Below are 56,947 nucleotides of genomic sequence, written 5' to 3' on the forward strand. Positions count from 1 at the left end.
TCCATGGGCTCATCACCCACGAGTCACAGATCCATCTGGACGAGGAGTCCTTCGAGGAGCGCGTGCCGCACGTGCGTCTCGAGGACCGGCACGCCCCGGAGGACGTCGAACTGCCGCCCTACTATCCGGACACCCAGGTGTTCCGGGTCGCCTGGGCCCGCTACCTCGACCTCATCGGCGAGATGGACCATTGGGTGGGCACGATCCTCCAGCAGCTCGAGGACGACGGTCTCGCGCAGAGCACCATCGTCGTCTTCTGGAGCGACCACGGTCGCGGGATGCCCCGTGCCAAGCGCTGGGCGAACGACTCCGGCCTTCACGAACCTCTCATCATCCGCTGGCCTGGTCGCATCACCCCAGGCGCGAGGACAGAGGCGCTCGTGCACCTCATGGATCTCGCCCCGAGCATGCTCGCCGCGGCCGGTCTCGAGGTTCCCGACCACATGCAGGCGAGACCCTTCCTCGACAGCTCGGGCCGCCTCGACGAGCACACCAACGACTATGTCTTCGCCAGCAGGGACCGGATGGGCGATCTGCACGACATGTCGCGCACTGTCAGGGACTCCCGTTACCGCTACATCCGGCATTACCACCCGGACCGCTCGCCGATGCAGCACTGCACCTACCCCGACGGCTTGAGCACCTGGGCGGAGATGCGACGCCTGGCGACCGCGGAGGTCACCCAGCGGGCGATCGGCGATCTGCCGAGCTCCCTCACGCCGCTGCAGAGGACCCTCGTCGCTCCCAGCAAACCCGAGGAGGAGCTGTACGACCTGCTCGAGGACCCGCACGAGGAGCACGACCTCGCGGGAGACCGAGAGCACGCAGAGACCCTGGCCCGGCTCTCGACCGCTCTCACGGACTGGCAGGAGCAGATCGGCGACCTGGGCTTCCTCACCGAGGACGAGCTGCAGGAGCGCTGGCGCCCCGGCGGAGACTGGCCGCGCACACCGGAACCCGAGGTCGTCGTCGCGCACGGCGCGGTCGAAGCCCGCTGCAGCGAATCCTCCGCCACCATCATCTGGACCGATGACCCGCCCGCGGCACACGAGCCCGAGGTCCCGCCGTCGGCCGCGGACAGCATGGGCTCACCGAGGAACGCGATCGGCTCCCCCGTCCCCGACGGACGCGCGTGGAGAATCCACTGCGCCGCGTCGCCGATCCCCGCCGACCGCCCTGCGTGGGTCCGCGCCGTGCGGCTCGGCTGGCAGCCCAGCGCAGACGTGGCCGTGGCCGTGGCCGTGGGGAGCTGAACTGAACAACGCGCCCCAACGAGGGGCGACCGATGGGGACCGGTTCCGGCACATCGGCCGGTGACCGCCTCAGGTCCCGCGATGCACCTCGACGGAGAGCTGCCGGGCCGTGGCGACCTTCTCCAGAAGCGACTGGAGCTGGTGGACCTCCTCGGGCTCCAGGGGCTCGATGTACGCACGCTCGTGATCCCGCGCGATCGGACCCAGCCTCTCGAGCACCTCCCTGCCGTGCTCGGTGAGGCTGACCTCGTGGCTGCGGCGATCCCGGGGGCTGCGGCGGCGCTCGAGCAGCCCCTTGCCCTCCAGGCGGTCGAGCACCGCGACGATCCGGCTGGGCCCCACTCCCACCTGCTCGCTCACCGCTCGCTGGCTGACGCCGGGATTCCGCCCCACCAGGCGCAGCACCCCCGCGTCCCCGGGCGTGATCCCGAGCTCCCCGAGCGCCCGCTCGAAGCCGGCCGAGGCGTCGGACCCCAGCTGGGAGAGCAGGAACGCGATTCGGTGGCGAGGCGGTGGCGAGGGCGTCATGCCACGAGAATAGAGCACTGGACACATCATTCATAGCGTGTACTATCGCTGGCATGAACTTCAAAGACGTCCCTCGTACGACCCCCGCCGCCCATGCACGACACAGACCCATGGGCCCGCACCCGGGGATCGTCGGCGCCGTGTCCCTCGCACTCGTGATCGCGAGCCTGCTCGTGGCCGCGCCGATGGGCGGCTCCCCATCGTTCGGAAGCCTCGCCGGTGCTCCCCAGGACCAGTACGGCACCGCGATGCAGTGGTCGGCCATGCTGCTGCTCGGCTCGGCGGTCCCGCTGGGCATCCTCGCGGCGACGCTCTACTCGCACCTGCGCGGACAGGGGTTCCACGTTCCCGGACCGGCGATCGCATTGTTCGGCGGCGTCGTCGCCTCGTCGATGCTCATGCTGTCCGCCCTGGTCACATGGACGCTGAGCCACGAGGCGATCGCCTCCGATCCCCGACTCGCACGGGCGTCGGAACTCCTCGCGCAGGGCTCCGGCGGTGTCGCGCACACCCTCGGCCTCGGTCTGCTCGTGGCCGGGATCGCGGTCCCGGGGCTCCTCGGGCGGATGCTTCCCGCGCCGCTCCCCTGGGCGGGCCTCGTCGTCGCCGCGATCTGCGAGGTCAGCGTCCTCTCGCTGGTGATCGCCCCACTGGGATTCCTAGCCCTCCTCGGCCGTTTCGCCGCGCTCGTCTGGCTCGTCGTCATCGGCTTCGCACTGTCCGGAGCCACCCGGGCCCGCACCACCGCGCCCCGTATCACCACACCGAAGGAGCCGTCATGAACACCATCGATCAGACCATCACCCGTTGGGCCGACGCCGAGCGCGGGTGCGACGCCCGCACCACGGAGACCCTGCTGACGGAGGACTTCCAGGGCATCGGCCCCGTCGGGTTCCAGCTCCCCCGTGACGCCTGGATCGACCGTCTCCGCAGCGGCGACCTCCGCTACGACGCGCTCTCGCTGAACGAGGTGACCATCCGCGAGCACGGCGACTGCGCCCTCGTGATCGCTCGCCTCGATGTCCGCGGAGAAGCACGGGGCCATCCCCTTCCCACGACGCGCACCACGTTCAGCATGGTGAGGGTCGACGGCGACTGGCGCATCGCGGGCATCCAGCACAGCTTCATCGCGGGAGCGCCCGGGTCGCCGGTCCCCGGGCCGCACTGAGGAGCGGGGACGCCGGCAGCGACGAGGCATCAATCCGGGAGATCGTCGCTTCCGGGGCGCCGCTGGGCGCGGGAGAGCACCACGGCACGCACCGCATCCGCATCCTCGCGCAGGCCCTGCGCCTCCCGCCGGCCCCGAGGGCCCTCGCCCTCGGGATCGGCCTCGCCCTGCTCCGCGGCTCCCGCCTTCCCTGAGGTCGTGTCCCCCGCCGTCGGCGTGGGGGCGTACCGCGCCGTCGTGACCGCCGCAGCGATCCGCGCGGCCGCCTCGCGGGTCCCGTCGGGCACCTCCAGGCCCGCCGCCTCCGCGTCGTCCAGCAGTCGGGTCAGCGCCTCGCCGGGCGGCAGCGCCGCATCGAGCGCGAGCACCACGGGATCCTTGCCGTAGAGCCGGCTCCAGCCCAGCAGGTGGAGTGCCCAGGCGCGGTAGTCGACGGCGCGCACCACGTCGGTCCAGGCGAGCTCGGCGGCCTGCGACGCGTCCAGCTGCGCCCAGCGCTGCTCGCGGGCGGCCAGCGCACGGCGCCGCACGCCCGAGCGGGCGAGCGCCCCTCCGCCGACGAGGGCTCCGGCGACGCCGACGCCGCCCAGGCCCCATCCCCACCAGGGGACGGCGGCGGCGGGGCCCGCGCCGTCGTCGCTCGCGGAGCTGCTCTCGCTCGATGCGGTCGTGTCCTCCGTGGTGGTGTCGGCCTCGGTGGTCTCCTCGTCGGCGCTCGTGGTGTCCTCGGCCTGCGTCGCCTCGCTGCTGGGGGTGTCCTCGGCGCTCTCGTCGGGGTCGGGAGTGTCCGTGGCGAAGGTCGGGGTCGAGACGCCGTTGTCGGCCGCGGCGGGCGTGGGCTCGAAGCGCACCCAGCCGTGGCCGGGGCCGAACCAGGTCTCGGGCCAGGCGTGCGCGTGGTGGTTGGTGATGGTGCGCGCGTCCCCGTCGACATCGCCCGCGGTGAAGCCGATGCTCACGCGTGTGGGGAAGCTCAGGTCGTTCATGACCAGGGAGAACGTGGCGGCGAACTGCTCGCAGTAGCCCACGCGCTCGGCGAGGAAGGCGTCGATCGGGTTCTCGCCGGGCTTCGAGGTGACCGTGAGCGAGTACTCGAAGTTCTCGTGGAAGTAGGCGGCGAGCGCGGTGGCGACGTCGTAGGCGGCCTCGGAATCGGCCTGCTGCGAGATCTCGGTGGCGAGCGCGTGGATCGACGGGGTCGAGCTGACGTTCACGTACCCGTTGTCGTACGGGATGCGCATGTCCGCGTCGGAGACGTCGCGCAGCTCGTCGGGGCCGAAGGAGGTGTCGTCGACGGCGACCGAGTAGCGCATGCCGGAGAGGTCCCGGGCTCCCCCGTCGACCACGAGCTCGCCGTTGCTGGCGCCCGTGCGCGCGAGCTCGGTGGAGTCCCCGGCGTCGGTCCAGCGGATCGGGAACGGCGTGGGCAGGCGGTCGCCGATCAGTTCGGTGATGTGCAGGTCGTAGACGGGATCGCCGTCGGGGCGCGAGGAGGCGAGACGTCGGTCGGAGAACGACTCCGAGGTGGTCCGGGAGGTCGATCCGCGCTGCTTGCCGGCCTGGAAGCTCTGGCCGTCGAACTGGGTGAGCGCCTGCAGGCGCAGGTAGCCGGGCTGCGCCACGTCCGTCGTCATGCGCAGCATCTCGCGCTCGCGGCCCTGCATGAGGTTGCGGCGCACGGACACGGAGTCGTCGATCATCGCCCCGCCGAGCGCCCCGGCGCGTCCCTGCCAGGCGTTGATGCGGTCGAGGTCGATCAGGAACACGGGGTCCTGGGCGCGCGGCAGCACGGCCGAGACCGCCGGCGTCGCGACCGCCACGGCGCCCGCGCCGATCAGGCCGAGCGCGGCGCGTCGGCCCATGCGGTCCCCGGCGGCGCCGGGACCGGCGGGACGAGCCGCGCCGTGCTGCGCTTCCTCGCCCCCGTCGGCCCCCTGCCCGCGCGGGCCGCGCGGTCTGCGCGGGCCGAGGCGATCCGGCAGGCCGCTCACGGCGAGGACGGCGAGCGCGGCGAGGATCGGGCCGACGCTGCTCGCGAAGCCGCCGCCGTCGGGACGCATGAGGGCGGGCACGAGCATGAAGCCCAGCAGGATCAGCGCGGTGACCATGTGCCAGCCGCCCTCGACGCAGAGGATGTCCAGCGCGAGGACCACGAGTCCGATGAGGGCGAGCACCACGATGCGCGAGGAGGGCGCCAGGACCAGCGGCGCCTGCGCCTGGAAGAGGATGCTCACGCCCTGGCGGATCACGTCCACCTGCCCGGTCACGAGGGCCGCCGGGCCGCCCACGGGCAGCGCGCCGGTGGCCGCCTCGACCCCCACGCACAGCAGGATCAGGCCCACGACCTGCACGGGGAGGGCGCGCATCCGGCGCGGGCTGAAGGCCCGCACGATCGCCCCGAGGCCGCCGACCACGACCGCCGCCCCGAGCGGCAGGGTGAACCAGTCGGCACCGTCGAGCAGCTGCGAGAGGGGGATCGCGGCGAGCACCACCGCGACAGCGAGCACGAGGCTCATCCGCACAGGGCGCGCCATGAGCCTCTCGTGGAGGGCCTCGCCGGGCGTGCGCGTGCGGGTGGCCGCCTGAGCCCCCGACCCGCGGCTCCCGGGGTCGGTCGAGGCGGCGGTCGCGCCGGTCGGGGCGGGGGCGCTCATGATCCGGCCTCGAGGACGTCGCCGAGGCGCGCATCGGCCGGGGCGTCCAGGCGCAGCCAGGTGCCGTCGTGGGCGCTGCGCACCCGCTCGTCGCCGGCCGCGGCGGGGCGCACGGCGATCGCGGTGCGCTGCGGGGCGCGGGCGGCGAAGCGGTCCAGCTCGAGGGCGCCGAAGGGGTCGCCGTGGTCGGGGCCCAGCGCGATCGCGAGGTCCACGCGGCCCGAGGCGTGGTCGAGGGTGACGGGCTTCCCGCGCTCCTGCGGGGCGTCGCCGAAGCCCACGCCCGCGAGGTCGATGAGGGCGGCGCGCACGCCGATCGCGCCGGCCTCGGCATCGAGCGGCGAGGCCCCGCCGGCGCGTCCGACCATGCGGGTGATCTCGTCGCCGTCGGCGTCCACGACCCGCGTCTCCCATCCGTGGGAGGCGAGGCTGACCAGCAGGGATGCGGCATGGTCGAGGATCCTGTCCTGCACCGGGTCGCGGCGCTCGGCGCCCACCTCGTCGCCCTCGGCGTCGCGCGGCAGGCGCGTGTCCAGGACGATCACCGCGCCCTCGCTGCGGGGCGGCTCCTCCTCGCGGGTCATCAGCCGTCCGGCGCGGGCGCTCGCCCGCCAGTGGATGCGGCGCATGTCGTCGCCCGGGGCGTAGGGCCGCGGGATCACGCCGAGCTCTCCGCTGCCGATCGCCGCGCCGGCGCTCTCGAGGTCGCGACGTCCGATGCCGATCCGGCTGGTGCCGGCGTCGTCCACGGGCTCGACGACGGGCAGGCCGACGATGCGGCCGGGCAGCTCGATGCGCGCGCTGAGCTGCAGGAGGCCGAAGGGGTCGCGCAGGCGGATCAGGCAGGCGCCGAGCTCGTGGATGCCGCGCCCGCCCACCTGCACGTGGTGGGGCATGCGCGGGGCCAGACGGAGGTCGCCGGGTCCGCCGAGGCCCGCGGGCAGCTGCGCGGTCACGGTCCCGCTGCCCAGCGGCACGCGGGCGGCGAGCGCGGTGGACAGCAGGCGCAGGTCGACGCGGGCGGGGGCGCCTGCGGTCACGGCGTCGTCGAGCACGCGCCGCGAGAGCCCGAGCCCGATCCGCAGCAGGAGCACCGCGGCCAGGGACAGCAGCAGGGCGAGCACGAGAGCGATGCCGATCAGGCGGCCGGCGGCGAGCCCGGTGATCTCCCCGCCCGCCCACAGCAGCACGGCGACGACCAGCAGGCAGGCGCCGCGGGCCGTCGGACGGATCCGGGTGCGCCGGGCGCGGGCGCTCGCGGCGCCCGCCGCGCCGACGGCACTCGACGCCCCGGCCGCACCCGTCACACCGACGGCTCCGGTCGTCGCGGTCGCCATCATGCGCTCCTCATCAGGCCACGGGGACCTGCGCGAGCACGTCCTCGAGCACGTCGTCGGCCGTGGCGCCGCGGGACAGGGCCCCGGGGCTGAGGTGCAGGCGGTGGCGCCACACGGGGCCGACCACGGCGCGCAGGTCGCCGGGCTCGACGAAGCCTCGGGCGCCCATCGCCGCATGCGCCTTCGCGGCGCGCAGCAGGTGCACGCCGGCGCGCGGCGAGGCGCCCAGCACGCTGCGCGGATGCTCCCGGGTCGCGGCCGCGAGGCGCACCGCGTACTCGACGAGCGCGGGCGCGGCGTGGACCCGGCGGATCGCGCGCACGTACGCCGCGATCGTCGCGGGATCTGTGCGGGCGCGCACGGAGTCCACGAGCTCGCGGTCGCCGTCGGGCACGGGCCCGGCCTGGGCGGAGACCATGCGCGCCTCGGCCGAGGCCACCGGGTAGCCCATGGTCATCTGGGCGAGGAAGCGGTCGCGCTGCGCCTCGGGCAGGCGATAGGTGCCCTCCATCTCGACGGGGTTCGCGGTCGCGACCACCATGAAGGGCTCGGGCAGGGCGTAGGTCTGGCCGTCGACGCTGACCTGCCGCTCCTCCATCGCCTCGAGCAGCGCGGACTGGATCTTCGGGGAGGCGCGGTTGATCTCGTCGGCGAGCAGGACCTGCGTGAACACGGCGCCCGGGCGGAACTCGAAGCGGCCCGCGGCCTGGTCGAAGATGCTCGCGCCGGTGACGTCGCCGGGGAGCAGGTCGGGCGTGAACTGGATGCGGTGGCGGTCGGCGCCGAGCGCCGCGGCCAGGGACTTCGCGAGCATGGTCTTGCCGGTGCCGGGGACGTCCTCGACGAGCACGTGGCCGCCGGCGAGCAGCACCATCACGGCGAGCGACGCGGCGTCGGCCTTGCCCTCGACGACCGTCGAGATCTCGTCGACGACGTCGCGCGCGGTGCCGGCGATCTCCTCGAGCGTGGCCGGGGAGAGCGGGGCGTCGGAGGCACCCGCCGCGTCGGACCCGGCCGTGCTGCCGGTCCCGTCGGACGCGCCGTTCGCCCGACGGCGGCCCGTGGGGCCGGTGCCGTCGGGTGCGGGGGTGTCCGCGGTCCTCATCGGGCTCTGTGTCATCTGCTCTCCTCGTTCGCGGACGTCGGACGCTCCGCGCGACGTCGCGTCCCGACCGGGGTCGGGGCCCGCGGGGCGGGCACGAAGCGCACAGTCGACCACTGCGGGCCGTCCCACGCACCCATCCGTGCGCCGATGCACAGGCATGCATGGACCCGGACCACATGTTTGCCAGACCTTGGCCCGGTCCGACGCGCACGGATGCTGTCCTGTTCATAGATTCTACGGAGCGGCCCGCGGACCGACCAGGGTTCCCGGGCGGTGCACACGCACCGCGCAGTCGCGCCACAGGCGCGGCACAGCCGGAATCGGCGGCCACGAGCCGCCGCCGGCGGACGCGACCGGCACGGACCGGGATGCAGCGGCCACGAGCCGCACAGCCATCAGCAGTCGAGCAGCACAGGGCCAGGACCGCCCGCGAGGAGGACGACCACGTGCCCCAGGGACGACGCCGCATCGGCGCCGTGGGCGCCGCGGTGCTGCTTCCCTGCCTGCTCCTGCCCGCCCAGGCCCAGGCCGCGCAGCTCCCCGCGGTGTGCAGCGCGCTCACCGTGGTGGCGGACGCGGAGGACGTCTCTCCCGGCGACAGCGTCCAGGTGCAGGCCTGCGGCTTCTCCGACTCCACGACCTCGGTCGACGTGAACATCGTGGGCGACCGCACGACCACCACGGGCCCCGTCGCCGTCGAGCCCGACGGCACGGTCCGCACGCGCGTCGCGCTCCCCGACTCCGGCGACGTGCGCATCACCCTCGAGGGCCGCGACAGCAGCGAGTCCGGCTCGGTGCGCGTGCACGTCGGCGGGGACGACGCGTCGGGCACCGATGACAGCGGGTCCGACGGGCCCGGGAACGGGGCCGACGGACGCTCCGACGACACGGGCAGCGGCTCGGGATCGTCGGACGCCGGCGGCAACGGCAACGGCGAGGACGATGGCTCGGACTCGGGCAGCGGCTCCGGCGACGACGGCTCCTCGGGCTCCGGGTCCTCCGGCGCGGACGGCTCCGACGATGACTCCGGCACGGGCTCGGGGTCCTCGACCGGCGGGGGCTCCTCGGCCGGCGAGGACTCGGGTGACGCGGACTCGGGCGGCGCCGATTCTGGCGGCGCGGGCGACGCCGACGGGTCCGACGACTCCTCGTCCGCCGGCTCCGGCACGTCGAACGACTCCGGCGACTCCGGCAGCACGAGCGGCTCCGATGGCACGGGCGGCGACGGCTCCGACGACTCTGCCTCGCAGGATGCGGGCTCGGGTCGGGGCTCGTCCTCCGGTGCGGGCGCCTCGAGCGACGAGAGCGGGGACGACGCAGGCTCCGCGGGTCGCGACAGCGCGGACGCGGCCGAGGGCGGATCCGGCGCCGGCCGGTCCGATGGCTCCTCGAGCGCCTCGGGCCGCGACGACTCGTCCGGCGCAGGAGCCGCAGGGTCCGACGCGGACGACGGCGAGAGCGCCGAGGGCTCCGGATCAGGCTCTTCGAGCGGCACGGCGTCGGACGACTCCTCGCGCGGCACGGCCGATGATGCGCAGGCCGACCCGGACCACGGCGAGGACGCCGGGTCCGCGAGCGACACGGGCGACGGCTCGACCGGGGATCGGAGCGCCGACGGCGACGACCGCTCCGCCGACGTGCACCCCGTCTCCTCCTCCGGTGGACGCGACGCAGACGCGGAGGACGCGGGGGCGCGCGCGGCGTCCGCACACGAGGGCTCAGGGATCGGCCCGGTCCTCGCCGTCAGCGGTGCGGGGACCGTGCTGCTGGGCGCCGTGGGCGTCGCTGTCGTGATGCTGCGGCGCCGGAGCGCCGCGGCCGGCGGCCACGGCCGCCGCGCCCGCCGCTGACCCTGCCCGTCGGCCCGGCATGACTCAGGGCCCCCGGCACGCCCACCTGCGCGCCGAGAGCCCTGTTCTCCCTCGATCCCCTCGCGGGTCCCTGTTCCCCTCGCTCCCCCGGTGTCCGGGGCTCCCCCGGTTCCGGGTGGGATCCCGTGTCCACGGGAATCCCCCGAGCGCCCGGTGCTCCCCCGAGCACCGGGCACTCCCCCCGGAAGTGGCCGGGTCCGATCCGACGCGCACACCCGCGCGTCCGCATGAACCCGTGCCTGCCGTCGCCGCTCGCACCCCCTGCGAGCGGGCGACGGACTCCTGTGTGTCCGCTCTTCTCAAGCGGACTGCAGCTCAGGCGGACTGCACGCGCACCAGCACCTCGAGGTCACCGTGGCCGGCGTCCTCGAGGACGCCGGCGACCGTGGCCTGGAGGTCCTCGACGACCTGCCTCAGCGGCTCCTGGGTGCGCAGCCCCACCTCGACGACCACCCGGGCCTGCGCCTCCTCGAGGTGCAGTCCGTAGCGGGCGACGGCCTCGGGCCGGCGCCGCAGCCGGGCGTCGAGCGCCCGCAGCGTGCTCGTCACGCCGGGCTCGAGACCGCCGACGCCCGGCACGGCGAGCACGGCCTGCACGAGGTCGTCGGTGAGGACCCCAGTGCTGCTCCTGCTCGCGCGCTCTCCGGCGCGACCGGTCGCGCCGGCCGCGGCGGGGGCGTCGTCGCTGATGCGGGTGCTCTCACTGATGCGGGTGCTGTCACTGGTCATGGAGATCCTCGATGTGCACGTCGATGCGGTCGGGGTCGATGCCGAGGTCGCGGTGCAGCGCGGCCGCGGCGGCGCCGCGCACGTCCTCGGCCAGGCGCATGAGGTCGCGCGCGCCGGGGCTGCCCAGCTGGACGGAGATCCGCAGCGTCACCGCGCGCGGCATCCCCCTCTCGCCGGACCGGCCGCCGTGCGAGGCGGCGCCCTCCTCCGCGTACTCGACCGTGGCGCGCAGGCTGCGCGCGTCCGGCACCGTGTCCACGGCCCGTCGCAGCACCGTGTGCAGGGTCAGCTCGGAGACCGACATCGGGCCGCGCCGCGTGGGCGGGACCGCGACCTGCGCACCCCGGCGCACCTCGGCGCGCACGGACCGCTTGAGCGCGGCGAGCGCCCCGGAGGACACGGACACGCTGGGGTCGCCGGACTTCTCCAGCTCCGCCCATTCCTGGTGGGCCGAGCGGATCAGGCTGTCGTACGCGGCCGACTGCTCCGCGGTCTCGACGGGCAGCTCGTGCTCGACGGGCGCGCCCTGCTCGCTCTCCTCCGGCTCATGAGGCGTCTGCATGCTCACCTCCACTCCTCCATCCTCGCGATGATGTGCGCGCGGGCACGGGCCAGGCGGCCGCGCACGGTGGACTCCGGCAGGTCCAGGGCGGAGGCGATCTCCGCATAGCCCAGGCCGTCGATCTCGCGCAGCACCCAGCACTCCCGCTGGCTCGCCTCGAGCCCGTCGAGGAGCTGGCGCAGCGTGCGCATCTGGGCGTCGACCACGACCGCGTCGAACGGGTCGCCGTGGCCGCCCGCGTTCGCGCCGCCGCTGCCGGAGCCGACGGCGCCCACGCTCCCGCCCACGCCCGGCTGCTCGGGGAAGTCCTCAGGGGCGAGCGGGTCCGTGCCGCGCCGCGCGCTGCGGCGCACCACGTCCGTGGACCGCCGGGCGCAGATCTGCAGCAGCCAGGACCGGAACGCGTCCGGGTCCTGCAGCAGGTGCAGGCGCCGCCACGCGGTCAGCAGGGTCTCCTGGACCACGTCCTCGGCGTCGGCGCGGTTGCGCAGCGCCGCCGATGCCAGGCGCAGCAGCGCGGACTGGTGCCGGTCGATGAGCACCTCGAAGGCGTCGACGTCGCCGTCCTGGGCGCGCAGCACGAGGGTGCGCTCATCCATGCGCCGCTCCTGGGAGGCCTCGCTCACCCGCCGCTCCTTCACCGTTCCTGGTCCGGCGGCACCGCTGTCGCTGGACCGCGACCACGGGACGCCTCTGCATTCCACCAGGAGGACGTCGTCGCGGCTGGATTCCTCACGCTCGGACCCAGTGACACGCGTCACACAGGATGACGGCTGTGGGACGGCTCTCGCGAGCCGTCAGGGCGACGCCGGGGCGGAATCGACGGTCCCGCCATCGAACGGCAGGAGGGGAGCTACTGCCGGGAAAACCCACTGGAAGAGCGCGCCTACGAGGACCACCACGAGGACGATGACGAGCCCGACCCGAAACCACAACGGTCCGGGCAGGTGCCGGAACAACCAGGAGTACATCGGCAGAACCTCTCGCATTCGAATCATCATGGACGCCACGGACGGTCGGAGCTCACCCCGCACTGTCCGAGGGAGCCGCCGACGTCCCGACGAGCTCCTTCGGGATGCCGTCCTCGCGCTTGGTCCAGGAGGTCAGTTCGGCGTGGACGATGTACCGCTCGCGGTCCGAATACATCGGATGGCACGCGGTGAGGGTGAGCAGGCGTCGCGAGGGCTCCGCGCTCGGATCATCGGGATCAGGGGCGATCACGCCGACGTCGCTCGGCTCGACGACCTCGGAGGCCGTCACCTTATAGATGTAGAAGGTCTTCTCCGTCTCGACGACGAGCACCGAGCCCTTCCTCAGCGACGCGATGTCGTAGAACGGCCGACCATAGGTGTTCCTGTGCCCGGCCACGGAGAAGTTGCCCACCTCCCCCGGCAGAGCGGTCTGGGGATAGTGCCCGGCTCCCTTCACATTGAGGACGCGTTCACGGTCGACACCTTCGGCCAGGGGAATGCGCTCCCGAGGGAAGTCCGGGACCCATAGCGTTCCCCAGACCACGCCGTCCTCCGGCGTATCGATGACAGGAGGATCGCCGGCCTGGGGCGGAGCGATGCTCCGGGTGTCCAGGTCCCCCCAACCCTGGTCGAGCTCGCCGAGGATCTGGTCCTGGCCGCGCTGGGAGACGACATCGGTCCACCACAGCTGCCAGACCAGGAAGAGCGCGACCAGCGCCGCGAGGGTGAGCATCACCTCCCCGAGGAGCCCCACGGCCTTCGCGCCCCGGGAGCGGGCGCGGCTCATGCCAGCCCCTCGTCGTCGCCCTCACCGCTGGGCGGGACGAAGTAGTCCGCATCTGTGCACGCGTCAGCGAGCCGGTCGAGCGGCCCCTGCAGACCGTCCGAATGCAGGTCGCCGTTCAGGGCGTCCCGCAGAGGGGCGCGCACGTCCTCGAGCGAGTCCCGCACAGCTCCCGGTTCCGCGGCGCCGATCTCCTCAGTCAGCAGCTGGTCGGCCGCGCGCACGTCGTCCATCCTGTCGGCCGGCACAGTCCGCGGTCCCCGGCCGACGAGCTTGAAGAGGTTGGAGGTCAGCACGTTCGCATTGGCGAAGACCGTGAGAGTGGACGGCGTGTCCACGATGTCGGCGCACACGAGGGCGGACGGTTTCGTACCGGTCTCACCGGCGCCCGACGCCCAGGTTGCGGCCGCCGAATGCGGAGCGCATGCAGCAGCGAGACCCCGCCAGGACGAGACGAACGCGTCCATGTCGGCATCCTGTCCGCGCCGCGGCTGTTCCCGCATCCATGCAGCGAGCTCGCCCGCGGCATCGCGGGCCCCCGAGTCGGCATGGACGAAGCCGGCGTCGATGTCATCGCCCGTCATCGCGTAGAAGGCGGGGTCGTCCGGGCCGTTGGCTGCCGCTGTCGCGGCGCGGTCGAGCACGTCACGGGACAGCGGCGTGGCGTAGGTGGGGTCGCCCCAGAAGGTCGCGCAGGCATCGGCTGAAGCGGCCTCAGCACTCGGAGGGGCCGACGAGGTTGCTTCGGTTCCTCCACCTGAGCTCGCGGACTCGTTCGGCGGCCCGGCCGGCTGTGCACATCCCGGAGTGAGAAGGGCCAGGAGCAACGGCGCGAGCACGAGAGCGCCGCGCGCTGGACTGCGGGCAGGGCGGCGGGTCGCTGCCCTCATGCCCGGACTCCGGGCTCCGCCGGGGCCGTATCCGGCTCGGCCTCCTCCACCTCGTCGCCCCCGCCCGTCGCGGTAGTTCTGGAGCGGTGCTTCCGGAAGCGTGCGACGAGGGATTCCGTGAGCCTGTTGCCCAGGAGTGTCCCCTTCAGCCAGGAGACGATGGCGACCCACGTCGCGCCGGAGACGAGGACGGCATCGGCCGAGGCCATGATGCCGGAGAAGAAGGGAAGACCCATGAGGACGCCGATGCTCAGGTGCATCCCGAGCAGAGCGACGAGGACTGCGCGGCGCGTGATCGTATTGAACAGCAGGAAAGGGAACGCGATCTGCGCAAGCACGGTCACGTAGGTCGCGATGAACACGGGCAGGGCGAAGTAGGTCAGCACGTCCGCGAGCGGCGGGAACACCCCGTAGGCCACGGACTGCAACGGGTAATAGACGGCCGTGCCGTTCTGCCACAGTCCGCCCTGGACCTTGTAGAGACCCGCCTCGAGGTAGACCGTGCAGATCTGCGCCACGACCAGGCACAGCCCGATGTTGTGCAGCACGGATCCCGTCTGGGTCTCCGTGCTGCCCTTCGCAGCTCGCCGCCGGGAGTCCAGGGACCAGCGGCGGGACACGTCGACCAGGATCAGATAGACGAGCATGATCCGGATGAAGTAGTTGCCGCCGTCGGAGATCGGCGTGTTCTGCCCGTTCAGAGTCGTGTACGCGATGAAAAGCAAGGGCGTCACGATGCGTGTGCGCCAGCCCAGCAGAAAGGTGACGACGAGAGCTGTCGTCAGCACATACCAGACCCAGAACATCCCGGGCCCCGCGTGCTGGAGGATGTCGAAGGGGAAGCTGTAGCCCAAGATCTCCCGGTACGGCTGGAGGTACGCAGAGCCCGGCCCCCAGACGCGGGAGGCGATGGGCAGATTGATGAGCAGCCAGCCGAGGAGGAAGACCCCGGAGGCGATCCGCATCACCGCGAACCCGTAGTCACCATGACGGTCCTCGATGAACCACGTCGTCACGCGGCGGGTCAGGCGGGCCGGGAGGTGGCGCTGGCGCCGGATCCAGGTGCGGACGGGCGCAGAGGCGGGGCTCAGCTCCATGCTGCGCTCACCTGCTCGTCGAACTCCGTGGCGGGTCGCCAACCGATGTTCGTCCAGGACTGCGATCGCGTGAGATTCTTCTCGTGCCGCTTGTCGAAGGAGGGGACGGACTCGCGCATCATCCGCACTTCGACGAGCGTCACGAAGTCCCCATACTGCTGCCGCATGTACAGGGTCCCCAGGCCGACCGCTGTGTCTTCGAGACGCTGGTAGGAGCGCAGCGTGCTGAGCTGGGCGGGAGAGTACTTCTCGGATGCTTCAGACGAATTCAGGTCGACGCCGAAGACAGGATCACCATCGATGTGATTGCCTTCCGCCATGTCGCGCTGCTCGTCGTTGAGCTTCGCGGCGGCGGACCAGAAGCGCCCGTGGATGACCTTCGAGATGCGGGTCTCCCTGTCGGCGAAGACGTTGTACTTCACGGCTTCCTGCTCTTCCGCGGTCACCTGCCGCCACGGCGTGAACTCGGCGCCGGCGTCGGTCCCGCCTGCGCAGACGTCACGCTCGCTGACGCAGGCACGGACCAGCATGTACTCGTCCTGGGAGTATGGGCCTGGGGCGAAGAGGCTCCACCCCTGGTCCAGAGGCCCGAGGAAGTAACGGTTCAGACCGGGCTGAAGCGACTCCTTCACTGGAGTCTCGGGGCCCGTGAAGGCGAGGGTCGCCCCGATGTGTGCGGTCGCGAGGGCACCGACCAGTACGAGGACCGCCGCGGGAAATCTGCGGATGCGGGGCGTTGCCATGCAGGGTGTCCGTTCTGCGAGCTTGTGGCAGTGAGATGGAGGACGGACTGATGGCCGCCGGGGCGACACGGGGGTGTCGCCCAGGCGGCCATCAGCGATGGGTGGGATTCACTCAGCGAGCGGCACGTCGAGAGATCACGACGCTCGCAGCACCCCCGATCAGGAGCAGCGCAGCGATGCCGACCATCGCGGCGGTGCCGGCGGCGCCGGTGTTGGCAAGTGACCCGGTGGGGTAGCTCGACGTCCCGGAGCTGCCCGAGCCGCTGGTCCCGGAGCCGGTGCCACCGGCGTTGCCCGAGGCGTTCGCACTCGAGTTGTCGCCGTTGCCATTGCTTCCATCGGCAGCAGTCACCGTGAGGTCCGCGCTCGCGGTCTCACCGGACTCCGCTGTGGCGACGACCGAGTACTCACCCGGGTCCGAACCTTCCGGAACGGTGACCACGGCGGTGAAGCTGCCGTCGTCATCGGTCGTCACGGTGACCGGATCGCCGACCGCATTGCCATCGGGATCGGTGAGCTGGACGGTGACATCGGTGTTGGGCGGGAATCCGTCACCGGTCACGGTCGTGGAATCGCCGTCCTCGACCGTGCCGGGGTCGACGTCAACCGTCGGATCCTCGGCGTTGTCGCTGCCGTTGTCCGAACCATTGTCAGCGGCGCTGTCGCTGCCGTTGTCCGAACCATTGTCAGTGGCGTTGTCGGCACCATTGTCGGCCGAGTTGTCAGCGGTGTTGTCAGCGGTGTTGTCGGCCGTGTTGTCATCACTGTTGTCAGCCGTGTTCTCGGCCGTATTGACCGCGGTGTTGTCGGCACCGTTGTCAGCAGTGTTGGCAGCAGTGTTGTCATCACCGTTCTCCGACGTGTTGTCCGCGGTGTTGTCCGACGTGTTGTCAGCGGTGTTGTCGGCCGTGTTGTCATCACCGTTGTCAGCCGTGTTGGCATCAGTGTTGTCATCACCGTTGTCAGCCGTGTTGGCATCAGTGTTGTCATCACCGTTGTCCGACGTGTTGTCAGCGGTGTTGTCCGACGTGTTGTCAGCTGCGTCGTCGTCACCGTTGTCGGCAGCGTTGTCGTCACCGGGCTCGTCCGCATTGGTAACCTCGAGGCCCGCCCGAGCCTCCTCACCGGAGGAAGCGGTGCCGACGACCCCGTAGTCGGAGCCAGCCTGCGTGCCCTCCGGCACCGTCAGCTCGGTGGAGAAGTTGCCGTCGTCGTCCGTGGTGACGGAGACCGGGTCGCCCACAGGGTCACCGTTCTCATCGACCAGCTGGACCGAGACATCGGTGTTCGGCGGGTAGCCCGAGCCGTCCACCGTGGTGGTCTCGCCATCCGCGACGGTCCCGGGATCGACGGTGACGGCCGGCGTCGCAGCTTCGTCGCTCACGCGAACGCTGGACGAGGCGAGATCGATGTTCACCGCATCGGCGTTCGGCAGCATCTCCAGGCTGAGCGCGTTGACCGTGAACGATCCGTCACCCAGGTAGCCGGGCTCCGGCTGCTCGTTGATGGTGATGGAGACGACCTGAGCCAGGACACCGGAGAGCACCGGATCAAGGGCCTCCAGGACCGGATCGACGACCGCGTCTAGTCCGTCGGCCAGCTCATCGGTCGTCGTCGTGAGAAGCGGCCCGACGACCGCCTGCAGGGGATCAATGAGTGCGGACTGCACGACCGGCTTGAGGGGAGCCAGCAGCGCTCCGATGCTGATCCCACCGGGCAGGCTGCCATCGATATCGATCTCAGGATCACCCTCGGCCGTGCCGGCGAGCTGACCCAGCGTCCCATCGACAGTGATGTCGACATTGCTGCTCAGGAGAGCGACCGTCACCTTGGCAGGGAGTTCGACGTGCACCTCGGTGGCGTTCAGCACCTCGGTCACGCCCTCGGTGATCTTGGTGGGGAGCGAGGCGAGCGCTTCGTCGACCGCACCGGTGATCTTCGAGATCGTGTCAGCGCTCAGCAACTCGGTGTTGGGGTCGAGGCCGTTGAGGGTATCGCCCTCGACGAGGTTTTCGAGGTTCACCGTGATGGTGCCGTCGTTGAGGTCGATGAGGACGATGCCGTTGGCGTCGGTCAGCGGCTCGTCCAGCACGGTGGTGCTGAGCTCGTCCAGGGCAGTGTCGAGCCCGTCGATGCCGACCGTTCCACCGCCGGCTTCGACCGACGCGACACCGAGGTTGACGTCGATGTCCACGGCATTCGCGACCTGTCCCAGGGCGCCGTCGGTGCCCAGGGTGTCGTCGATCGTGCCGCCGACTCCGGTGATCGTGGAGTCGACGTCGCTGGCGACGCCGCCCACCAGTGGCGAGTGGAAGCGCAGCTGGCCGTCGGCCACGGTGTAGCTCGAGGTGATGTCCTCGCCGTTCGCGGAAGCGGTCGATCCGAGCGCGCCGAGCTCGAGGCTCAGCTCGTCGACGATGTCGTCGGTCAGGCCAGAGACGCCGGCCTGATCGAGCAGGTCGGTGAGATTGACCCTCGCGCTGCCGTACTCGCCCACGCCGCCCGGGTCGGGGGTGATGGCCCCGTCCTCGCCGAGCACCCCGGCGCTGGCCGTCGAGGTCGTGGCGTCCGGGGATGAGGCGTAGCTCGAGAAGGCGCCGGCCGCGCCGAGGTACAGCAGCCCGCCACCATCGGTGTCACTGACCAGGGGGAGGGAGATCGAGCCCAGGTCGACGTTCAGGGCGCCGAGCGCCTCAACGTTCAGCGGGTTGGCGTTCGGGCCCGCGTCGCTGAGGTTTCCGCTCGCGCTGGAACCGGCGTCCAGCAGGTCCTGACCCAGCACCTGGCTGGCGATCACCTGCCCCAGCGCTTCGGACTGATCGGTATCCGCCGCGGAGGCGGAAGGGACGGACAAGAGGGTCAATCCTGCCGCCGCCACGGATGCCACCAGTGTTCGTGCCAACTTCGGCCTGGTGCTCCGCGGGGACGGCGGTGGTGTCTGCAGACGTTCCACGTTCGCTCCTGACATGAGGGTGCCCCCGGGGGAAGCGTGGGGGATGTCACGGTGTGACCCCAAGCAGATTCGCAGAGTTTGTTCAGCCGGGACAGGGGAATCTCACCGAAACCGTTGTTCGTTGCGTGATTGTTACCGAGCGGTACCCGGCACCGATGATCCGCAGCACGCCCTTCACCAGGACATTCACTCATACCGGACATCAGACGATGGTCGGGCCCGGGGCGCCGATGTGCTCGCTGCCCTCAAGAGCCCCGCGCCGGCGCACCCGAAAAGAGCGCCACGCCGGTGCTGCGCTCCGCGATGGACGTCCAGTGTTCATCGCGACATCGGGCACCGGTCACCTGCAGTGGCCGGCGGTTCCTAGCATGGCCGCAACAGAGGATGCCCGCACAGCGGGCCTGTGCCTGCGGCCCGGCTCTGCTCGGCATCCGTGTGACGACCCGATCGATTCTCTACACCGTCTCGAGAGGCCGACATCTCCGTGAACCAGCCCGGATCCGCACCGACCCTCACTGTCTCCGTAATCGGCTGCGGCTACCTCGGCGCCGTCCACGCGGCGGCCATGGCCGAGCTGGGGCACCGTGTGATCGGGCTCGACGTGGACGCGCAGCGGGTCACCGCCCTGAGCGCGGCGCGTCCGCCGTTCCACGAACCGGGCTTCGCCGAGCTGCTCACCCGCACCGTGGCCTCGGGCCGTCTCACCTTCACCACCGACTACGCAGATCTCGCCGGGGCCGACGTCCACTTCCTGGCACTCGGCACCCCGCAGCGGGCCGACGGCCTGGGCGCGGACCTCTCCATGATCGAGTCGGCGCTGGACTCCCTGGTCCCGCTGCTCGCGGCGCGCGGCGGGGCGCGGACACTGATCGCCGGGAAGTCCACGGTCCCCGTGGGCACCGCCCGCCGCCTGCACGCGCGCGTGGCCGGGATCGCCGGGGCCACGGTGGTGTGGAACCCCGAGTTCCTGCGGGAGGGCTTCGCGGTCTCCGACACCCTGCGCCCCGACCGGCTCGTCTACGGGCTCGCCGATCCCTCGGGCGCCGAGGCCGAGCACGAGGTCGCCCTGCTGGACCGCGTGTACGCACCGATGCTGGCCACGAGCATCCCGCGGAAGGTGTACTCGCTCGAATCGGCCGAGCTCGTGAAGGTCTCGGCGAACTCGTTCCTGGCCACGAAGATCTCCTTCATCAACGCGGTCTCCGAGCTGTGCGACATCACCGGCGCGGACGTCGCCGATGTCGCCGAGGCGATCGGCATGGACGACCGGATCGGCCGGAAGTTCCTGCGGGCCGGCGTGGGCTTCGGCGGCGGCTGCCTGCCCAAGGACCTGCGCGGCCTGATCTCCCGGGCGGGCGAACTCGGCGCCGTGGACTCCTTCGCCTTCCTGCGCGACATCGACGCGATCAACACCGGACGGCGGGAGTACATGCTGCGCCGGGCCCGCGCCGCCCTCGGCGACAGCCTCGAGGGCCGACGGGTGGCTGTGCTCGGCGCCGCCTTCAAGCCCGATACCGACGACGTGCGCGACTCCCCCGCCCTGGACATCGCAGTGCGCCTGGTCGGCGAGGGGGCGGACGTGTCCATCACCGATCCGGCCGCGCTCGCGAACGTGCGCGCCCGCTTCCCCTCGCTGCATGCGATCGAGGACGTCGAGGAGGCCCTGGCGGGGGCCGAGCTCGTGCTGCTGCTCACCGAATGGCCGCTCTACCGGGAGCTGGACCCCGCACGGGTCGGCACGCTCGTCGCCGCGAGGCGTCTCATCGACGGCCGCAACGTGCTCGATCTCGCGGCGTGGCGACGGGCCGGCTGGGATGCCTCCGGACTCGGTCGGCGCTGAGCCTCACCCGTCGATGCCGAACCTCACCAGTCGACGGGGTCGCGCACGATCGGGCAGGTCATGCAGTGCCCGCCGCCCCGGCCCCGGCCCAGCTCGGCGCCGCGGATCGTCAGCACCTCGACGCCGGCGTCGCGCAGGGCGGCGTTGGTCTGGGTGTTGCGGTCGTAGGTGATGACGACGCCGGGCTCGAGGGCGACGGCGTTGTTGCCGCTGTCCCACTGCTGGCGCTCGGAGGCGTAGAGATCGCCCGCGGTCGCGACCGTGCGCAGCTCCTTCAGACCCATGGCCTCGGCGACCACGTCCACGAAGCGGCGCTCGCCCTCGTCGCGCACCTCCATGCCCAGGGCGTTGTCGGCCGGGCGGATGGTGAAGGCGTGGATGCCGTCGACGATCGCCGGGTGCACGGTCGCGAGGTCGCGGTCGGCGAAGGTGAACACGGTGTCCAGGTGCATGGCGGCCCGCAGCCGCGGCATCCCCGCGACGACGATCCTCTCCACGGCGCCGGCCGCGAAGAGCTCGGCGGCGAGCTGGGTGATGGCCTGCCGGGAGCTGCGCTCGCTCATGCCGATCAGCAGCGTCCCGTTGCCCACGGGCATCACGTCGCCGCCCTCGAGGGTCGCCTGCCCCCAGTCCCGCTCGGCGTCGCCCCACCACACGCGCGAGCCGGAGAGCTCGGGGTGGAAGCGGTAGAGGGCCTGCATGAGCAGGGTCTCGTCCTTGCGGGCCGGCCAGTACAGCGGATTCAGGGTGAGGCCGTCGCCGATCCAGCAGGTGGTGTCGCGCGTGAACAGGGTGTTGGGCAGCGGCGGCAGCAGGTACTCGGGGGTGCCCACGGACTCGCGGGCCAGGTTCGCGTAGGCAGTGCGCAGGTCGGCGGGCAGCTCCGTCGTGGCCATGCCGCCGATGAGGACGCGCGCGAGCTCGGGGCCGTCGAGCGCGTCGAGGCTGCTGCGGGTCGCCTCCACGAGCCCCAGGCCCACGCGATTGGCGATCACCTTGCGGTCCAGCAGCCAGGCGCGGGCCTCGGGCATGTCCATGGCCTCGCCGAGCAGGTCGTGCAGCTCGAGCACCTCGACGCCGCGCGCAGTCATGGTCTCCACGAAGTCCGCGTGATCGCGCTGGGCGGCCTCGACCCACATGACGTCGTCGAACAGCAGCTCGTCGCTCGTGGACGGGGTGAGCCTTTCGTGGGCGAGCCCGGGTCGGCACACGAGCACCTTCCGCAGCCGGCCCACCTCGGAATGGACGCCGGAGGGGGTGGGCGCGGTCTCGACGGGACGTTCGGGCATGGTGCCTCCCACGGATCGATGGTGCCGCTCGGCCCCGAGTGGCACGGCGTCGGCGTCGCCGTCGGGGACGGCTCCGGACGTCGGGCGCTCCTGGCATGATCGCGCATCGAGACCGGGATCGGGAGGAGTTCGACGGAGGCGGGCCGGCATCGACCGTCCGGCGTCCGGGGACCCCGACAGGGACCCAGGGCCCGAAGGCCGGGGCGCTGGCGGGGATACTGGACCCGCTGCCCTCCGATCCTCCGCACGACCTCCTCTGCCCGTCCGATCCGCCACCACACCCTCGGGAGAAGCGATGCCCGCCTCCGACGCCTCCGATCTCGACCTCCGCGCCCTGCCGAAGGCGGTCCTGCACGACCACCTCGACGGCGGCGTGCGCCCGCAGACCGTCCTCGACCTCTCCCGCGAGCTGGGCATCGAGCCGCCCGCTCCGACCGCCGAGGGCATCGCCGACTGGTTCGCCGAGGCCGCGGACTCCGGTTCCCTCCCCCGCTACCTCGAGACCTTCTCGCGCGTGCTCGCGCTGATGCAGACCCCGGAGTCCCTGCGGCGCGTGGCCCGCGAGTTCGTGGAGGACATGGCGGCCGATGGCGTCGTCTACGCCGAGACCCGCTGGGCCCCGGAGCAGCACCTCGAGGGCGGGCTGAGCATGGAGGAGGCCGTCGAGGCGGTGCAGGCAGGCCTGGACGAGGGCACCGCGCAGGTCGAGGCGTCGGGCGCCCGGATCCTCGTCGGCCAGATCCTCTGCCAGATGCGCCAGAACGCCCCGCGGGAGGAGATCGTGGACCTCGCGATCGCGCGCCGGGGCCGCGGAGTCGTCGGCATCGACCTCGCCGGTCCCGAGGACGGCTTCCCCGCCTCCCGCTTCCGCCCGCAGCTCGAGCGGGCCCGCGCCGCCGGCGTCCACGTGACGATCCACGCCGGGGAGGCCGCGGGCGTCGACTCGATCGCCGACGCCCTGGACTGCGGCGCCGAGCGCCTGGGCCACGGGGTGCGCCTCATCGACGACATCGACCCGGGCGAGGTCGGTCCGACGGCCCGCCGAGTCCGCGACCACGGCGTGGTGCTCGAGGTCTGCCCGAGCTCGAACCTGCAGACCGGCGCCTTCGCCGACATGCCCTCGCATCCGGTGGACGCTCTGCGGCGCGCGGGCATGCGGGTCGCGGTGAGCTCCGACAATCGCCTCATGAGCAGGACCCGGACCAGCCGGGAGCTCGGGCGGATCGTGGACACCTTCTCCTGGGGGCTCGACGAGCTCGAGCAGTCGGCGCTCATCGGGCTGAACAACGGCTTCGCCCCCTACGAGCAGCGCCGCGCCCTGCGCGAGGAGGTCGTCGTGCCCGCCTACCAGGCCGCACGGATCGCCGCCGGATCCCCTGCCGACGGCGGCGCCGGGCGGGCGCTCTGATGGCCGCGCGCCGCGGCGACTCTCGCTCCGGCGGAGCCTCGCGCTCCGGCGGGGCGGCACGTTCGTCCGACGCCGTCGCCGCGCCCCGCATCGATCCGATCGTGCTGCGGGATCTCGAGGACTCCCCCGCCGATGCCCTCGACTCCTACGCGTCCCTCGAGGGACTGCGATTCGACGGGGCTGACGTCTCCGGCCGTGACCTGCACGGACTCGCGCTCGACGAGTGCGAGCTGGTCGATGTCATGGCGCACGAGACCGACCTGCAGGATGCCCGTCTCACCGAGGTGCGCATCGAGCGCCTGAACGCCCCCGCGCTGAAGGCGGGCCGGGCCACCCTGCACGGCGGCGAGATCACGGCCTCGCGGATCGGTGCGCTCGAACTGTTCGACGCAGACCTCGACTCGGTCGTCCTCACGGGCTGCAAGCTGGACTGGTTGAACCTGCGCGGTGCGCACCTGGTCGACGTGGTGCTGCGTGACTGCACGCTCACGGAGCTCGACCTCGGCGAGGCCGACGCGACGCGCGTGTGCTTCGAGAACTGCCGCGCCGAGACGGTGACCTTCACCGGCGCGCGCCTCGCGGACGTGGACCTGCGCGGCCTGGAGACGAGCGCGCTCGCGGGCTTCGGCGGCATGCGCGGCGCCGTCGTCTCCGTCGCGCAGGCGACCGCCTGGGCGGAGGACTTCGCCGCCCACCTGGGGATCCGCGTCAGCGGGTGACGGCTGACGAGCCGACGGCCGGCTGAATCAGCCAGCTCCGTCGGGCCCGTCGGATATGTGGCCGATCAGGCCTGGCCGGAGCACTCCGCGGCGACGAGCTCGGCGATCTGGATGGCGTTCAGCGCCGCCCCCTTGCGCAGGTTGTCCGAAACGGCGAAGAGCACGAGGCCCTTGCCACCCGGCACGGACTGGTCCTGGCGGATGCGGCCCACGAAGGTGCCGTCCTTGCCGGCCGCCTCGAGCGGCGTGGGGACGTCCTCGAGGGTCACGCCGGGTGCGCCCGCGAGGGCCTCGCGGGCCTGCTCGGGGGTGATCGCCTCCTCGAACTCCGCGTGGATCGCGACGCTGTGGCCGGTGAACACGGGCACGCGCACGCAGGTCCCGGCGACGGGCAGGTCGGGGAGGTTCAGGATGCGGCGCGACTCGTTGCGCAGCTTCTGCTCCTCGTCGGTCTCGCCCGAGCCGTCCTCGACGAGGTTCCCGGCGTAGGCGAGCGCGTTGAAGGCGATCGGCTTCACGTAGGTCTCGGGCGCGGGCAGCTCGACCGCCGAGCCGTCCAGGGCGAGCTCCTCGAGGTGATCGGCGGCGGCACGGACCTGCGCGGCGAGCTCCTTCACGCCCGCGACGCCGGAGCCCGAGACCGCCTGGTAGGTGGCGACCTTGAGGCGCGCGAGGCCGGCCACGGAGTGCAGGGCCTTCAGCGCCGGCATCGCGGCCATGGTGGTGCAGTTCGGGTTCGCGATGATGCCGCGGGGCCGATCGGCGATCGCCTCGGGGTTCACCTCGGAGACGACCAGCGGCACCTCGGGGTCCTTGCGCCACGCGGAGGAGTTGTCGACCACGACCGCGCCGGCCGCGGCGAACCGCGGGGCGAGGGCCCTCGAGGTCGAGCCTCCGGCGGAGAAGATCGCGATGTGCACGGGCGAGGTCTCGAGGTCCGCGGTCTCCGCGTCCTCGACGACGAGGTCGAGCCCGGCGTAGCGCACGGTGCTGCCGGCGCTGCGCGCGGAGGCGAAGGCGCGCACGGCGGAGTGCGGCAGGGCGCGCTCGGCGAGGAGGGCGAGCATCACGCGGCCCACCTGGCCGGTGGCGCCGACGACGCCGATCACGGGCCCGTCGGCCGCATAGCCGGGCGTTCCGGAGAAGTCGACGGCGGTGCGGGTGGTGTCGGTGCTGGTCATCGTCCAGTCCCTCCGTAGACCACTGCCTCGGTCTGCTCGGCGTCCAGGCCGAAGGCGGTGTGGATCACGCGCACGGCGTCGTCGAGCCGGGAGATGTCGGTGACCACGGAGATGCGGATCTCCGAGGTCGAGATCATGTCGATGTTGATGCCGGCCTCGCCGAGCGAGCGGAACAGCGTGGCCGAGACCCCCGGGGAGGACTTCATGCCGGCGCCCACCACGGAGACCTTGCCGATCTGGTTGTTGTAGCGGACCTCGGAGAAGCCGATCGTCTCCCGCGCCCGCTCGATCGCGGCGAGGGCCACGTCGGAGTCGGCCTCCGGGAGCGTCAGGGAGATCGCCACCGTGTCGTCGGTCGTCGAGGAGTTCTGGACGATCATGTCGATGTTCGCGCCGGAGGAGGCGACGACGTCGAACAGCAGCGCGGCCTTGCCGGGCTGGTCGGGCACCTCGACGACGGTGATCTTGCCCTCGCTGCGGTCATGGGCGACGCCGGAGATGATCGGCGCCTCGAGGCCGGGATCGGTGGTGTCCACGGACAGCTCCTTGCTGGGGTCGGCCGCATCCAGGTGCGGCACATCGGCGATGCGGACGGTGACGCCGGGGTCCACGGGGACCATGCGCTCGGCGTCGTCGGAGACGATCGTGCCCAGGCGTCCGGAGAACGAGCTGCGCACGTGGAGGGGGACGCCGTAGCGGCGGGCGTACTCGACGCTGCGTCCCATGAGGATCTTCGCGCCGTTGGCCGCGAGGTCCAGCATCTCCTCGCAGGAGATCACGGGGACCCGGCGGGCGCTGGGGACGATGCGGGGGTCGGCGGTGAAGACGCCGTCGACGTCGGAGTAGATCTCGCAGATGTCGGCGTCGAGCGCCGCGGCGAGCGCGACGGCGGTGGTGTCGGAGCCGCCGCGGCCCAGGGTGGTGATGTCCTTCGTGCCCTGCGAGACGCCCTGGAAGCCCGCGACGATCGCGACGTTCCCGGCGTCCAGCGCGCTGCGGATGCGGCCCGGCGTGACCTTCTGGATGAGGGCCTTGCCGTGCACCTCGTCGGTGATCACGCCCGCCTGCGAGCCGGTGTAGGCGCGGGCGGCGACGCCGCTGTTGTTCAGCGCCATCGAGAGCACGGCCATCGAGATCCGCTCGCCGGCGGTCAGCAGCATGTCGAGCTCGCGCGGCGGCGGGTTCGGCGTGACCTGCTCGGCGAGGTCGATGAGCTCATCGGTGGTGTCGCCCATCGCGGAGACCACGACGACCACCTCGTGGTCGGCCTTCGCGTACTGGGCGATGCGGGAGGCCACCCGGATCACCGAGGCGGCGTCGGCGACGGAGGAACCGCCGAACTTCTGCACGACGAGGCTCATCGGGTGCGGGCTCCTTCATCTCGGTCACGGGGTCGGTCGGCGTCGGGATCGTCGGCCAGTGGTGGCCGACGGACCGTCCGATCCCGCTGAAAAGTCGGGGCGCACGTGTTCCACCAGGTCAGCGCGGGTGCGCGAGTGCGCGCTGCCGTCGGTCCGGGAGCGCGCGACCGACGGTGGGCACGGAACGCGGGCCCGCGGCGCGCGGACCCGTCGTCGATTCTACGATCCGACGGCCGACGAGGCACGGGGTCGCCCGGGGAGCGGACTGTGGGGGCGAGCTGTTGGGAACCGTGGGTCCGTCTCGAGCGGGGTGTCTCGTTGGGGTATACCGCAGTGTGACGGTGTTGCGCTGCAGAAAAGCGGTAGGGGCGGATCCGGCTTGGGTTTGCGATCGCGAAGTGGCGCATGCCTACGACAGCGCGCTGTCGGCATGAGGATCGCCAAGGTGGCCTCGGAACTGCAAACTGACTGGCATGAAACCGATCCAAGTGCGGCTGATGAACGACTACGGCGCTGGATGGCCGCTCTGGATGGACGGCCTCACCGACGAGAGTGACTGGAACTTCTCGGCACCTCTTGGGCGCCGACTGACCGCTTGGGCAAAATTCTTCGACGCCCACTTCAGCTGGGAGCGTGGCTGGGATTCCGCCGCGGCATGTATGCAGCACCGCGCAGAGGGCGTCGCACTCCACCGAATCCTCGTGGCCGAGCTCGGATCGGGCTATGAAGTGGTCCTTGATTCCTGGGAGACGAAGACCTGCTGACATGGGCGGGGAGCCGATGACCTCGGCGGGTAGGTTCAAGTTGCTTGGACGCCATCGAATGCGAGGCCGTGATGACCCTGGCCGCGAGCCTCGCGGGCAGACCAAGCTCGTGGAAATCCCGTTGCTGCCCGGTTCTACGGTTGGCCCCATGCACTCCATCGACCGCACACCGCACCTGTCGCCGTGGAACGGGACGATGGACGCCGATGGGTTGGGAATCCAGCGGGCACTGTCCGACATGTTCCCTGCCTGCACGCACCCTGGAGGGCTCGCCTGGGAGATCAGCACGGGCCAGCTTCCCGACCACAGGGTCATCGCTCATTCCCCCACGGGAGTCACGGGATGGGCCGCGTTCTCTGCCGATGACACACGGCTCGAGTGCGCCCCCGAGGACGCCGCCACCACAGCAGCCCTCACGTCGTGGCTGTTCGACGTCGCCGCCGGCTCGCGGTTCAGCATCGCCGTTCATCACGAGCAGCATTCCCTGCAACAGGATCTGATCAGCCGTGGTTTTGTCGCGGAAGATCTTCCTCTCGCCGGTCTGAGCCATGCGGCCGAGAGCGTCGGAGCGCACGCGCCCTCCGGCTATCGCATACGCCCCCTGGAGGACGGTGAACAGGGGCGGCGCATCGAGACCCACAGGCGAGCATGGAAGCCCGCGGAGCTCCCCTTCACAGATGGCTCCGGTGGGGACATCGACCCGAATGCGGAGAGCAGGTTCAGTTCTTCGGCGCTCGAGAGCATGCAGGCCGCACCGATCTACAGGCGGGACCTGGATCTGGTGATCGAAGCGCCGGACGGGTCACTGGCCGGCTGCTGCACCGTCTGGCTGGACCCCGTGAGCGGTTGGGCAGAGCTGGAGCCGCTGGGCATCGTCCCCTCGCATCGAGGACTCGGCCTGGCGCAGACACTCGCACTGGAAGCGTGCCGCCTCACGGGCGAGCTGGGTGGGCACTCCGTGTTCATCAACTCTGCCCCGCTGCCCTACTACCGCGCCCCCTGGGACGCGTACCTCAAGGCGGGCTTCACCCCCATGAACAGAGGTACCCGGATGACACAGGCGGAAGACGGCCATTCCCACTGACACCCGCTCCCGACTGACCTCAAACGCACAGATGCACCCCGTTGGAATGCACCCTGGATGTCATCTACGTGGCCGCAGCTACGGCGTCACACACGGTCCACGCCAGCGAGGGACTCCTGCACAGCGCGAGACACCTCGATGGCACAGATCCGTCGCGTTGAGGTCTGCCCTGGGCAACAGTTACGCGACCGAAGTCTTCTCTGTTGCACAGGGTCCTAGACGGCGGTTCTGCGACAGATCTGCGGGTTGGGGTGTACCTCAAGTGACGCCAAGCGTGCCTCGTGACGCACCCTCACGCGCTCGGCGTGATGCCTTCGAGAAGCGCTGCCGCTCGAAGGTACTGAAGATCGCTTCTGACCCGACCCTCCACGCTGCGGCCCGGCACGGCCTCGACGAGGACTACTCGACCGACCAGATCGTGGGACACTTGCGCCGCTCGCCGCCGCTCGCCTCGCCCCTGCTCCGCTCCACCACCTTCCCGAGGTTCATCGCCATGATCGCCCCGCGCCGCCGCGTCCTCGACGGGGTCCTCAACGCACTCGCCCGTGCCCACGAGGAGCTCGTGGACCTGACGTGCACTCGCATCCACCGCGAGCTCGCCTCCTACGCCCACGTCGACGCCTCGGCGCTGGCGGAGGCCGTGGGCAGGAATCTGCGCACGGCGCTCACGGCCCTTCGCACGTCGCAGGTGCCTGATCCCGAGGAGCTGAGCGACGCGGCGCAGACCGCCCACGAGCGGTTCCTCGCGGACATCCCCGTGGAGGAGATCGTCCGCGGCTTCCGCATCTCCATCGCCCTGATCCATGAGCGGTTCGTCGACCTCGCGATCTCGCAGCAGCTTTCGGCGGCGCAGTCGGTCGCAGGCGTCCGCGTGATGTGGGGCGTGGCCGACGCGTTCACCACCCGGATCATCACCGAATACCACGACCTGGAGATCGACCGCGCCCTCCACGACGCCCAACGCCGCATGGCGGTCGTGCGCGACCTCCTGGCCGGGGTGCCCCGGCGAGGCATGCTCGAGCCGCGCACCGAGTACGCGGCTATCCGCTGCGCCGTGCCCGAGGGCGCGCCGGCGGAGCAGATGCGACGCCACCTGCAGCGATCCGGCTCACTGCCCGAGGCCAGGGCCCACGTGGTCACCGACGGCAGCTCCTGCTTCGGGATCGTGGCCGCTCGCCCCGCAGATCCCGGAGCGCCCGTGGGGCTGGGCCCCTTCGGACCCCCTGACCAGCTGCCGGTCTCCGACCGGACCGCGAAGGACGCGCTCCACCTCGCTCACGACCTCGGACGCGACGGGGTCCAGTCGATCGAGGACCTCGGGTGGCGGCTCGCCCTCGCCGCCCGTCCCGACGTCCGACGGCACTACGCGCAGCGCCTGCTCGACCCGATCGTCGACCAGGGCCGCTTCGGCGCCGAGGTCCTCGCCGCCGTGGACGCCTGGATCCGCTCGGGGCAGAGCATCCCGCGCACCGCCGAGCGCCTCGTCGTGCACCCCAACACGGTGCGGTACCGGCTGCGCCGGTTCGAAGCGCTCACGGGCGCGGATCTCGCGGACCCCGACGACGTGACCGGCGCCCGATGCGCCATCGAGCTCGGCAGCCCGGACGTGCCCTCGTTGTAGATCCGCACAAACCCGACCGCTCCAGCGTTGTCCGCTCGTGCGTGGCGGTCCGGCCCCCGCAGCTCCTAGGCTCGAGGACGACCCGTCTCCCGTGCGCGGCGACCGCCGCGAGCGACCTCGGAGGATCGGGGCGTCCGCGCGACGATCATGCGGGAGGAACAACGGTGTCCAAGGTCTCGGACGACGTGTCGGAGCAGCTCCGGAGCGTCCTGCGCGATGGGATGACCATCGCGGTGGGCGGATTCGGTCTGTGCGGCATCCCCACCGACCTCATCAGAATCGTGCGCGAGACCGGGGTCCGGGACCTCACTGTCGCCTCGAACAACCTGGGGGTGGACGGCAAGGGCCTGGGGCTCCTGTTGGAGAACGGCCAGATCAGCAAGGTCCTCGCGAGCTACGTGGGCGAGAACGCCCTGTTCATGCGCCGGTACATCGACCGCGAACTCGACGTCGAGTTCGTCCCTCAGGGCACGCTCGCCGAGCGCATGCGCGCGGGCGGCAGCGGGATCCCTGCCTTCTTCACGCCCACGGGCGTCGGCACCGAGGTTGCCGAGGGCAAGCCGACCGCTGAGTTCGACGGCCGTACCCATGTTCTCGAGCGCGCCATCGTCGCCGACCTCGGCCTGGTCCACGCGCATACCGCGGATACGGACGGCAACCTCCGCTACCGCCTCACCGCGCGCAACTTCAACCCCCTTGCTGCCATGTGCGGGCGCACGACCTTCGCGCAGGCGGAGAACATCGTTGGGACCGGCGCGCTCGCCCCCGACGACATCCACACCCCCGGCGTCTTCGTCCACCACGTCTCGCAGGCGGTGAGCCCGACGGAGATCGAGCACCGCACTGTGCGACCCCGAACCGACGAGCAGGAGACGGCCTGAGATGACCTGGACCCGAGACGAGATGGCCGCGATCGCCGCGTCCGAGCTGTACGACGGCGACTGCGTGAACCTGGGCATCGGGATGCCGACTCTCGTGGCGAACAACCTGCCCGAGGGCGTCGACATCGTCCTCCAGAGCGAGAACGGCGTGCTGGGGATGGGCCCCTTCCCCTATGACGGCGAGGAGGACCCGGATCTCATCAACGCCGGGAAACAGACCATCACCCTGCGCCGCGGCGCCTCGATCTTCGACTCCTCCACCTCCTTCGCGATGATCCGCGGCGGCAAGATGACCACGGCCATCCTCGGCGCCATGCAGGTCACGGGCGACGGCGACATCGCGAACTGGCAGATCCCCGGCAAGCTCGTCAAGGGCATGGGCGGGGCCATGGACCTGGTCGCCGGCGCGCGCCGCGTGATCGTGATGATGCAGCACACCGCGAAGGACGGCAGCCCGAAGATCCTCCGCGAGTGCACGCTGCCTCGCACCGGCGTGGGCGTCGTCAACCGGATCATCACCGACCGCGCGGTGCTCGACGTCCGGGAGGACGGCCTGGTGCTCTCGGCCATGGCTCCCGGCGTCACCGTCGAGGAGCTGCGCGAGGCCACCGAGCCGGGCTTCACCCTCGCCCTCGACTGACCCTCCCGGCGGGACGAGTGGATCGTCGGCTGCGTCGGCTCGACCGGCCGGGAGGCCTACATCTCCCGGCGCGTCAGCCTCGGGGCCGGCGCGCGCGAGAGCTCCACGCCCCTGATCGTCAACCGAGTGTGCGGCTCCGGGATGCAGGCGATCGCGCTCGGCGCAGGGGAACTGCTCGTCGGCGAGTCGGACGTCGTCGTCGCGGGCGGCACCGAGAACATGTCCGCCCGACCCTTCCTCGACTTCTCGGCCCGTGCGGGCACGCTGGGGCTCGCGACCATGTGCAACGGCTGCGGCCAGGCGGTCGCGAGCCTGTGGCGCGCGCTCTGATCCGCGCGGACCAGTCCTGAGACCTACCGGCGCGGGCCGGCCGCATGCGCGGCCGCGAACACCCCGGCCTCCGCGAGCGTCTCGTTCGCCGCGTCGAGGATGCGCCCGAAGTGCAGGTACGAGTGCAGGATGCCGGGCGCTTCGCGGTAGTCGTAGGGGACGCCGCCGCGGCGCAGGAGCTCGGCGAAAGCACGACTGTCGTCGGCGAGAGGATCCAGGGCCGCCGACCGCACGAGGACCGGCGGCAGGCCGGACAGGTCCGCCGTGATCGCACGCGCCCAGGGCGCGTCCGCGTCGGCGGGGTCCGCGTAGAGGGCATCATCGGTGAAGGCGGAGAGCTCCTCCATCGCCATCCCGTCCCAGTCCCCGCCCCAGAGGCGGCGCGAGGCCGAGTCCGCGAGGCCGAAGCCGCCGTAGAACAGCAGCAGCGAGCGCAGCCGGTCGAAGACCTCGGGGCCCGTGACGGCGCCGTCGGCGAGGCCGCAGACCTGGTCGTCCCGCAGCATGAGGGCCGCCCCGATGGAGAGCCCCGCGCCCGCGGAGTCGCCGGCGAGGGCGAGCCGGCGCGGGTCGATCCCCCACTCCTCGCCGTGCACGGTGAGATGGGCGGCGACCCCGGCGGTCTCGTGCATGGCCTGCGGGTGCTTCGCCTCGGGCGAGAGCGAGTAGTCGACGGCCACCACCACCGCGCCGCTGTGGTGGGCGAGCATCCGGTGGATGCGGTCGTGCGTGTCGAGGTCCCCGAGGGTGAACCCGCCGCCGTGGAGGAAGATGATCGCGGGCGCGCCCGTGCGGGCGGCGTTCGTCGGGCGGTGGCACCGCACCGGGACCTCGGCCCCGGCGACGGGGAGCACGACATCCCGCGTGGAGGCCATCGCCGGGCCGCCGACGTTCCAGAAGGCCCGTTCCGCCCGGTAGTCCGCGCGCGCCGCCTCGAGCGGGTCCTCGGGCAGGCTCAGCTCGGCGCGCCGGCGGGCCTCGTCCGCGTACTGGTGCTCGAGCACCCGCCGCATCTGGGGGCTCAGCGCCTCGAGCAGGTGATCGGGCAGGTCCTCGACCCGCTGCGCCGGGCTGGTGTGTCCGTCGGTCATGGAGACTCCTCGTCCTTCCTGCTCACAGCTGCGGGATGTTCGACAGCAGCGTCCGGGTGTACTCGTGGGTGGGGTTCTCGAGCACGGCGTCGACCGTCCCGCGATCGACGATGTGCCCCTTGTTGAGCACCGCGATGTGGTCGGACACGTGCCGAGCGAGCGTGATGTTGTGAGTGACGAAGAGGATCGCCAGTCCGCGCTCCTCGCGCAGCGTGTTCAGCAGCGCGATGATCGAGGCCTGGACTGACACGTCGAGCGCGCTGGTCACCTCGTCGCACACGAGCACGCTCGGCGCGTTGACGAGGGCCCGGGCGATCGCCGCGCGCTGGCGCTCGCCGCCCGAGAGGTCCCCCGGACGACGCTCGTAGAAGGAGCGCCCCAGTCGCACCGCGTCGAGCGCCTCCTCGACGACGGCCCGCCGCCCACCGCGCGGCAGCCGACGGCTGAGCTCGAGCGGGACGGTGAGCGACTGCCCGATCGTACGGCGCGGGTTCAGTGAGGAGAACGGCGACTGGAAGACGTACTGGATGCCCTGTCGGCTCTCGAGGGAGCGGCCGCGGGTCGAGCGCGCGAGCTTCTCCCCGTGCAGGCTGACGGAGCCCTCGTAGCCGTCGACGAGTCCCGCCACGCATCGGGAGAGGGTGGTCTTGCCCGATCCGGACTCCCCCAGCAGCATGAGCGACTCCCCCGGCTGCAGGGTCATGTCGATGCCGCTCAGCACGGTGTTCGACCCGAAGCGCATGCTGAGGTCCCTCACCTGCAGCAGATCGCCCCCTCGCGCACCGTCCGCCCCGTCGTCCGGCGCCGATGCGCTCTCGCCCGCGGCGGGAGGCGCGTCCCGCCCCGTCTCCGCGTACTCCAACTCCTCTGCAGTCCCGGCTCGCTGCGCGGCGCGGCCGGGCTCGGGGACCGCTCGGGTGAGCTGCTTTTGCCCCTGCAGATCGGGCACGGCCGCCAGCAGCCGACGGGTGTACGGGTGCTCGGCGTCGTGGAGCACCTTGTGGACCGGACCCTCCTCGACGAGCTCGCCGCGCAGCATGACGGCGACGCGGTCCGCGAGCTCGGCGACGACCGCGAGATCGTGGGTGATGTAGAGGCTCGCGACGTCGTGCCTGCGCGTCATGGCGCGGATGGTGTCGAGGACGTGCGCCTGCGTGGAGACGTCCAGCCCTGTGGTCGGCTCGTCGAGGACGAGCACGTCGGGCAGCATGGCGAAGGCCATGGCGATGCCGATCCGCTGCTGCTGGCCGCCGGAGAGCTGGTGCGGCCAGCGCCGCTGGTAGTCCCGCGTCGAGGGCAGCCCGACGTCCTCGAGGGCCTCGCCCACGCGGCCCTCGCGCTCCCGGGGAGAGCCGCCGTAGCCGTGGACGTCGAGGACCTCGCGGATCTGCTCGCCCACGCGCATCGCGGGGTTGAGCGAGAGGGCGGGATCCTGCGGGATGTAGGCCACGCGGGAGCCGCGCAGCGAGCGCACCTGGTCGGCGCCCAGATCCTCCATCCGCACCGGCTCGCCCTCGCGCGGGAGCAGCTCGATGCCCCCGCCGGTCCGCTCGACGCCGTCGCGATAGTGGCCCAGGCACGCGAGCCCGGCGGTGGTCTTCCCCGATCCGGATTCGCCGACCAGGCCCAGGACCTGCCCGCGCAGCAGCTCGAGGTCGATGCCGTGGAGGATCTCGTCCCCCGCGACGGCGCTCACCCGCAGTTGGTCGATCCGCAGGACAATCGAGGACGCGCCGTCGACGGCCGGGGTCGAGGCGGTGGACGGTGCGGTGCTCATAGTCCCTCCACGTTCGTCGAGGCCGTCGCCCGCGCGATGGCGTCGGCCAGCAGGTTGGTGCCGATCGTCAGCACGGCGATCGCCAGGACCGGGAGCAGGACGCCCCACGGCTGGATGCTGAGCGCGATCCGGTTCTCGTTGATCATCAGTCCCCAGTCGGCGGTGGGCGGCTGCATGCCCAGGCCCAGGAAGGACAGCGAGGCGATGGCGCCGATCGAGTAGGTCAGCCGCAGCCCGGCCTCGACGCTCAGCGGGCCGGTCACGTTCGGCACGATCTCGCGGAAGATGATGCGGCTGCGCGGCATGGCGTACATCTCGGCGGCCCGGATGTAGTCCTCGTTGATGACGTTGAGGGTCGCCGCCCGGGCGACCCTCGCCACGCGCGGTGCGTGGGTCAGGCCGATGACGGCGATCAGCACCCAGCCGTGGGAGCCGAGGACGACGATCGCGAGCATCGCGAACACGAGCTGCGGGACGGCGAGCAGCACGTCGTTGCAGCGCATGAGGATCGCGTCGAGGACCCCGCCCGCGTAGGCGGCGAGCATCCCGAACGCGGCGCCCACGATCAGGCCGATGGCCGTGGCGGCGACGGCGTAGACGACCAGCAGGGTGCCGCCGGCGAGGAACCGGGAGGCGACTGAGCGGCCCAGCTCGTCGGTCCCGAACAGGCCCCAGGACTGGAAGGGGCGGGCGGCGAACTCCGTCGGCCCGTGCCCGGTCAGCACGGGGGCGAGCGGAGGACCGGCGAAGGCCAGCACCAGGATCACCGCGGTGAGGACGATGCCGATCCGGCCCTCGGACTGCGCCCAGACGCGGTGCAGGATGGGGACGGGGCGGGAGGCCGACTCCTTGACGTCCCCCGCCTCTTCGCCCGGCACGTCGGACCGGGCGGGTCCGCCGGGGCCGCCCCCGGTGAGCGCGGCAGCAGCGGAATCGCTCATGACTGGCTCCTCAGCTTCGGATTGGACAGGATCCCGACGACGTCGGCGAGCAGGTTCACCACGACGTACACGGCCGCCACGATCATCGAGACCGCCTGGACGACCTGGACGTCGCGGAAGTTGACGGCGTCGATGAGTGCCTGGCCCATGCCGGGATAGCGGAACAGGAACTCGGCGACCACGACGCCGCCCGCCAGCCAGGCCAGCTGGATCGCGATCACCTGGGCGACGGGGCCGACCGCGTGCGGCAGCGCATGGCGCAGGATCACGCGACGTTCGGGCACGCCCTTGAGACGTGCCATCTCGACGTACCCGGAGTCGAGGACGTCGAGCATCGTCGCGCGCATCATGCGGGCGATGTACGGCGCGACCACCAGGGCAAGGGTGATGGTCGGCAGGATCATCTGCGAGGGCAGTCGCCAGGGCGCGACCCCGGGCGGGGCCATCGTCACCGCCGGCAGGACCTGGAAGACCGAGGTGGCAAGGAGCGTGACCAGCGCGATGCCGATCACGAACTCGGGCAGCGCGGCGAGCGCGAGGCTCACCCAGGTCACGGCGCTGTCACGGCGGGTGCCGTGGTGCAGCGCGGAGTAGATCCCGAAGCCGATGCCGAGCGGCACGGAGACGATCGCGGCCAGGCACATGAGCACGAGGCTCGAGACCAGGCGCTGCGAGAGCAGCGCGCTCACGGGGCCGCCCGAGGACGTCGAGTACCCGAAGTCGCCGACGAACAGCCCTCCGAGCCAGTAGAAGTATCGGACGATCGCGGGCTTGTCGAGGTCCATCTCGGCGTTGAGCGCGGCGATCCGCTCGGGCGTCGCCTGCTGGCCGAGGATGGCGCGGGCCGGATCGCCCGGCAGCAGCAGGGTCGCGCAGAAGATCACGACGGAGACGGCGAGCAGGATCGCGACCGACAGGACGAGCCTGCGCAGGATGAGTCGACGCATCAGGACACCTCCCCCAGCCACACGCGGCGGAAGGTGTACCCGGACAGGGGCAACCCCGTCGCGTTCTCCACGAGACCGACGACGTACCCCTGGTAGGCGTCGACCTGGTTGCCGAATCCCCAGATGATGTATCCGCCCTCCTCGAAGAGCTGCCTCTGCGCCTCGCGGATGAGGCTCCCGCGGGTCTTCTCGTCGAGCTCGGCGCGGATGGCGTCGATCCGCTTCGCGAACTCCTCGTCGATGAAGTGGGTCTCGTTGAACGGCGAGCCCTCGAGCACGCAGGAGACCGCCTGCGAGGTGAAGTTGCGCGTGTACCAGAAGCTCTGCGCGAAGTCCCACTGCAGGTAGTCCTCGCCGAAGAACGTGGTGGTGTCCACGCGGCGGATGCTGATCCTGATCCCGGCGTCCTTCGCCTGCTCGGCGAACACCTGCGCGGCCTCGACCGCGCCCGACTGGATCGGGGCGGTGACGAGCTCGACGTCGATGCCGTCGGGATGCCCCGCCTCGGCGAGCAGCCGCTTCGCCTCGGCGACGTCCTGCTCCCGCTGCGGGAAGTCCTTCGGGTAGTCCGGGTCCAGCGGCGCGAACATGTCGTTGCCGGCCCGGCCGTAGCCGGAGAAGACCTGCTCGATCATCTGCGGGCGGTCGACGGCCAGGCGCATGGCCTGTCGCACGCGGACGTCGTCGAAGGGCTTCACGTCCACGCGCATGGTGAAGGGCAGCCACATGCCGGTCTCGGAGTTGAGGATCTTCATCCGCTCGTCGGACCCGAGGACATCCACGAGCGCGAGCGGGATCTGGCCGATGCAGTCCACCTGGCTGGACAGCAGTGCGTTGACCATCGCGTCGGTGTCGTTGAAGTTCAGCAGCTGCACCTGGTCGAGGTAGGGCGCGCCGTCCCAGTACTCGGTGTTGGCCTTCAGCACCGTGGACTGCCCGGGATCGAAGGACGCGAGGGAGAACGGACCGGTGCCGATCGGCGCCTCCGGGTCGTATCCGCGCGGGACGATGCCCTGGGAGTACTGGCCGATGATGTCGTCCAGCGCGCTGTCGGGCTCGTGGAGGTGGAACTCGACGGTGTGGTCGTCGACCGCGACGATCTTGTCCAGGGCGGCCAGGCCCGCGGCGCCCGACTTCGGGTCGTCGGGGTCGATGATCCGCTCGAAGGTGAACACCACGTCGTCCGCCGTCAGCGGGGAGCCGTCGTGGAAGGTCACGTGCCGGCGCAGCTTCGCGGTCCAGATGGTCGCCTCAGCGTTCGGCTCGAAGGACTCGGCGAGCCGGTGCTCGAGCTGGTAGTCATCGCCGCGCAGCAGCAGCGGATCGTACAGGTTGATGACGCGGGCGGAGTCGCCGGAGTTCACGGGCGTGTGCGCGTCGACGCTGTCGGCCGACGAGCCGCCGACCAGTCCGACCCGCAGGGTTCCGCCGCGGCGCGGCTCGCCGTCCACGTCGACCTCGGGGGCCGCCGCGCGGCCGCACGCCGAGAGCAGACCCAAGGATCCGATCCCTGCGGCGCCGCCCAGCAGCGTCCTGCGGCTGGGTCCCGCCGGGACCTTGCCCGCCATTCTGCGCCCGCTCATCGCTTCCTCTCCGTCACGGTGTCTCCTCCTCGTGCGTCGATCTGGTCCGATGTCCTGCCCGGGTCCGATGTCTCGCCCGCCGCTGATGTCTCCCCTGGCACTCAGACGCCCACCGACCGTCCCGCCCACGCGGGAGCTCCGGCGAGCGCCGCCTGCGCGGCGGCACGAGTCGCGGCGGGCAGGGCCGAGGCGCGCCCCGTCCCCCGGTCGACATGGATGCCGAGCAGCTCCTCGGTGGCGACCGGCTCGCCGTCGACGGACATCTCGTGGACCAGCTGCACCTTCTTCTCCGCGATGGCGATCACGTCGCTGCGCACCTCGAGCCGGGCGTCCGGCCCGACCTCCCGGAGGTAGCGCACATGCGCCTCGACGGTGAACAGCGAGCAGCCCGTGCTCTCGCGGTACTCGGGCCCGAGGCCGAGGGCTGCCATCGCCTCGTCGGTCGCGTAGCCGAACACGAGGACGTAGTACGCCTCGGAGAGGTGGCCGTTGTAGTCGATCCACTCGGGCAGGACGGGCGTCGCGAACGTCGTGAGGCTCATGCTCTCGCCGCCGTGCCGCCTGCCCTCTCGCCGGTGCTCGCGCCCGCATCTCCGGTGCTCGCCCCCGTGCCGCCGGTCGTCGGCCTCTCGGCGGCGCCGGGGAGGGAGGCGCGCAGCTCCTGGGAGAGCCGGCGGATCGCGATGATCGAGGCGTCGCGGGCGGCGACGAGCTCGGTGAAGCTGCGTCCGGCGATCTCGTCCTCGCAGCCGTCGATGACCTTCTGGCGCAGGGCGTCGGTGAGCTCCGGGGCGGTCAGGCGGGTCCACGGCGCGAGCAGCGAGGGTCCGAAGTGGTCGAGCATGTGCGCCATGCCGCCCTCGCCGCCGGCCAGGGCGAAGGTGAGCATCGGGCCCTGCAGCGGCCAGCGCAGGCCGGGGCCGTCGGTGATCGAGCGGTCGATCTGGTCGACGGTCGCCTCGCCCGCGTCCACCATGTGCAGCGCCTCGCGCCAGAGCGCCTCCTGCAGCCGGTTGGCGATGAAGCCGGGCACCTCGCGGTCCATGCGGATCACGGACTTGCCGATCCGCTCGTAGAAGTCGGCGGCCCAGTCGACGGCGGCCGCGTCGGTCGCCTCACCGCCGACGACCTCGACGAGCGGGATCAGGTACGGCGGGTTGAAGGGGTGGCCGACGACGAGCCGGTCGGCGAGGCCCGCCTGCGAGGCCGTCGTGGCCATCTCGGTCATCGAGTACCCGGAGGTCGAGGACGCGATGACGACGTCCTGCGGGGCGGCGGCCGCGACCGATGCCAGCAGGTCCTGCTTCATGGCGAGGTCCTCGGGGGCGGACTCCTGGACGAAGCCGACGCCCTCGAGCGCCTCGGTGAGGTCGCTGTGCACGCTCCAGGCGGAGGGGTCCGCCCCCTCGGCGAGCCCGAGCTCGGTCAGGGCGGGCCAGGCGGCGTCGATCAGCCGCTCGAGCTTCTCCCCGGCCGTGGGGCTGGGGTCCCAGACGCGTACGCGCAGTCCGTGGGCGAGGAAGTAGGCGGCCCATCCGCCGCCGATCGTTCCGGCTCCGACGCATCCGACGGTGTCGATGGTTCCGGGCTCGCGCAGGGGCATGGTGTGGTGGTCTCCTCTTTCCGGGGGTGGTGCTGCTGTGTGTGGTGGTGTGGGACGGGCGTCAGTGGGCGGCGAGCCCGAGGATGTCGCGCGCCTCGTTCGGTGAGGCGACGCGAGCGCCCATGCCCTCGATGAGGGTGCGCGCGCGCTCGACCAGTTGGGCGTTGGTGGCCTTCACGCCCTTGGACAGGTAGAGGTTGTCCTCGAGCCCGACGCGCACGTGCCCTCCGGCGAGGACGGACTGCGCAACCCACGGGAGCTGATGGCGGCCGATGCCGAAGGACGTGAACTGCGCCGTGGCCGGGAGCATGTCCACCATGGCGGTGAGCAGTCCGGTGCTCACAGGCGCGCCGTAGGGGATGCCCATGCACAGCTGGTACATCGGCGGATCGTCCAGCAGCCCCTCCTCATACATGACGTTGGCGAACCAGAGGTTGCCGGTGTCGAAGATCTCGAGCTCTGGCTTCACGCCGAGCTCACGGATCCGCGCCGCGCCCTCGCGCATCATGTCGGGGGTCGAGACGTAGATGTTCGAGCCCTCGCCGAAATTCAGGGTGCCGCAGTCCAGGGTGCAGATCTCCGGGCGCAGCGCCTCGACGTGGGCGAGGCGCTCCGCCTGCGGGACCAGGTCGGTGCCGTCGAGGTGGCGGGTGGGGTCCTTCGGATCGATGACGAGGTCGCCGCCCATCCCCGCGGTCATGTTGATGACCGGGTCGACATCGGACTCGCGCACGAGGCGCGCGACCTCGGCGTAGAAGGCGGTCTCGCGCGAGCCCTGACGGGTGCGGGGGTCCCGCACGTGGATGTGGATCACGGAGGCACCGGCGCGAGCGGCGGCGATCCCGGACTCCGCGATCTCCTGAGCGGTGACCGGGACGTGCTCGCTCTTGCCCGCCGTGTCACCGGCTCCGGTGAGCGCGCAGGTGAGGATGACGTGACGGTTCATGGGGATGTCCTCGGCTTCGTGTCGTGCTGCTCTGGTCAGGGTCGTGCTGCTGGGGTCTTGCGGTCCTGCCGCGCGCGGCAGGGGGTGATCGTCGGGTCCGCCGCCGGTCCTGGCGATGCGGAGGGCAAGCGGGTGCACGGACCCGCCAGGGGAAGGCGTCAGGTCAGGGGTGGGCGGCGAGCTCGGCGTCGATGTGAGCATCGACCATGGCGAGCATCTGCTCCGGGCCGAGCAGCCCGGTGAGCACGCGGATCCCGAGCCCGTCGAAGAGCGCAGTCAGCCGCAGCACGGCGCCCTCGAGGGGCTGCTCGCGGAGGTCGCCCGAAGCGATCCCCTCCGCGACGATGTCCCGCACCGTGCTCTCCCAGCGGCCGTAGCTCTCGGCGTGGTGCGCCCGGGTCGACTCGCTGTGCGCGGAGATCGCCCAGGTCTGCGCCCAGATCGACCACTCCTCGCGGACGAGCGGCTGCTGCGGCAGCTGGATCCGCACGAGCGCGCGGAGCCGGTCGAGCGGCGGCTGGGCGGACTCAAGACCCGCGACCTGTCGGTCGTACGCGAGCTTCACGCTGTACCGCAGGGTCTCCGCGAACAACTCTTCCTTGTCCTCGAAGTGATAGTGGACCGTCGGCGGGGAGACGCCGGCGGCCGCCGCGACCTCGGAGATTCGCACCTGGGCGAATCCCCGATCGGCGAAGAGCTTCCACGCCTCCTGGACGATGCGCCGGCGCCGCAGACTGCTCGCGGCGGGCGCCTGGGACTCCCAGGCCGGCAGCGCGCTGCGCGCCGGCGCGGCCGCCGACTCCGCATCCGAGTCCGAGCCGGTGAGCAGCCAGCTGACCGTCACGCCCGTGATGGTCGCCAGGGCGAACAGCTCGTCCGGCTGGAACCGTCGAGCGCCCTTCAAGGACTTCGAGAGCTTCGTCTCCTCGAGCCGCATCTGCCAAGCGACCTCGCGCTGCGACAACCCCGACCCCTGGATCGCGGTCCGGAACCGGACCATCCGGGCATGTCGCTGGGCCGAGGCCGGTGACGGCCCGTCGCCGCCTCCGACTGCTGGCGGGCCGCTCGACCGCTGTCTCTGAGCCACGAGATCCGCGTCGCCATCCGGGACGCCTCGACGCTCGGGGGGAAGATCTCTCGATGTCACCCGGCGAGACTAGGGGCCACGTGCGGGAATCGCAAATCCTCGATTCGCCGTTAGCCAAAATCGCAAACATCATGATGTCCGAGCCAGACGCGGCGACCTCGACGAGGTAGAGCTCACGGCTCGGCTGCTGGCCGAGCGCGGCGCGCGGGAAGTGACCCGCCGCTAAGTTCGCCCCTGGGCACGGATTCGCACGCGCTCCGGGCAGACGGCTCCACTCTCACACCGTTGCGGAGTCTCCATCCCTGGCCTCATCCGCCGCACCACCACGGCCCGAGGCGCACCATGACGATCGACCGCACCCCGGCACCCTTACGCCACGAGCCAACCCCCGACACCGCGTTCTCGGCGAAGGCGGACTTCCCTCGCGGACGAGCGCGGGACGGGCCGCACCGAGCGGGGCCATGACCACGTTCGCGATTGGCGCCTCGAAGAAATCTCCGCTGAACAGCACACACCTCTCCGACTCGGGCGCCCGAGGTAGGATCGGGCCCAGATCCGTGGGGGAGTTCGGCGGCTCGACGACGAGCAGCCACCCCTCCCTGAACAGGCGTGGAGCCTTGGATGACCACCCTCGAACTCACTGACCCAGACGGCGACTGCCTCACCATCACCATCGACTGCGGATCCATCTGGATCACCTGCACCAACGACGTCGACGAGGTGACCGTCGGCCCGTTCGCTCCCAACGATCTGGGCTCGCTCTCCCGAGCCGCAGCCCGGTACTCGCGCCCGTGGGCCGAAGCCAACAAGCGGCACCCGCGACGGTGAACTAACGGTCGACCCTCGGACAACCCCGCGCACTTCTCCCCTGATGAAAAGCGCCAGTTCAGAGACGATGATCGAGTGATCGAACCTCCGCTCATCGCCGCAGCGCCCGCAGCGGAGCCCAGCACCAACTACGCCGAGCTGATCGGCACCCCATTGCTCGTCGCAGTAGCCGCGGTCATGCGTCAGTCGTCGAGGCGGGTGCTTCCGGAGTCGACGTCCACGGTGACCTCAGGCGTTTCGTGCTCGGGTCCGATGTCGAACTGGTATTCGCGGCGACCGTCGTCCCACTCGAGCTTCCAACCACGCAGGGGCCCGTCGGCCTTCTGCGAGGCCTTGTCCAGCGCGTCGTCGAAAGTCATCGGACCGGAGAGGTCGATGGCCTTCTCTGTGTCGTTGGTGCTCTCGTGCTCGGAGTGCACGACGTTCCCGCTCACGGCGTCGATCGTCACCTTGTAGTCGTCGGAGCCGGAGAGGATCTTGACGTCGTACTGCCAGGCGCCCGCCCGGGAGTCGTGGTCGAGCTCGATTGCATGGACGGTGCCCTTCCCGACCTTCTGGGTGGCGGTGTCGATGGCCGCCTGGGCGTCGATCGGGAACGTGACGTCCCGCAGGTCCGCGTCCGCGGCCGGCTGGTCGTTCACCTCTCCACCCGAGCCGCGTGCGTCAGCACCCTCGGAGGCGCCGTCCCCGTCGGAGGCGCCACCGACGTCGGACGCGGAGCTCTGCTGCGAGGTGCTCGGCGCCTTGCCCTCACCAGCGTCATCGCCGCTGTCGCTGCACGCGCCCAGTGCCGCCATGGCGAGTACGCCCGTGGCAAGGATCGCTGCGGGTCGGTGGATGCGAGTCATCATGATGCCTCCCTACATGGAATGTCGGGCGCTTCCAACGTATCCGATGGGATCAACCTCGAGAGCTCGGAGCGAGGGCGTGGTCGGAGTCCGGCCTTCGGTGGGATCGAGCGTGGCAGATGGCAGACCCCGGGGAGGCAATAGCGGGCATATCGCGACCGAGGGTTTTCAGAACGGGTTGCCAGTGGGATTCTCGCGTGATGAGGATCGCGACCTTGAACACGTGGGGCACCCGTGGTGACTGGCCCGAACGGCGCGCGGAAATGGTTCGGCAGTTCTGCGAGCTCGATCCTGACATCATCACGTTGCAGGAGACCGTCCTCCATGGCGGGCTCGATCAGGCCAGGGAGATCGTCGGGAACACGTACTTCCTAGCCCAGCAGACCGATCGTGAATCGGGCGGCCGAGGTGTGCCACCGGGTCAGGGCATCACGATCGCCAGCAGATGGCCCCTCGGGCAGGTAGTCGAGTTGAATCTCCATGTCACGGAGAGGACGGGAAACTTCGCGTGCGCTTGCTTGATCGCTGAAGTGCTCGCACCCGCACCTCTGGGGCGGGTCTGGGTCGCGAACCATTTTCCCGACTACCAGCTCGACCATGAAGTGGAACGGCAGATGCAAGCGGTCATCGTGGCTCGGGCGCTCGAGGGACTGGTTGCAGAGAAGCCAGGTCACGTGATCGTTGCAGGGGACATGGATGCCGAACCTGACTCCAGCAGCCTTCGATTCTGGGCCGGCCTTCAAGCGCTCGGCCAGATGAGCGTCTGCTACCGCAGCGTCGTCGACGCTGCAGGACGCGAAGGGAGAATTCCGACCTACGTCCCCGAGAATCCGTTCCAGGCGGACCCCGACTGGCCGTTCTGCTGCATCGATCATCTGCTCGTACGGTGCGCCAGCACCGGCCCGACTCTTCTGACGACTTCGTGCCGACGAACCTTCGACGCACCCGCTGTCAGCGACCACTACGGGCTGGTCGCCGATCTCTCCCCAGCTCCCGACACCTCGGGGATCGAACACTGAAGCAAAGCCTGCGAGCGAAAAAAGTGAAGTCTGAGCGAGCCTCACGGCCAAGGCAGGTGGGGCCCGCGATGGAAGGACGGGGCCCGGCGCTTCGGGAAGCCCTCGACGAGGAAGCGCCCCCGCCTCCCGGAGGAGATGGGGGCGCTCAGGGTTGCGGGAGTGGCTGCTCTCGCGACGCGGGGACCTCTCCGACGGTCCACAGAAGAAGCCACCTGACGAGGATGCTACGCCCGAGTTGAGAGCGCTGGTGGTTGAGTGCGAGAGAGCGCTCCCCCTACCTGCAGCACGTCCATTGTGGCGGATTCCCGATGATGGTTACCGAGCGGTCACCGCAGGGGCTACGCTTCGCCTCACCGGCCGCCTCGATGGGGGTCAAGACGGCCGGCGCACCCCATCACCGGGGAGGTCCAGGACCGTGTCATCGGGGGTGGTTCCGGACCTGGCGACCGTGGTGCTCCTCTGCTCGACGAAGCGGAGGAGCACCACGGTTACCTCAAGGTAACCCATGTCGCTCATATGCGCATATGATGTTCAACATCCGATTCGGACGGTTCCCTCGCGGCACTGCTTCTCGATGCCCGCCAATCAATGGAGCCGGCCGGCGATCTTGAAGGCATCGTCGAGAGGCATCATCGACCTGGTCTTCGCGGCGAGGTGCGTCCCGGCGTCCGTGACGTACCGGTCGACCTGGAGGATGAAGCCGTCACGGGAAAGGTGGACTGCGCCCTCGGCCCGCGAATGGTCGCTGAACAGGATGACGACATCAGTGTGGATCGAGAGGAAGGGGTCCTCTCGATCAGCGTGCAGCTGAGCGCCTGGAAAGAGGTGGGTGTGGCTCGCGTGGAGGGCGACGATGTCATCCATTGGCGAAGGCTACTCCTGGAGGCCTTCGCAAAGCGGTGCCCCCGCCCGGGCTTCAAGGACAGGAGGGGGCACCGACATCGAGTCTACTGGTTGGACGGGCTGAGCATCACGCGAACGCTGCGGCACGCGGGAAGCGCCCCACTCCAAAGGGGCTGGGGCGCTCGTCGAGCGGAGCGACGATCCCGCACGAGGCGGCCAGTCCCTGTCACGGAACTCCCGATAGCCGCCAGCGGCAAAGGCACGCCACTGCTGCACGCGGGCTGACCTTTTCTCGGTCCATGCCCCCAGCGTGGGGTCCTAGTCCTCCCGTTGGCGGTTATCTGGACCGAGTGACGGCGCGTCCGACAAGGCGAGAAGAGCCCATCTCCCACTGCATCCGGGGCGTCCGCGACCGCCGAAGAAGAGGGCTGCGCAGGTATATGGGGCCGTGCCTCCATCGGTTCCGGAGCCGATTGTCAGGTGTGCAACGAGGTCTTGTGTGTCTTGACGTTGTGGTCGCCGGGGTAGGGATAGAAGGAACGGGCCTCTGACCGGCACGATGGGTGGTGCTGAAGCCATGCATCTGCTGGGAGATGCCCCGTTCCATGGCCCACCGTATGCCCCGCTGACCACTGTCAGAAGACACCGTGCCGTCACCCAGGTGATCGAGCGCGGACGCCCAATCGCCCACGTCGCCTCGGAGTTCCGTATCGCCCGAGCCACGCTGTCGAAGTGGGTGCCTCGCTATCGGGCGAACGGAGCACCAGCGCTTGAGGACCACTCCAGCGCCCTTGGTCAGGTGCGCGGGGAAAAACGGCTGCACGTTCGAGTCGATCATGCGCAGCGGGGTGTCACCGGGTGCGTACGTTCGTACTCACTATGAGTACGATCGTACGGCGCTGTGGCGAGTCGTCGCGTTCTCCCTGCGCCGTCACGCGCTTCCCGAAAGGCGGTCTCCACACCGTGTATTCGCTCCTTCTCGCCATGATCTACGTCGCCTTCATCAGTCTCGGGCTCCCGGACTCGCTGGTAGGGGCAGGCTGGCCCGTCATGCACCGTGACCTGGGCGTTCCCGTGGGTTTTGCTGGCATCATCACGATGATCATCGCCAGCGGCACCATAGTCTCGAGCCTCGCCTCGGAGCGGGCCACCCGCAGGTTCGGCACCGGCGCGGTGACAGCCGTCAGCGTCGGCATGACCGCGGCCGCCCTTCTGGGGTTCTCCTATTCCGAGTCGTTCTGGATGCTGTGCCTATGGGCGATCCCGTACGGGCTCGGCGCGGGTGCGGTCGACGCCGCTCTCAACAACTATGTGGCCCTGCACTACGCCGCGCGGCATATGAACTGGCTGCACAGCTTCTGGGGGGTCGGCGCGTCGATCAGCCCCTTCATCATGAGCCGCACCCTCACCGCCGGTCTGGGCTGGTCCAGTGCTTATCTCATCGTCGGCGCCATCCAGGCCGTCCTCACAGTGCTGCTGATCATCACCCTCCCGCTATGGGGCAGGGTCAACCGCATCGCCCCGGATCGCTATGGGAGCGCGCACCGTGAGGACCCCGACGCCGCGCCCGCGGCATCAGGACGTGGCAGCACGCACGTCCCGCTCGCTCGGGCCCTCCGGATCCCGGGGGTGCTCCTAATGCTGGCCGCCTTCTTCGCCTACTGCGCCCTCGAGAGCACCACGATCCTCTGGGCATCGACGTACCTCGCCACCGATCGGGGCGCCGCCGCCGCCACGGCCGCCGCCTTCGGCGCGCTCTTCCTGCTGGGCATCACCGCCGGGAGGTTCCTCGCCGGGTTCTTCGCCGACCGGATCGGCGACCGGCACCTGATCCGCGGCGGCTTCATCAGTGTCGTCGCGGCCGCGGTGATGGTCGTGCTGCCTCTCGGGACTCCCGTGCTCGCCCTCGCTGGGCTCGTGCTGGCGGGGCTCGGATGCGCTCCCATCTATCCCGCGATCATCCACTCCACGCCGGCAAACTTCGGCCGGCGCAACTCACAGGCCATCATCGGCATCCAGATGGCCGCCGCCTACACCGGCTCCACCCTTGCACCGCCGCTCTTCGGAGCAGTCTCCACCTGGACAGGCATGTGGATCTTTCCGCTGCTTCTGGCCCTCCTGGCGGGTCTCGGCCTGGTCATGTCCGAACGGCTCAACCGGCTCATCGGGGACCGCCAGGAGTGGCACAGCTTGTGACACACGAAGCCGGTCACTCGCTGCCTGTGGGTGCCTTCCTCACGGGGCCCCTGCAACCAGATGTCATGTCGACCCCTCGCCTGGCGGAGTTCGGCGATACTGCCCGCGACTCAGCGCGCTGTCGCAGCTCTCCATCAGCTCGAGACGCCAAGGGGTCATCAACACCGACCTGAGTCCCTACACCTTCCTGCTGGACGAGGCCACCGACCGCGTAGGGAACATGGTTGGGCAGGCAGCGAGGCGGGACCAATCCACTACGACATCGCCTCTGCGGTGATGTGCTCGGAGGACTCCGGCTCAGCCAGCCCTTTCGGGAACTCGGCCCCATTGGGGCAGAGGTTGTCTCCGAGCCGCCGTGCAGGCGGACTACTTCGGTGAACGTGTCCTCACCCAGGACATGACCGGCATCGAGGATCTTGACGAGAATGCAGCGGCCTGAACGATGCTCGGAGCCGCTTCAATGCCCCTGAGGACGTCTCGGCATAGTCTCAATGATTCATCGAGTGCAGGGGCGCCTCCCTTGCCCTGCGGCAGCACTGGCTCACGCCCTGTGCGAGCACGCCCCATACTCGACCCCGAGACCCCATGACGCGGTGTCCACGCACCACACACGTCCGCCCTCATCCCCATCCCCATCGAGGTGCCCATGACCACGACCACCGCCTCCCGCTGGCGGCTGCTGCCGATGCGCCCCCGCGACCCCCACGAGGAGGGACGGGCAGGCTCGTCGCTCGAGCTGTTCTTCGACCTGGTCTTCGTGATCGCCGTGAGCATCGCGGGCGTCCAGCTCCACCACGCCCTCGCCGAGTCGCACGTGGCCGGCGGCGTGGGCCACTACGCGATGGCGCTGTTCGCGATCTGGTGGGCGTGGATGAACTTCACCTGGTTCGCCACCTCGTTCGACACCGACGACTGGCTCTACCGGGTGCTCACCATCGCCCAGATGGGCGGCGTGATGGTGGTCGCCGCGGGCATCGGCCCCGTCTTCGAGCACGATTCCTTCGGCGTGATGATCGCCGGGTACGTCGTCATGCGCCTGTCGATGGTCGTGCAGTGGCTGCGGGCGGCGGCGACGCCGTCCTCGACGGGCGAGGCGCGGCGAGCGGCCCTCCACTACGCCGTCGGCATCGCGATCGTCCAGGTGCTCTGGGTGCTCATGCTCCTGCTGCCGCACGGCCTGCTGATCCCGGCGGTCGTCCTCCTGATCCTCGCGGAAATCAGCGTTCCCGTCATCGCGGAGCAGCGCGGGCGCACCCCCTGGCATCCCGAGCACATCACCGAGCGCTACGGCGGATTCACCCTGATCCTGCTGGGAGAGAGCCTGCTCGCGTCCTCCCACGCGATCATCGAGGCGCGCGACGCGGAGGTCCCGCTCGCGGACCTGGTCCCGCTCGGCGCGATGTGCCTGATCGTGACCGCCGCGCTGTGGTGGATCTACTTCTGGCCGCCCCACCACGAGGCGATCGGCTCGCTGCGCAGCTCCCTGCTCTACGGCTACTGCCACTACGTGATCTTCGCGGCCGCGGGCGCATTCTCCGTGGGCGTCGAGCTCGAGGTCGATGTCGCCATGGGCGAGTCGGAGATCGGCCCGACGGCCGCCGCGTACGCGGTCTCCCTGCCGATCGCGATCTTCCTGGTGGGCATGTGGTGCGTGGTGATCCGCCGCTCGGCCGACGCCGTGGTGAGCGCCTCGATCGCGCTCGCGGTGCTCGTGGTGCTGATCGATCCGCTGGTGCCCCTGCCCATCGCCCTCACCACGATCGTCATGGTGCTGCTCGTCGCGGTGATGGTCTGGCGCAGGCCGCGGACGTCGGCCCGCTGATCCGTCGGCCCACGGACCCACGGACGCACGGACCCAAGAACCAGCTGACGCTCGGACCAGCTGAGCCGCTCTCGCTCCGGGCCGTCCTCGCCGAGCCCCTAGGCGCTCACACCTGCGCGTGCAGCTCCTGCAGCAGCGCCCGGGCGCCGCGCGTGCGCAGCACGTCGAGGGCGTGGAGGTACGGCGTCGTGAAGGCCTCATGCTCGACGAGGTCGCCGAACAGCTCCGCATCGCGCAGGAACGCGAGGTGGTCCTCGTCGTGCTTCGCGGCGGCGCCCATGACACGGTCGTGCAGACGGTCGACGACGGGCCACTCCTCGCCGTTCTCCCCCGTGCCCTCGGCATAGCGGGCCCAGGAGGCGACGATCGCCGCGCATGCGCTCACGTCGCGCCCGGCCTCGAGGTTCTCCTGGATCACGGGCACCATCCAGGTGGGGATGCGGTCGCTGGACTCGGCGGCGAGGCGGGCGAGGGTGTCGCGCACGTGCGCGTTGGAGAAGCGCGCCATGAGCTCGTCCTTGTAGGCGTCGAGGTCGATGCCGGGGACGTCGGGGACCGTGGGCGTGCCCTCCCGGTCCATGTACAGGGTGCGGGTGAAGGGGGCGAGGTCCTCGTCCTGCGCGGCCTCGTGGGCGAAGGTCTGCCCGAGCAGCAGCCCGAAGTAGGCGATGGCCTGGTGGGAGCAGTTGAGCAGGCGCAGCTTCATGAGCTCGTAGGGCTCGACGTCCTCGACCATCTGCACTCCCACCTCCTCCCAGGCCGGGCGGCCCAGGGGGAAGGAGTCCTCGAGCACCCACTGCACGAAGTCCTCGCTGACCACGGGCCAGGCGTCCTGGACGTCGTACTCGCGGGAGATCATCTCGATGTCGGACTCGGCGGTCACCGGGGTGATGCGGTCGACCATGCAGTTGGGGAAGGCGACGTGCTCGTCGATCCACGGGGCCATGGGCGCATCGCCGTGCAGGCCGGACTCGTCGCGCAGCTGCGCGTAGGCGAGGATCATGCGCTTGGCGAGGTCGCCGTTGCCGCGCACGTTGTCGCAGGACATCACCGTGAACGGGGGTGTGCCGGCCTCGCGGCGGCGGCGCAGCGCCTCGACGACGAAGCCGAACATCGTCTGCGGGTGGCCGACGGGCGCGTCCCCGCCGTCGGCTGCACCGCCGACCCCGCTCCCCTCGCCGCCGAAGGCGGTGCGCAGGTCCTCTGCGACGGCGGGCGTCTCGCGCTGGAACTCGCCGGTCGAGGGGTTGTAGTTGTAGCCGCCCTCGGTGACGGTGAGGGAGACGATGCGGGTGCTCGCCTCGCTCATGCGCGCGAGCACGGCCTCCGGGTCGTCGGGCGCGAAGAGGTACTCGGCGATCGAGCCGATCACCCGCGGGTCCTGGGTGCCGTCGGGCGCCTTCGTGACCAGGGTGTACAGCCCGTCCTGCGCGCCGAGCGCGTCGCGCATGCGCGCATCGCCGGGAAGCAGGCCCACGCCGCACAGCGCCCAGTCGCGGTCGCGGCCGGCGCGCATGAGGCGGTCCAGGAACATCGCCTGGTGGGCGCGGTGGAAGCCGCCGACGCCGAAGTGGACGATGCCGACGGACCTCTCCTCGAGCGGGACATCGGGGACCGGGATCCGGCCTGCGGCCGCGATCTCGGGCAGGGCGGCGGCGTTCAGGGAGGTCATGACGCATCCTTCGTCATCGGCGGATGGAGACGGGGCCGACGATACCAGCGCCCGGATCAGATGAGCAGGGCCCGGTCTCAGCCGAGCAGATCGGCGACCTGCGTCGCGAGCTCGGCGGAGAGCACGAGGTCGTCGACGAGGCCCGCGCGGGCGGCCGCGACCACGGCTTCGGGATGGCCCACGGCCGGGGCGACCGCCACCACGTGCGCGCGCCGCAGCTGCTCGGCGCCCACCCCGATCACGCGCTCCTCGATGCCGGCCCGGGCGACCCGCCCCTCAGCGTCCACGAGGACGCCGGCGCACTCGGCGACCACGCCCGCCTCGCGCGCCCGGCCGCGCTCGTCCTCGGAGAGCCGGCTCCACAGGGTCGAGGCGCCGGGCCACCAGGCGCCGATCGAGACGGTCGCGACGTCGATCTCGTCGGCCGCCTCGAGGGCGGAGCGCACCTCGTCCATGCCGCGCAGCGAGGCAGCGACCTCGGGCGAGTCGACGATCAGCGGGGTGGGCAGCGCCCAGATGCCGCCGCCCGCGAAGGATCCGAGCGTGTGGATGAGGGCCGAGGAGTGCGCGCTCGAGTAGCCCGGCGCGCTCAGCGGACCGACGAGCTGGACGACATCGACCCTGGGCAGGGCGTCGAGCGAGTCGGGCAGGTGCATGAGCGTGCGCGACCAGGCGACCCCGAGGCGCCCGCCGTCATGCAGGAGGTCCGGCAGCAGGCGCCCGACCTGCCGGGCGAGGGCCGCGCGCATGGTCTCGTCCACGCGCGGTGAGGCGACGACGACGCGGGAGATGCCGAGCTTCTCGGCGAGCGGCGCGAGATCGTGGCCCGACTCGGCGGGGTCGTGGATCTGGATCCGCACGATGCCCTGCGCACGCGCCTCCTCGAGCATCCGCGCAACCTGGAAGCGCGAGAGCCCGTGCTCCTTGGCGATGTCCACCTTCGAGCGGTTCTGGAGGTAGTACTCGGTCGCCAGATGCGCCTTGAGGGAGCCGTCGTCCGCGGGCATGGAAGCTCCTGTGGGTGGTCGAGGGGGCGTGATGGTCGTGGCAGTCGTGATGGTCATGGTGGGCGACGTCGTGTCGCGCCGGATCGGCGCGGCTGGTTCCGGGGAGGCCGGCCGACGCCGGGCGCCGCGCCCTCGTCCCGATTCCGTTCCGCCTGTTGCTCCGCGAAGCGTATATGACTACGCTCACGAATCAGATGAGCGCGGCCGCCCATCAGATGTGCGGCCGCTCGCGACGGCCCATCGACCGCACCGACCACCTGCGGGTCCGACTCCGACGTCGGCCCGCGACCCCGGCCCGACCGGACCCGGACCCGGACCCGGACCCGGACCCGGACCGACGTTCCAACGCGAGACCCGTCGACATCGACGCCGACACCGCCCAGAGGGGACAGCCCATGCCGCACCTCCGATCCCGCACCTCACCACCGCCGTCGGCCGACCTGGCCCCGTCGGCCCTCCGCACCACCCCCTCCCGTCCGAGCCGGCGCACGGTCCTGGGCGCGGGCGGGCTCGGCGCCGGTGCGGCGAGCCTGGGCCTGGCCGGCTGCGGCTCGGGCAGCAGCGGCGGGAAGCAGTCCATCGTCGTCGCGATCGTCTCGAACCCGCAGATGCAGGACGCGATCGGGCTCGTCGACCACTTCCGGGCGGACCACCCCGACGTGGACGTGCGCTTCGTGTCCCTTCCGGAGAACGAGGCTCGCGCGAAGATCACGGCGTCGATCGCCTCGGGCGGCGGCGAGTTCGACGTCGTGATGATCTCCAACTACGAGACCCCGCTGTGGGCGAAGAACGGCTGGCTCACCGACCTGCAGCCCTTCATCGACAAGACCGAGGGCTATGAGCCCGAGGACTTCATCCCCACCATCCGCGAGGCCCTCACCTCCGGGAAGTCCATGTACTCGGTGCCGTTCTACGGCGAGAGCGCGTTCCTCGTCTACCGCAAGGACCTCTTCGACGAGGCCGGGCTGACGATGCCCGGCCACCCCAGCTGGGACGACATCCGCTCGTTCGCGAAGACCCTGCACGACCCGGAGAACGGCATGTCCGGCATCGCCCTGCGAGGCCTCGCCGGCTGGGGCGAGAACCTCGCGCCCATCAACACCGCCATCAACACCTTCGGCGGCTGCTGGTTCGACATGGACTGGGCACCGCGACTGGACTCCGAGGAGGTCCACGAGGCCGTCTCCACCTACGTCGACACCGTGCGCACCTGGGGCCAGCCGGGCGCGGCGACCTCCGGCTTCGGCGAGTGCCTCACCCAGTTCGCCCAGGGCAACGCCGCCATGTGGTTCGACGCCTCCTCGATGGTCTCCGGGATCGAGAACCCCGACTCCTCGACCGTGGTCGGCAAGACCGACTACACGCTGGGGCCGACGGTCGACACCGAGTCCACCGGCTGGCTCTACTCGTGGGCGCTCGCGATCCCCGAGACCTCCACGAAGAAGCAGGCCGCCTGGGACTTCATCGCCTGGATGACCCACCCCGACTACTTCCAGCTGGTCGGGAACGAGGTGGGCTGGGAGGCGCTGCCCCCGGGGTCCCGCAGCTCGACCTACGAGATCCCCGAGTACAAGAAGCTCGCCGCCCACTACGCGACCCCCACCCTCGACTCGATGGACAACGCGACCCAGGAGAAGGCCATGACCCAGGAGGTCCCCTACCCCGGACTGCAGTTCGTGGGCATCCCCGAGTTCCAGGACCTGGGCACGCGGGTGGGCCAGCAGCTCTCGGCCGCGATCGCCGGCGGGCAGAGCGTCGAGGACGCCCTCTCCCAGGCGCAGACCTTCGCCGCGTCCGTCGCCCGCACCTACGGATGGGAGGGCTGAACGATGACGACCGCCGCCGCAACCGGGACCCCGCAGTCCCGCGGGAGCTCGCAGCCCCGTCGCACCGCGCAGCCGCGCGGCGCCGCGCAGTCCCGGGCCGACGGGTGGAGCCGGCGCCTGCCGCTCCTGCCCGCCTTCGTGTTCGTGGTGATCTGCACGCAGATCCCGTTCCTGCTGACCATCTGGTACTCGCTGCGCTCGCGGAACCTGCTGCGCCCCGAGGGCGAGGAGTTCGTGGGCCTGCAGAACTTCCTGGACATCTTCCGCGACTCCACCTTCCGCGGCGCCGCGCTGAACTCGATCCTCATCACGCTCGCCTGCGTGGCCGTCGCCCTGCTGCTGGGGCTCGGGCTGGCGCTGCTTCTGGACCGGAAGTTCCTGGGCCGCGGGATCGTGCGCACCCTGCTCATCACGCCGTTCCTCATCATGCCGGTCGCCGGCGCGATGCTCTGGTCGATCTCGATGTTCGACCCCACCTACGGGCTCGTGAACTGGCTGATCTCCCTGGTGGGCGTCGGCCCCGTGGACTGGACCAGCCAGCTGCCGGTGTTCTCCATCGTGGTGGCGCTGGTGTGGCAGTGGACGCCGTTCATGATGCTCCTGCTGCTCGCGGGCCTGCAGTCCCAGACCGGCGACGTGCTCGAGGCCGCTTCGATGGACGGCGCCTCCCCGTGGCAGACGTTCCGCCACATCACGCTCCCCCACCTGCGCTTCTACATCGAGCTGTCGGTGCTGCTGGGCGCGATCTACGTGGTCAACACCTTCGACCAGATCTACCTGATGACCGCGGGCGGACCGGGCACGGCGAGCGCGAACCTGCCGTTCTACATCTACCAGCGCGCGTTCCTCGGCTTCGACATCGGCCAGTCCGCCGCGATGGGCGTGGTCACCGTCGTCGCCACCATCATCATCTCGACGCTCGCGCTGCGCCTGATCTTCCGCAGCATCAACGCCAAGGAGCAGTCATGAGCACCGTCGCCGACGCCTCCCCCGCCCCGTCGCCGCGGCCCTCGCCCGCGGGGTCCGCAGCCACCCGCACGTCGGCCCCCGGCGCCCCCGCGATCCGACCCAAGCGCGCCCGCGGCACCACGACCGGACGCCTGCTGGGCATCCTCGCCTGGATCGTCGGGCTGATCTTCTTCGCGCCGGTCGCCTGGATGGTGCTCACGAGCTTCAAGCAGGAGTCGCAGGCCGCCTCGAACCCGCCCACCTTCCTTTTCACCCCGACCCTCGACCAGTACAAGGCGGTGCTCGCCTCCGGCGCGGGCAGCTACCTGCTGAACTCGGTGATCGCGACGGCCTGCTCGACGCTGCTGGTGCTCGTGCTCGCCATCCCCGCCGCCTACGCGCTCAGCATCCGGCCGGTGAAGAAGACCCAGGACGTGCTGTTCTTCTTCATCTCCACCAAGATGCTTCCGGTGGTCGCGGTGATCATGCCGATCTACGTGATCGCCGGACAGCTGCGGATGCTCGACAACCTGCTCACGCTGATCGTGCTCTACACGGCGATGAACCTGCCGATCGCGGTGTGGATGATGCGCTCGTTCTTCCTCGAGGTGCCCGGCGAGGTGCTCGAGGCCGCCTCGATCGACGGCGCCTCCCTCGTGCGCACGATGCGCACCGTGCTGCTGCCGATGGTGGCGCCCGGCGTCGCGGCGACCGCGCTGATCTGCGTGATCTTCGCGTGGAACGAGTTCTTCTTCGCCCTGAACCTCACCGCCGCCAACGCCGCCACGGTGCCGATCTACCTCATGAGCACGATGACCTCCGAGGGCCTGTTCCTCGCACGGCTCTCCGCCGCCTCGGTCATCGCCTCCCTGCCCGTGGTGCTCGCCGGCTGGATCGCCCAGAAGCAGCTGGTGCGCGGCCTCTCGATGGGCGCGGTGAAGTAAGGGGCGCGGAGGGGCTGCATTTCGGTCGGGGCTCTCTCGCGCGGAGGACGTCCGTCGCGTGTCGGGTGCGGCGCGTGTCGGTGCGGCGCAAGGACGGCCGCGGAACTCGGTCAGTGAGGACCAGAGGCGCGACCCGGTCTGACCAGGGGAATGTGGATGATCGGCCGACGCTCCGCCCCGCCGCGTGCACCCTGGGGCGATGACACGGACCCCGGAACCGCTCCAGAGCAGCCTCGGGCCCGTGTTCACCGCTGCCGAGGCGTTCGCGGCCGGCGTCAGCGCCGGCCGGCTGCGGGCGCCGGACCTGGGACGGGTGCAGCGCGGCCTCTACCGGCGGGGTCCACGGTTCACTGCCGAGGACGTCGCGCGGGCACTGCGCTGGTCGGACGCAAGCGTGATGCTGTGCGGCCCCACCGCCGCGCAGGTCCTCGGCATGCCGCTCCCCTCAGCCCTCGATATCGCAAACACCCAGCAGATCCACCTCACCAGCGTCCATGCACGGCGCAGCTCGAGGATGCTGGTCTGGCACCGCTTCACGATCGGCCGTGACGACGTCCTCGACGCACAGGGATGCCGCCTCACCGGTCGGGTCCGCACGGCGATGGACCTCGTCGAGCATCTGACGCCCGACGACCTCGTCTCGGTCCTCGATCACCTGATCCGTCACCCGCGTCCCCGCTTCGAGGGCCGCTCGGCTCCGTACGCGACCCCCGAGGGTCTGCGCCTCGCGATCGACTCCTCCCGACGCACTGGGCGACGTGCCCTGCGCGCAGCGCTCGCGCGAGCCCGGGTCGGCAGCGACTCCCCGGCCGAGACGTCGCTGAGGCTGTCGCTCGTGCACGCCGGCATTCCCGATCCCCAGCTCAACGTCAGGGTCTGGGAGAGCGGCGTCGACCTGGGGGAACCGGATCTGAGCTGGCCGGAGTGGAAGGTCTGCGTCGAGCACGAGGGGCCCAGCCACCTCACGCCCGAGCAGCTGGCGAAGGACATCCGTCGCGCCAAGCGGCGCGCGGCCCACGGGTGGCTCGAGATCCGCACCGTCGCCGAGCACCTCCGCGCCGACGGATGGCTCGCGGTGCACGAGGTGCGAGGCGCCCTCCGCTCGCGCGGGTGGGAGGGCTGAGCCGGCGCGTGTGGGAGCTGGCGCCTGGACTCTGGCCCCGGGCTCCGGGCTCCGGGCTGCGAGCTCCGGGCTCCGGGCTCCGGGCTGCGGGCGCGTCACGGACAGTGCTGCGCAACGGTCGTTATGAGCGTCC

49 protein-coding genes and 1 pseudogene (1 of these 50 running past the window's edge) are annotated in these 56,947 nt (G+C 70.9%); 22 read left to right on the forward strand and 28 right to left on the reverse strand.

Translation table 11 applies throughout. From position 1 onward, the window contains the following. Positions 1–1,253 carry the 3' portion of a sulfatase family protein gene (locus FHG10_RS06345; protein ID WP_152352459.1) on the forward strand. Its footprint begins 448 nt before the window's first position, so 1,253 of the gene's 1,701 nt are visible here — the last part of the coding sequence; its start codon lies beyond the left edge, outside the window; its stop codon occupies positions 1,251–1,253. A 69-nt stretch (positions 1,254–1,322) separates the two neighbouring features. Here FHG10_RS06345 and FHG10_RS06350 read toward each other — a convergent pair whose 3' ends face one another. Continuing rightward, on the reverse strand, positions 1,323–1,781 hold the full coding sequence (locus FHG10_RS06350) for a MarR family winged helix-turn-helix transcriptional regulator (RefSeq protein ID WP_152352460.1): 459 nt from the start codon (positions 1,779–1,781) through the stop codon (positions 1,323–1,325). A gap of 140 nt (positions 1,782–1,921) precedes the next feature. Here FHG10_RS06350 and FHG10_RS06355 point away from each other — a divergent pair, with 140 nt between their 5' ends. Continuing rightward, on the forward strand, positions 1,922–2,563 hold the full coding sequence (locus FHG10_RS06355) for a hypothetical protein (RefSeq protein ID WP_193636211.1): 642 nt from the start codon (positions 1,922–1,924) through the stop codon (positions 2,561–2,563). After that, entirely contained in the window at positions 2,560–2,949 is a 390-nt protein-coding gene (locus FHG10_RS06360; protein ID WP_152352461.1) for a nuclear transport factor 2 family protein, read from the forward strand. The genes FHG10_RS06355 and FHG10_RS06360 overlap by 4 nt, the downstream gene beginning before the upstream one ends. A 29-nt stretch (positions 2,950–2,978) precedes the next feature. Here FHG10_RS06360 and FHG10_RS06365 read toward each other — a convergent pair whose 3' ends face one another. From FHG10_RS06365 to FHG10_RS06375, 3 genes are read right to left on the reverse strand one after another with little or no spacing between them, the layout of a single operon-like run. Continuing rightward, a complete protein-coding gene (locus tag FHG10_RS06365) occupies positions 2,979–5,603 on the reverse strand; it encodes a transglutaminase family protein (RefSeq protein ID WP_152352462.1) in 2,625 nt (874 codons plus the stop codon). After that, positions 5,600–6,940: a DUF58 domain-containing protein gene (locus FHG10_RS06370; protein ID WP_152352463.1), complete on the reverse strand. Its 1,341-nt coding sequence runs from the start codon at positions 6,938–6,940 to the stop codon at positions 5,600–5,602. Before FHG10_RS06370 ends, FHG10_RS06365 begins: the two co-directional genes overlap by 4 nt. A 13-nt stretch (positions 6,941–6,953) precedes the next feature. Further along, entirely contained in the window at positions 6,954–8,060 is a 1,107-nt protein-coding gene (locus FHG10_RS06375) for an AAA family ATPase (RefSeq protein ID WP_227488073.1), read from the reverse strand. Positions 8,061–8,491: 431 nt separating this feature from the next. On the opposite strand from FHG10_RS06375, the gene FHG10_RS06380 reads away from it, so the two are divergent. Then, entirely contained in the window at positions 8,492–9,895 is a 1,404-nt protein-coding gene (locus FHG10_RS06380) for a hypothetical protein (RefSeq protein WP_152352464.1), read from the forward strand. Between the two features lie 336 nt (positions 9,896–10,231). On the opposite strand, the gene FHG10_RS06385 is transcribed toward FHG10_RS06380, so the two are convergent. The 8 genes from FHG10_RS06385 to FHG10_RS06420 all read right to left on the reverse strand — a co-directional run bounded on the left by FHG10_RS06385 (position 10,232) and on the right by FHG10_RS06420 (position 18,645). After that, positions 10,232–10,645: a hypothetical protein gene (locus tag FHG10_RS06385; RefSeq protein WP_152352465.1), complete on the reverse strand. Its 414-nt coding sequence runs from the start codon at positions 10,643–10,645 to the stop codon at positions 10,232–10,234. Then, positions 10,635–11,213 (reverse strand): hypothetical protein, encoded by a 579-nt coding sequence (locus FHG10_RS06390; RefSeq protein WP_152352466.1) that lies wholly within the window; start codon positions 11,211–11,213, stop codon positions 10,635–10,637. Before FHG10_RS06390 ends, FHG10_RS06385 begins: the two co-directional genes overlap by 11 nt. Next, on the reverse strand, positions 11,210–11,833 hold the full coding sequence (locus FHG10_RS06395) for an RNA polymerase sigma factor (RefSeq protein WP_227488074.1): 624 nt from the start codon (positions 11,831–11,833) through the stop codon (positions 11,210–11,212). The genes FHG10_RS06390 and FHG10_RS06395 overlap by 4 nt, the downstream gene beginning before the upstream one ends. 397 nt (positions 11,834–12,230) lie before the next feature. Further along, positions 12,231–12,965 carry a class E sortase gene (locus FHG10_RS06400; protein ID WP_152352467.1) on the reverse strand — a complete coding sequence of 245 codons (735 nt, stop codon included), beginning with the start codon at positions 12,963–12,965 and terminating at the stop codon, positions 12,231–12,233. Beyond that, positions 12,962–13,606 (reverse strand): hypothetical protein, encoded by a 645-nt coding sequence (locus tag FHG10_RS06405; RefSeq protein ID WP_152352468.1) that lies wholly within the window; start codon positions 13,604–13,606, stop codon positions 12,962–12,964. The genes FHG10_RS06400 and FHG10_RS06405 overlap by 4 nt, the downstream gene beginning before the upstream one ends. Before the next feature lie 242 nt (positions 13,607–13,848). Then, positions 13,849–14,949 (reverse strand): HTTM domain-containing protein, encoded by a 1,101-nt coding sequence (locus tag FHG10_RS06410; RefSeq protein WP_152352469.1) that lies wholly within the window; start codon positions 14,947–14,949, stop codon positions 13,849–13,851. Then, positions 14,940–15,692, reverse strand: a complete 753-nt coding sequence (locus tag FHG10_RS06415; RefSeq protein WP_193636212.1) for a DUF5819 family protein — start codon at positions 15,690–15,692, stop codon at positions 14,940–14,942. Before FHG10_RS06415 ends, FHG10_RS06410 begins: the two co-directional genes overlap by 10 nt. A 112-nt stretch (positions 15,693–15,804) precedes the next feature. Continuing rightward, positions 15,805–18,645, reverse strand: a complete 2,841-nt coding sequence (locus FHG10_RS06420; RefSeq protein ID WP_193636213.1) for a choice-of-anchor G family protein — start codon at positions 18,643–18,645, stop codon at positions 15,805–15,807. Positions 18,646–19,129: 484 nt separating this feature from the next. Here FHG10_RS06420 and FHG10_RS06425 point away from each other — a divergent pair, with 484 nt between their 5' ends. After that, the gene (locus FHG10_RS06425) at positions 19,130–20,485 is read left to right on the forward strand and encodes a UDP-glucose dehydrogenase family protein (RefSeq protein WP_152352472.1); all 1,356 of its coding nucleotides are present in this window, start codon (positions 19,130–19,132) and stop codon (positions 20,483–20,485) included. 23 nt (positions 20,486–20,508) lie between these two features. Here the strand turns inward: FHG10_RS06425 and FHG10_RS06430 are convergent, their stop codons facing one another. After that, positions 20,509–21,774, reverse strand: coding sequence for an arginine deiminase (locus FHG10_RS06430; protein WP_152352473.1), 1,266 nt, complete (start codon positions 21,772–21,774; stop codon positions 20,509–20,511). 295 nt (positions 21,775–22,069) lie between these two features. Between FHG10_RS06430 and FHG10_RS06435 the strand changes: the two genes are divergently transcribed. Together FHG10_RS06435 and FHG10_RS06440 are read left to right on the forward strand one after the other, a co-directional pair. Next, positions 22,070–23,182: an adenosine deaminase gene (locus tag FHG10_RS06435; RefSeq protein WP_152352474.1), complete on the forward strand. Its 1,113-nt coding sequence runs from the start codon at positions 22,070–22,072 to the stop codon at positions 23,180–23,182. Next, entirely contained in the window at positions 23,182–23,901 is a 720-nt protein-coding gene (locus FHG10_RS06440; protein WP_152352475.1) for a pentapeptide repeat-containing protein, read from the forward strand. Before FHG10_RS06435 ends, FHG10_RS06440 begins: the two co-directional genes overlap by 1 nt. Positions 23,902–23,966: 65 nt before the next feature. Here FHG10_RS06440 and FHG10_RS06445 read toward each other — a convergent pair whose 3' ends face one another. Both FHG10_RS06445 and FHG10_RS06450 read right to left on the reverse strand, forming a co-directional pair. Further along, positions 23,967–25,082, reverse strand: coding sequence for an aspartate-semialdehyde dehydrogenase (locus FHG10_RS06445; protein ID WP_152352476.1), 1,116 nt, complete (start codon positions 25,080–25,082; stop codon positions 23,967–23,969). Further along, the gene (locus FHG10_RS06450) at positions 25,079–26,443 is read right to left on the reverse strand and encodes an aspartate kinase (protein WP_152352477.1); all 1,365 of its coding nucleotides are present in this window, start codon (positions 26,441–26,443) and stop codon (positions 25,079–25,081) included. The genes FHG10_RS06445 and FHG10_RS06450 overlap by 4 nt, the downstream gene beginning before the upstream one ends. Before the next feature lie 473 nt (positions 26,444–26,916). Here FHG10_RS06450 and FHG10_RS06455 point away from each other — a divergent pair, with 473 nt between their 5' ends. From FHG10_RS06455 to FHG10_RS06480, 6 genes are all read left to right on the forward strand, one after another. Further along, entirely contained in the window at positions 26,917–27,207 is a 291-nt protein-coding gene (locus FHG10_RS06455) for a hypothetical protein (protein WP_152352478.1), read from the forward strand. Between the two features lie 148 nt (positions 27,208–27,355). Further along, positions 27,356–28,291: a GNAT family N-acetyltransferase gene (locus FHG10_RS06460; RefSeq protein ID WP_193636214.1), complete on the forward strand. Its 936-nt coding sequence runs from the start codon at positions 27,356–27,358 to the stop codon at positions 28,289–28,291. Positions 28,292–28,565: 274 nt separating this feature from the next. After that, positions 28,566–29,912 (forward strand): PucR family transcriptional regulator, encoded by a 1,347-nt coding sequence (locus FHG10_RS06465; RefSeq protein ID WP_152352480.1) that lies wholly within the window; start codon positions 28,566–28,568, stop codon positions 29,910–29,912. Between the two features lie 164 nt (positions 29,913–30,076). Beyond that, positions 30,077–30,793, forward strand: a complete 717-nt coding sequence (locus tag FHG10_RS06470) for a CoA transferase subunit A (protein WP_152352481.1) — start codon at positions 30,077–30,079, stop codon at positions 30,791–30,793. A gap of 1 nt (position 30,794) precedes the next feature. Next, a complete protein-coding gene (locus FHG10_RS06475) occupies positions 30,795–31,433 on the forward strand; it encodes a 3-oxoacid CoA-transferase subunit B (RefSeq protein WP_152352482.1) in 639 nt (212 codons plus the stop codon). Between the two features lie 60 nt (positions 31,434–31,493). Beyond that, positions 31,494–31,763 carry a thiolase family protein gene (locus tag FHG10_RS06480; RefSeq protein ID WP_406565153.1) on the forward strand — a complete coding sequence of 90 codons (270 nt, stop codon included), beginning with the start codon at positions 31,494–31,496 and terminating at the stop codon, positions 31,761–31,763. 23 nt (positions 31,764–31,786) lie between these two features. Here FHG10_RS06480 and FHG10_RS06485 read toward each other — a convergent pair whose 3' ends face one another. The 9 genes from FHG10_RS06485 to FHG10_RS06525 form a co-directional block, all read right to left on the reverse strand. Further along, positions 31,787–32,854 carry an alpha/beta hydrolase fold domain-containing protein gene (locus FHG10_RS06485; protein ID WP_152352484.1) on the reverse strand — a complete coding sequence of 356 codons (1,068 nt, stop codon included), beginning with the start codon at positions 32,852–32,854 and terminating at the stop codon, positions 31,787–31,789. 22 nt (positions 32,855–32,876) lie between these two features. Continuing rightward, positions 32,877–34,631: an ABC transporter ATP-binding protein gene (locus tag FHG10_RS06490; RefSeq protein ID WP_152352485.1), complete on the reverse strand. Its 1,755-nt coding sequence runs from the start codon at positions 34,629–34,631 to the stop codon at positions 32,877–32,879. Next, positions 34,628–35,572, reverse strand: a complete 945-nt coding sequence (locus FHG10_RS06495) for an ABC transporter permease (RefSeq protein WP_152352486.1) — start codon at positions 35,570–35,572, stop codon at positions 34,628–34,630. Before FHG10_RS06495 ends, FHG10_RS06490 begins: the two co-directional genes overlap by 4 nt. Next, the gene (locus tag FHG10_RS06500) at positions 35,569–36,519 is read right to left on the reverse strand and encodes an ABC transporter permease (protein WP_152352487.1); all 951 of its coding nucleotides are present in this window, start codon (positions 36,517–36,519) and stop codon (positions 35,569–35,571) included. The genes FHG10_RS06495 and FHG10_RS06500 overlap by 4 nt, the downstream gene beginning before the upstream one ends. Further along, the gene (locus tag FHG10_RS06505; protein WP_152352488.1) at positions 36,519–38,102 is read right to left on the reverse strand and encodes an ABC transporter substrate-binding protein; all 1,584 of its coding nucleotides are present in this window, start codon (positions 38,100–38,102) and stop codon (positions 36,519–36,521) included. Before FHG10_RS06505 ends, FHG10_RS06500 begins: the two co-directional genes overlap by 1 nt. Before the next feature lie 101 nt (positions 38,103–38,203). Further along, entirely contained in the window at positions 38,204–38,644 is a 441-nt protein-coding gene (locus tag FHG10_RS06510) for a thioesterase family protein (RefSeq protein WP_152352489.1), read from the reverse strand. After that, positions 38,641–39,705, reverse strand: coding sequence for a 3-hydroxyacyl-CoA dehydrogenase NAD-binding domain-containing protein (locus FHG10_RS06515; RefSeq protein ID WP_152352490.1), 1,065 nt, complete (start codon positions 39,703–39,705; stop codon positions 38,641–38,643). The genes FHG10_RS06510 and FHG10_RS06515 overlap by 4 nt, the downstream gene beginning before the upstream one ends. A 61-nt stretch (positions 39,706–39,766) precedes the next feature. Beyond that, complete coding sequence (locus FHG10_RS06520; RefSeq protein ID WP_152352491.1) at positions 39,767–40,651, reverse strand: BKACE family enzyme; 885 nt, start codon at positions 40,649–40,651, stop codon at positions 39,767–39,769. 163 nt (positions 40,652–40,814) lie between these two features. Further along, positions 40,815–41,588 (reverse strand): TetR/AcrR family transcriptional regulator, encoded by a 774-nt coding sequence (locus FHG10_RS06525; RefSeq protein ID WP_227488075.1) that lies wholly within the window; start codon positions 41,586–41,588, stop codon positions 40,815–40,817. A 771-nt stretch (positions 41,589–42,359) separates the two neighbouring features. On the opposite strand from FHG10_RS06525, the gene FHG10_RS06530 reads away from it, so the two are divergent. After that, positions 42,360–42,566, forward strand: coding sequence for a hypothetical protein (locus FHG10_RS06530; RefSeq protein ID WP_152352493.1), 207 nt, complete (start codon positions 42,360–42,362; stop codon positions 42,564–42,566). Between the two features lie 182 nt (positions 42,567–42,748). Here the strand turns inward: FHG10_RS06530 and FHG10_RS06535 are convergent, their stop codons facing one another. Beyond that, a complete protein-coding gene (locus tag FHG10_RS06535; RefSeq protein WP_152352494.1) occupies positions 42,749–43,417 on the reverse strand; it encodes a PepSY domain-containing protein in 669 nt (222 codons plus the stop codon). A gap of 197 nt (positions 43,418–43,614) precedes the next feature. Here FHG10_RS06535 and FHG10_RS06540 point away from each other — a divergent pair, with 197 nt between their 5' ends. Beyond that, positions 43,615–44,433 carry an endonuclease/exonuclease/phosphatase family protein gene (locus tag FHG10_RS06540; RefSeq protein ID WP_193636215.1) on the forward strand — a complete coding sequence of 273 codons (819 nt, stop codon included), beginning with the start codon at positions 43,615–43,617 and terminating at the stop codon, positions 44,431–44,433. A gap of 585 nt (positions 44,434–45,018) precedes the next feature. On the opposite strand, the gene FHG10_RS06545 is transcribed toward FHG10_RS06540, so the two are convergent. After that, positions 45,019–45,297 carry a hypothetical protein gene (locus FHG10_RS06545; RefSeq protein ID WP_152352496.1) on the reverse strand — a complete coding sequence of 93 codons (279 nt, stop codon included), beginning with the start codon at positions 45,295–45,297 and terminating at the stop codon, positions 45,019–45,021. Positions 45,298–45,853: 556 nt separating this feature from the next. Between FHG10_RS06545 and FHG10_RS06550 the strand changes: the two are divergent. From FHG10_RS06550 to FHG10_RS06560, 3 genes and pseudogenes are all read left to right on the forward strand, one after another. Next, positions 45,854–46,066 (forward strand): annotated as a pseudogene (locus FHG10_RS06550) (helix-turn-helix domain-containing protein); the annotation flags it as partial. Between the two features lie 89 nt (positions 46,067–46,155). Further along, positions 46,156–47,472, forward strand: a complete 1,317-nt coding sequence (locus FHG10_RS06555) for an MFS transporter (protein WP_152352497.1) — start codon at positions 46,156–46,158, stop codon at positions 47,470–47,472. Between the two features lie 646 nt (positions 47,473–48,118). Next, positions 48,119–49,294 carry a low temperature requirement protein A gene (locus FHG10_RS06560; protein WP_227488076.1) on the forward strand — a complete coding sequence of 392 codons (1,176 nt, stop codon included), beginning with the start codon at positions 48,119–48,121 and terminating at the stop codon, positions 49,292–49,294. Between the two features lie 106 nt (positions 49,295–49,400). Here the strand turns inward: FHG10_RS06560 and FHG10_RS06565 are convergent, their stop codons facing one another. Next, complete coding sequence (locus FHG10_RS06565; protein ID WP_152352498.1) at positions 49,401–50,966, reverse strand: mannitol dehydrogenase family protein; 1,566 nt, start codon at positions 50,964–50,966, stop codon at positions 49,401–49,403. A gap of 77 nt (positions 50,967–51,043) precedes the next feature. Further along, positions 51,044–51,973 (reverse strand): sugar-binding transcriptional regulator, encoded by a 930-nt coding sequence (locus FHG10_RS06570; protein WP_227488077.1) that lies wholly within the window; start codon positions 51,971–51,973, stop codon positions 51,044–51,046. Between the two features lie 395 nt (positions 51,974–52,368). Between FHG10_RS06570 and FHG10_RS06575 the strand changes: the two genes are divergently transcribed. From FHG10_RS06575 to FHG10_RS06590, 4 genes are all read left to right on the forward strand, one after another. Then, positions 52,369–53,799, forward strand: coding sequence for an ABC transporter substrate-binding protein (locus FHG10_RS06575; RefSeq protein WP_152352500.1), 1,431 nt, complete (start codon positions 52,369–52,371; stop codon positions 53,797–53,799). 3 nt (positions 53,800–53,802) lie between these two features. Beyond that, a complete protein-coding gene (locus FHG10_RS06580) occupies positions 53,803–54,768 on the forward strand; it encodes a carbohydrate ABC transporter permease (protein ID WP_152352501.1) in 966 nt (321 codons plus the stop codon). Then, the gene (locus FHG10_RS06585) at positions 54,765–55,691 is read left to right on the forward strand and encodes a carbohydrate ABC transporter permease (RefSeq protein WP_152352502.1); all 927 of its coding nucleotides are present in this window, start codon (positions 54,765–54,767) and stop codon (positions 55,689–55,691) included. Before FHG10_RS06580 ends, FHG10_RS06585 begins: the two co-directional genes overlap by 4 nt. A 199-nt stretch (positions 55,692–55,890) precedes the next feature. Continuing rightward, positions 55,891–56,814, forward strand: coding sequence for a hypothetical protein (locus FHG10_RS06590; protein WP_152352503.1), 924 nt, complete (start codon positions 55,891–55,893; stop codon positions 56,812–56,814). Positions 56,815–56,947 lie beyond the last annotated feature (133 nt).

It is taken from the genome of Brachybacterium subflavum (genome assembly GCF_009299795.1).
GTDB classification, from domain to species: Bacteria; Actinomycetota; Actinomycetes; order Actinomycetales; family Dermabacteraceae; genus Brachybacterium; species Brachybacterium subflavum.

Bases quoted from the DNA above. Each gene is read 5' to 3' on its own strand.
- FHG10_RS06350 (WP_152352460.1), bottom strand. From the start codon at position 1,781: ATGACGCCCTCGCCACCGCCTCGCCACCGAATCGCGTTCCTGCTCTCC.
- FHG10_RS06360 (WP_152352461.1), top strand. From the start codon at position 2,560: ATGAACACCATCGATCAGACCATCACCCGTTGGGCCGACGCCGAGCGC.
- FHG10_RS06365 (WP_152352462.1), bottom strand. From the start codon at position 5,603: ATGAGCGCCCCCGCCCCGACCGGCGCGACCGCCGCCTCGACCGACCCC.
- FHG10_RS06370 (WP_152352463.1), bottom strand. From the start codon at position 6,940: ATGGCGACCGCGACGACCGGAGCCGTCGGTGTGACGGGTGCGGCCGGG.
- FHG10_RS06375 (WP_227488073.1), bottom strand. From the start codon at position 8,060: ATGACACAGAGCCCGATGAGGACCGCGGACACCCCCGCACCCGACGGC.
- FHG10_RS06385 (WP_152352465.1), bottom strand. From the start codon at position 10,645: ATGACCAGTGACAGCACCCGCATCAGTGAGAGCACCCGCATCAGCGAC.
- FHG10_RS06400 (WP_152352467.1), bottom strand. From the start codon at position 12,965: ATGAGCCGCGCCCGCTCCCGGGGCGCGAAGGCCGTGGGGCTCCTCGGG.
- FHG10_RS06410 (WP_152352469.1), bottom strand. From the start codon at position 14,949: ATGGAGCTGAGCCCCGCCTCTGCGCCCGTCCGCACCTGGATCCGGCGC.
- FHG10_RS06415 (WP_193636212.1), bottom strand. From the start codon at position 15,692: ATGGCAACGCCCCGCATCCGCAGATTTCCCGCGGCGGTCCTCGTACTG.
- FHG10_RS06430 (WP_152352473.1), bottom strand. From the start codon at position 21,774: ATGCCCGAACGTCCCGTCGAGACCGCGCCCACCCCCTCCGGCGTCCAT.
- FHG10_RS06435 (WP_152352474.1), top strand. From the start codon at position 22,070: ATGCCCGCCTCCGACGCCTCCGATCTCGACCTCCGCGCCCTGCCGAAG.
- FHG10_RS06440 (WP_152352475.1), top strand. From the start codon at position 23,182: ATGGCCGCGCGCCGCGGCGACTCTCGCTCCGGCGGAGCCTCGCGCTCC.
- FHG10_RS06445 (WP_152352476.1), bottom strand. From the start codon at position 25,082: ATGACCAGCACCGACACCACCCGCACCGCCGTCGACTTCTCCGGAACG.
- FHG10_RS06450 (WP_152352477.1), bottom strand. From the start codon at position 26,443: ATGAGCCTCGTCGTGCAGAAGTTCGGCGGTTCCTCCGTCGCCGACGCC.
- FHG10_RS06455 (WP_152352478.1), top strand. From the start codon at position 26,917: ATGAAACCGATCCAAGTGCGGCTGATGAACGACTACGGCGCTGGATGG.
- FHG10_RS06460 (WP_193636214.1), top strand. From the start codon at position 27,356: ATGCACTCCATCGACCGCACACCGCACCTGTCGCCGTGGAACGGGACG.
- FHG10_RS06475 (WP_152352482.1), top strand. From the start codon at position 30,795: ATGACCTGGACCCGAGACGAGATGGCCGCGATCGCCGCGTCCGAGCTG.
- FHG10_RS06485 (WP_152352484.1), bottom strand. From the start codon at position 32,854: ATGACCGACGGACACACCAGCCCGGCGCAGCGGGTCGAGGACCTGCCC.
- FHG10_RS06490 (WP_152352485.1), bottom strand. From the start codon at position 34,631: ATGAGCACCGCACCGTCCACCGCCTCGACCCCGGCCGTCGACGGCGCG.
- FHG10_RS06495 (WP_152352486.1), bottom strand. From the start codon at position 35,572: ATGAGCGATTCCGCTGCTGCCGCGCTCACCGGGGGCGGCCCCGGCGGA.
- FHG10_RS06500 (WP_152352487.1), bottom strand. From the start codon at position 36,519: ATGCGTCGACTCATCCTGCGCAGGCTCGTCCTGTCGGTCGCGATCCTG.
- FHG10_RS06505 (WP_152352488.1), bottom strand. From the start codon at position 38,102: ATGAGCGGGCGCAGAATGGCGGGCAAGGTCCCGGCGGGACCCAGCCGC.
- FHG10_RS06510 (WP_152352489.1), bottom strand. From the start codon at position 38,644: ATGAGCCTCACGACGTTCGCGACGCCCGTCCTGCCCGAGTGGATCGAC.
- FHG10_RS06515 (WP_152352490.1), bottom strand. From the start codon at position 39,705: ATGCCCCTGCGCGAGCCCGGAACCATCGACACCGTCGGATGCGTCGGA.
- FHG10_RS06520 (WP_152352491.1), bottom strand. From the start codon at position 40,651: ATGAACCGTCACGTCATCCTCACCTGCGCGCTCACCGGAGCCGGTGAC.
- FHG10_RS06525 (WP_227488075.1), bottom strand. From the start codon at position 41,588: ATGCGGCTCGAGGAGACGAAGCTCTCGAAGTCCTTGAAGGGCGCTCGA.
- FHG10_RS06530 (WP_152352493.1), top strand. From the start codon at position 42,360: ATGACCACCCTCGAACTCACTGACCCAGACGGCGACTGCCTCACCATC.
- FHG10_RS06535 (WP_152352494.1), bottom strand. From the start codon at position 43,417: ATGATGACTCGCATCCACCGACCCGCAGCGATCCTTGCCACGGGCGTA.
- FHG10_RS06540 (WP_193636215.1), top strand. From the start codon at position 43,615: ATGAGGATCGCGACCTTGAACACGTGGGGCACCCGTGGTGACTGGCCC.
- FHG10_RS06545 (WP_152352496.1), bottom strand. From the start codon at position 45,297: ATGGATGACATCGTCGCCCTCCACGCGAGCCACACCCACCTCTTTCCA.
- FHG10_RS06555 (WP_152352497.1), top strand. From the start codon at position 46,156: ATGAGTACGATCGTACGGCGCTGTGGCGAGTCGTCGCGTTCTCCCTGC.
- FHG10_RS06560 (WP_227488076.1), top strand. From the start codon at position 48,119: ATGACCACGACCACCGCCTCCCGCTGGCGGCTGCTGCCGATGCGCCCC.
- FHG10_RS06565 (WP_152352498.1), bottom strand. From the start codon at position 50,966: ATGACCTCCCTGAACGCCGCCGCCCTGCCCGAGATCGCGGCCGCAGGC.
- FHG10_RS06570 (WP_227488077.1), bottom strand. From the start codon at position 51,973: ATGCCCGCGGACGACGGCTCCCTCAAGGCGCATCTGGCGACCGAGTAC.
- FHG10_RS06575 (WP_152352500.1), top strand. From the start codon at position 52,369: ATGCCGCACCTCCGATCCCGCACCTCACCACCGCCGTCGGCCGACCTG.
- FHG10_RS06580 (WP_152352501.1), top strand. From the start codon at position 53,803: ATGACGACCGCCGCCGCAACCGGGACCCCGCAGTCCCGCGGGAGCTCG.
- FHG10_RS06585 (WP_152352502.1), top strand. From the start codon at position 54,765: ATGAGCACCGTCGCCGACGCCTCCCCCGCCCCGTCGCCGCGGCCCTCG.
- FHG10_RS06590 (WP_152352503.1), top strand. From the start codon at position 55,891: ATGACACGGACCCCGGAACCGCTCCAGAGCAGCCTCGGGCCCGTGTTC.